54 protein-coding genes and 2 pseudogenes (1 of these 56 running past the window's edge) are annotated in these 55628 nt (G+C 69.2%); 24 read left to right on the top strand and 32 right to left on the bottom strand.

Annotated elements, in window-relative coordinates; translation table 11 throughout:
- Both CGZ93_RS16815 and CGZ93_RS16810 read left to right on the top strand, forming a co-directional pair.
- Positions 1-823, top strand: the 3' portion of a protein-coding gene (locus CGZ93_RS16815; protein WP_407643955.1) for a metal ABC transporter permease. Its footprint begins 71 nt before the window's first position; the window shows 823 of its 894 coding nt (coding positions 72-894); its start codon lies off the left edge, out of view; the stop codon is at positions 821-823.
- The gene (locus tag CGZ93_RS16810; RefSeq protein ID WP_094365308.1) at positions 820-1254 is read left to right on the top strand and encodes a Fur family transcriptional regulator; all 435 of its coding nucleotides are present in this window, start codon (positions 820-822) and stop codon (positions 1252-1254) included. Before CGZ93_RS16815 ends, CGZ93_RS16810 begins: the two co-directional genes overlap by 4 nt.
- A gap of 13 nt (positions 1255-1267) precedes the next feature.
- On the opposite strand, the gene CGZ93_RS16805 is transcribed toward CGZ93_RS16810, so the two are convergent.
- Positions 1268-1993 (bottom strand): NUDIX hydrolase, encoded by a 726-nt coding sequence (locus tag CGZ93_RS16805; RefSeq protein ID WP_229117545.1) that lies wholly within the window; start codon positions 1991-1993, stop codon positions 1268-1270.
- 78 nt (positions 1994-2071) lie between these two features.
- Between CGZ93_RS16805 and nadA the strand changes: the two genes are divergently transcribed.
- From nadA to nadC, 3 genes are read left to right on the top strand one after another with little or no spacing between them, the layout of a single operon-like run.
- Positions 2072-3103 (top strand): quinolinate synthase NadA, encoded by a 1032-nt coding sequence (nadA, locus tag CGZ93_RS16800; RefSeq protein WP_094365307.1) that lies wholly within the window; start codon positions 2072-2074, stop codon positions 3101-3103.
- Positions 3104-3110: 7 nt separating this feature from the next.
- Positions 3111-4775: an L-aspartate oxidase gene (nadB, locus tag CGZ93_RS16795; protein WP_094365306.1), complete on the top strand. Its 1665-nt coding sequence runs from the start codon at positions 3111-3113 to the stop codon at positions 4773-4775.
- Positions 4772-5677: a carboxylating nicotinate-nucleotide diphosphorylase gene (nadC, locus tag CGZ93_RS16790; RefSeq protein WP_094365305.1), complete on the top strand. Its 906-nt coding sequence runs from the start codon at positions 4772-4774 to the stop codon at positions 5675-5677. The genes nadB and nadC overlap by 4 nt, the downstream gene beginning before the upstream one ends.
- Here the strand turns inward: nadC and CGZ93_RS16785 are convergent, their stop codons facing one another.
- From CGZ93_RS16785 to CGZ93_RS16765, 5 genes are all read right to left on the bottom strand, one after another.
- A complete protein-coding gene (locus tag CGZ93_RS16785; RefSeq protein WP_094365304.1) occupies positions 5678-7714 on the bottom strand; it encodes a hypothetical protein in 2037 nt (678 codons plus the stop codon).
- A gap of 57 nt (positions 7715-7771) precedes the next feature.
- Positions 7772-9367 carry a M1 family metallopeptidase gene (locus tag CGZ93_RS16780; RefSeq protein ID WP_094365303.1) on the bottom strand — a complete coding sequence of 532 codons (1596 nt, stop codon included), beginning with the start codon at positions 9365-9367 and terminating at the stop codon, positions 7772-7774.
- Positions 9354-10094 carry a DNA repair protein RecO gene (recO, locus tag CGZ93_RS16775; protein ID WP_094365302.1) on the bottom strand — a complete coding sequence of 247 codons (741 nt, stop codon included), beginning with the start codon at positions 10092-10094 and terminating at the stop codon, positions 9354-9356. The genes CGZ93_RS16780 and recO overlap by 14 nt, the downstream gene beginning before the upstream one ends.
- Before the next feature lie 132 nt (positions 10095-10226).
- Positions 10227-12701, bottom strand: coding sequence for a phosphoketolase family protein (locus CGZ93_RS16770; RefSeq protein WP_094365301.1), 2475 nt, complete (start codon positions 12699-12701; stop codon positions 10227-10229).
- A 90-nt stretch (positions 12702-12791) separates the two neighbouring features.
- Positions 12792-13292, bottom strand: coding sequence for a nuclear transport factor 2 family protein (locus tag CGZ93_RS16765; protein WP_176451816.1), 501 nt, complete (start codon positions 13290-13292; stop codon positions 12792-12794).
- A gap of 41 nt (positions 13293-13333) precedes the next feature.
- On the opposite strand from CGZ93_RS16765, the gene CGZ93_RS16760 reads away from it, so the two are divergent.
- Both CGZ93_RS16760 and glpK read left to right on the top strand, forming a co-directional pair.
- Positions 13334-14134: an isoprenyl transferase gene (locus CGZ93_RS16760; RefSeq protein ID WP_094365299.1), complete on the top strand. Its 801-nt coding sequence runs from the start codon at positions 13334-13336 to the stop codon at positions 14132-14134.
- Between the two features lie 43 nt (positions 14135-14177).
- The gene (gene glpK / locus CGZ93_RS16755) at positions 14178-15701 is read left to right on the top strand and encodes a glycerol kinase GlpK (RefSeq protein ID WP_094365298.1); all 1524 of its coding nucleotides are present in this window, start codon (positions 14178-14180) and stop codon (positions 15699-15701) included.
- Positions 15702-15725: 24 nt separating this feature from the next.
- Here glpK and CGZ93_RS16750 read toward each other — a convergent pair whose 3' ends face one another.
- The 4 genes from CGZ93_RS16750 to CGZ93_RS16735 all read right to left on the bottom strand — a co-directional run bounded on the left by CGZ93_RS16750 (position 15726) and on the right by CGZ93_RS16735 (position 19512).
- On the bottom strand, positions 15726-16259 hold the full coding sequence (locus CGZ93_RS16750) for a DinB family protein (RefSeq protein WP_094365297.1): 534 nt from the start codon (positions 16257-16259) through the stop codon (positions 15726-15728).
- Between the two features lie 78 nt (positions 16260-16337).
- Positions 16338-18074 carry a 2-isopropylmalate synthase gene (leuA, locus tag CGZ93_RS16745; protein WP_094365296.1) on the bottom strand — a complete coding sequence of 579 codons (1737 nt, stop codon included), beginning with the start codon at positions 18072-18074 and terminating at the stop codon, positions 16338-16340.
- 154 nt (positions 18075-18228) lie between these two features.
- A complete protein-coding gene (locus CGZ93_RS16740; protein ID WP_094365295.1) occupies positions 18229-18741 on the bottom strand; it encodes a hypothetical protein in 513 nt (170 codons plus the stop codon).
- 33 nt (positions 18742-18774) lie between these two features.
- Positions 18775-19512: a FadR/GntR family transcriptional regulator gene (locus CGZ93_RS16735; protein WP_229117544.1), complete on the bottom strand. Its 738-nt coding sequence runs from the start codon at positions 19510-19512 to the stop codon at positions 18775-18777.
- A gap of 150 nt (positions 19513-19662) precedes the next feature.
- Between CGZ93_RS16735 and CGZ93_RS16730 the strand changes: the two genes are divergently transcribed.
- The 4 genes from CGZ93_RS16730 to CGZ93_RS16715 are packed head-to-tail and all read left to right on the top strand — an operon-like array spanning position 19663 to position 24276.
- On the top strand, positions 19663-21342 hold the full coding sequence (locus tag CGZ93_RS16730; protein ID WP_094365294.1) for an L-lactate permease: 1680 nt from the start codon (positions 19663-19665) through the stop codon (positions 21340-21342).
- On the top strand, positions 21339-22118 hold the full coding sequence (locus CGZ93_RS16725; RefSeq protein WP_094365293.1) for a (Fe-S)-binding protein: 780 nt from the start codon (positions 21339-21341) through the stop codon (positions 22116-22118). The genes CGZ93_RS16730 and CGZ93_RS16725 overlap by 4 nt, the downstream gene beginning before the upstream one ends.
- Positions 22115-23620 (top strand): LutB/LldF family L-lactate oxidation iron-sulfur protein, encoded by a 1506-nt coding sequence (locus tag CGZ93_RS16720; protein WP_094365292.1) that lies wholly within the window; start codon positions 22115-22117, stop codon positions 23618-23620. The genes CGZ93_RS16725 and CGZ93_RS16720 overlap by 4 nt, the downstream gene beginning before the upstream one ends.
- Entirely contained in the window at positions 23617-24276 is a 660-nt protein-coding gene (locus CGZ93_RS16715; protein ID WP_094365291.1) for a LutC/YkgG family protein, read from the top strand. The genes CGZ93_RS16720 and CGZ93_RS16715 overlap by 4 nt, the downstream gene beginning before the upstream one ends.
- 332 nt (positions 24277-24608) lie before the next feature.
- Here the strand turns inward: CGZ93_RS16715 and argG are convergent, their stop codons facing one another.
- On the bottom strand, positions 24609-26027 hold the full coding sequence (argG, locus tag CGZ93_RS16710) for an argininosuccinate synthase (protein WP_094365290.1): 1419 nt from the start codon (positions 26025-26027) through the stop codon (positions 24609-24611).
- 167 nt (positions 26028-26194) lie between these two features.
- Here argG and CGZ93_RS16705 point away from each other — a divergent pair, with 167 nt between their 5' ends.
- On the top strand, positions 26195-28231 hold the full coding sequence (locus CGZ93_RS16705; protein WP_094365289.1) for an alkaline phosphatase D family protein: 2037 nt from the start codon (positions 26195-26197) through the stop codon (positions 28229-28231).
- A 558-nt stretch (positions 28232-28789) separates the two neighbouring features.
- Here CGZ93_RS16705 and CGZ93_RS18585 read toward each other — a convergent pair.
- Positions 28790-29161: a prealbumin-like fold domain-containing protein gene (locus CGZ93_RS18585; RefSeq protein WP_141211263.1), complete on the bottom strand. Its 372-nt coding sequence runs from the start codon at positions 29159-29161 to the stop codon at positions 28790-28792.
- Here CGZ93_RS18585 and CGZ93_RS18580 point away from each other — a divergent pair.
- On the top strand, positions 29154-29369 hold the full coding sequence (locus tag CGZ93_RS18580) for a hypothetical protein (RefSeq protein ID WP_141211262.1): 216 nt from the start codon (positions 29154-29156) through the stop codon (positions 29367-29369). The two genes, CGZ93_RS18585 and CGZ93_RS18580, sit on opposite strands and share 8 nt — an antisense overlap.
- Positions 29370-29373: 4 nt before the next feature.
- Here CGZ93_RS18580 and CGZ93_RS18575 read toward each other — a convergent pair whose 3' ends face one another.
- From CGZ93_RS18575 to CGZ93_RS16680, 5 genes and pseudogenes are all read right to left on the bottom strand, one after another.
- Positions 29374-29847 (bottom strand): hypothetical protein, encoded by a 474-nt coding sequence (locus tag CGZ93_RS18575; RefSeq protein WP_141211261.1) that lies wholly within the window; start codon positions 29845-29847, stop codon positions 29374-29376.
- A 387-nt stretch (positions 29848-30234) separates the two neighbouring features.
- Positions 30235-31204 (bottom strand): annotated as a pseudogene (era, locus tag CGZ93_RS16695) (GTPase Era).
- An 18-nt stretch (positions 31205-31222) separates the two neighbouring features.
- Positions 31223-32581 (bottom strand): hemolysin family protein, encoded by a 1359-nt coding sequence (locus tag CGZ93_RS16690; RefSeq protein WP_094365286.1) that lies wholly within the window; start codon positions 32579-32581, stop codon positions 31223-31225.
- A complete protein-coding gene (gene ybeY / locus CGZ93_RS16685) occupies positions 32578-33039 on the bottom strand; it encodes an rRNA maturation RNase YbeY (protein ID WP_094365285.1) in 462 nt (153 codons plus the stop codon). Before ybeY ends, CGZ93_RS16690 begins: the two co-directional genes overlap by 4 nt.
- Positions 33036-33986 carry a PhoH family protein gene (locus CGZ93_RS16680; RefSeq protein ID WP_094365284.1) on the bottom strand — a complete coding sequence of 317 codons (951 nt, stop codon included), beginning with the start codon at positions 33984-33986 and terminating at the stop codon, positions 33036-33038. Before CGZ93_RS16680 ends, ybeY begins: the two co-directional genes overlap by 4 nt.
- Positions 33987-34163: 177 nt before the next feature.
- On the opposite strand from CGZ93_RS16680, the gene CGZ93_RS16675 reads away from it, so the two are divergent.
- Complete coding sequence (locus CGZ93_RS16675) at positions 34164-34517, top strand: hypothetical protein (RefSeq protein WP_094365283.1); 354 nt, start codon at positions 34164-34166, stop codon at positions 34515-34517.
- 12 nt (positions 34518-34529) lie between these two features.
- Here CGZ93_RS16675 and CGZ93_RS16670 read toward each other — a convergent pair whose 3' ends face one another.
- Together CGZ93_RS16670 and CGZ93_RS16665 are read right to left on the bottom strand one after the other, a co-directional pair.
- Positions 34530-34952 carry a PPOX class F420-dependent oxidoreductase gene (locus tag CGZ93_RS16670; protein ID WP_229117543.1) on the bottom strand — a complete coding sequence of 141 codons (423 nt, stop codon included), beginning with the start codon at positions 34950-34952 and terminating at the stop codon, positions 34530-34532.
- Between the two features lie 16 nt (positions 34953-34968).
- Entirely contained in the window at positions 34969-35478 is a 510-nt protein-coding gene (locus CGZ93_RS16665; RefSeq protein WP_094365282.1) for a DUF5709 domain-containing protein, read from the bottom strand.
- On the opposite strand from CGZ93_RS16665, the gene CGZ93_RS16660 reads away from it, so the two are divergent.
- Positions 35477-36211, top strand: a complete 735-nt coding sequence (locus tag CGZ93_RS16660; RefSeq protein WP_094365281.1) for a queuosine precursor transporter — start codon at positions 35477-35479, stop codon at positions 36209-36211. The genes CGZ93_RS16665 and CGZ93_RS16660 overlap by 2 nt on opposite strands.
- On the opposite strand, the gene CGZ93_RS16655 is transcribed toward CGZ93_RS16660, so the two are convergent.
- Positions 36168-37205, bottom strand: a complete 1038-nt coding sequence (locus tag CGZ93_RS16655) for a nucleoside hydrolase (protein WP_094365280.1) — start codon at positions 37203-37205, stop codon at positions 36168-36170. The genes CGZ93_RS16660 and CGZ93_RS16655 overlap by 44 nt on opposite strands.
- Positions 37202-37762 carry a TetR/AcrR family transcriptional regulator gene (locus CGZ93_RS16650; RefSeq protein WP_094365279.1) on the bottom strand — a complete coding sequence of 187 codons (561 nt, stop codon included), beginning with the start codon at positions 37760-37762 and terminating at the stop codon, positions 37202-37204. Before CGZ93_RS16650 ends, CGZ93_RS16655 begins: the two co-directional genes overlap by 4 nt.
- Positions 37763-37840: 78 nt before the next feature.
- Between CGZ93_RS16650 and CGZ93_RS16645 the strand changes: the two genes are divergently transcribed.
- The gene (locus CGZ93_RS16645) at positions 37841-38845 is read left to right on the top strand and encodes an alpha/beta fold hydrolase (RefSeq protein WP_094365278.1); all 1005 of its coding nucleotides are present in this window, start codon (positions 37841-37843) and stop codon (positions 38843-38845) included.
- A gap of 3 nt (positions 38846-38848) precedes the next feature.
- Here CGZ93_RS16645 and tgt read toward each other — a convergent pair whose 3' ends face one another.
- The 5 genes from tgt to hrcA are packed head-to-tail and all read right to left on the bottom strand — an operon-like array spanning position 38849 to position 43520.
- The gene (gene tgt, locus CGZ93_RS16640) at positions 38849-40081 is read right to left on the bottom strand and encodes a tRNA guanosine(34) transglycosylase Tgt (RefSeq protein ID WP_094365277.1); all 1233 of its coding nucleotides are present in this window, start codon (positions 40079-40081) and stop codon (positions 38849-38851) included.
- A gap of 48 nt (positions 40082-40129) precedes the next feature.
- Positions 40130-40531, bottom strand: a complete 402-nt coding sequence (locus tag CGZ93_RS16635) for a hypothetical protein (RefSeq protein WP_141211260.1) — start codon at positions 40529-40531, stop codon at positions 40130-40132.
- Between the two features lie 57 nt (positions 40532-40588).
- Positions 40589-41320: a 16S rRNA (uracil(1498)-N(3))-methyltransferase gene (locus tag CGZ93_RS16630; RefSeq protein WP_094365275.1), complete on the bottom strand. Its 732-nt coding sequence runs from the start codon at positions 41318-41320 to the stop codon at positions 40589-40591.
- Position 41321: 1 nt separating this feature from the next.
- Complete coding sequence (dnaJ, locus tag CGZ93_RS16625) at positions 41322-42494, bottom strand: molecular chaperone DnaJ (RefSeq protein WP_094365274.1); 1173 nt, start codon at positions 42492-42494, stop codon at positions 41322-41324.
- A 12-nt stretch (positions 42495-42506) separates the two neighbouring features.
- Positions 42507-43520, bottom strand: coding sequence for a heat-inducible transcriptional repressor HrcA (hrcA, locus tag CGZ93_RS16620; protein WP_094365273.1), 1014 nt, complete (start codon positions 43518-43520; stop codon positions 42507-42509).
- Between the two features lie 105 nt (positions 43521-43625).
- On the opposite strand from hrcA, the gene CGZ93_RS16615 reads away from it, so the two are divergent.
- Entirely contained in the window at positions 43626-44504 is an 879-nt protein-coding gene (locus CGZ93_RS16615; RefSeq protein WP_094365272.1) for an MBL fold metallo-hydrolase, read from the top strand.
- 27 nt (positions 44505-44531) lie between these two features.
- Here CGZ93_RS16615 and CGZ93_RS16610 read toward each other — a convergent pair whose 3' ends face one another.
- A complete protein-coding gene (locus CGZ93_RS16610) occupies positions 44532-45305 on the bottom strand; it encodes an inositol monophosphatase family protein (RefSeq protein ID WP_212753655.1) in 774 nt (257 codons plus the stop codon).
- 85 nt (positions 45306-45390) lie between these two features.
- Between CGZ93_RS16610 and CGZ93_RS16605 the strand changes: the two genes are divergently transcribed.
- Positions 45391-46449 carry a LacI family DNA-binding transcriptional regulator gene (locus tag CGZ93_RS16605; RefSeq protein WP_094365271.1) on the top strand — a complete coding sequence of 353 codons (1059 nt, stop codon included), beginning with the start codon at positions 45391-45393 and terminating at the stop codon, positions 46447-46449.
- 39 nt (positions 46450-46488) lie between these two features.
- Entirely contained in the window at positions 46489-46698 is a 210-nt protein-coding gene (locus tag CGZ93_RS16600; RefSeq protein ID WP_094365270.1) for a hypothetical protein, read from the top strand.
- Between the two features lie 17 nt (positions 46699-46715).
- Here CGZ93_RS16600 and CGZ93_RS16595 read toward each other — a convergent pair whose 3' ends face one another.
- The gene (locus CGZ93_RS16595; protein ID WP_094365269.1) at positions 46716-47576 is read right to left on the bottom strand and encodes a DUF3097 domain-containing protein; all 861 of its coding nucleotides are present in this window, start codon (positions 47574-47576) and stop codon (positions 46716-46718) included.
- A gap of 59 nt (positions 47577-47635) precedes the next feature.
- Complete coding sequence (gene hemW / locus CGZ93_RS16590; RefSeq protein ID WP_094365268.1) at positions 47636-48847, bottom strand: radical SAM family heme chaperone HemW; 1212 nt, start codon at positions 48845-48847, stop codon at positions 47636-47638.
- A gap of 127 nt (positions 48848-48974) precedes the next feature.
- Here hemW and CGZ93_RS16585 point away from each other — a divergent pair, with 127 nt between their 5' ends.
- Positions 48975-50060, top strand: a complete 1086-nt coding sequence (locus CGZ93_RS16585) for an inositol-3-phosphate synthase (protein ID WP_094365267.1) — start codon at positions 48975-48977, stop codon at positions 50058-50060.
- Between the two features lie 177 nt (positions 50061-50237).
- A pseudogene (locus CGZ93_RS20165) lies at positions 50238-50714 on the top strand (CPBP family intramembrane glutamic endopeptidase); the annotation flags it as partial.
- A gap of 111 nt (positions 50715-50825) precedes the next feature.
- Here CGZ93_RS20165 and CGZ93_RS19090 read toward each other — a convergent pair.
- From CGZ93_RS19090 to lepA, 3 genes are read right to left on the bottom strand one after another with little or no spacing between them, the layout of a single operon-like run.
- Positions 50826-50990, bottom strand: coding sequence for a hypothetical protein (locus CGZ93_RS19090; RefSeq protein WP_176451815.1), 165 nt, complete (start codon positions 50988-50990; stop codon positions 50826-50828).
- An 18-nt stretch (positions 50991-51008) separates the two neighbouring features.
- Positions 51009-51566, bottom strand: coding sequence for a nucleosidase (locus CGZ93_RS16570; RefSeq protein ID WP_094365264.1), 558 nt, complete (start codon positions 51564-51566; stop codon positions 51009-51011).
- An 8-nt stretch (positions 51567-51574) separates the two neighbouring features.
- Positions 51575-53455, bottom strand: a complete 1881-nt coding sequence (gene lepA / locus CGZ93_RS16565) for a translation elongation factor 4 (protein WP_094365263.1) — start codon at positions 53453-53455, stop codon at positions 51575-51577.
- A 125-nt stretch (positions 53456-53580) separates the two neighbouring features.
- Between lepA and CGZ93_RS16560 the strand changes: the two genes are divergently transcribed.
- The 3 genes from CGZ93_RS16560 (at position 53581) to CGZ93_RS16550 (ending at position 55491) form a co-directional block, all read left to right on the top strand.
- Positions 53581-54135, top strand: coding sequence for a hemerythrin domain-containing protein (locus tag CGZ93_RS16560; RefSeq protein WP_094365262.1), 555 nt, complete (start codon positions 53581-53583; stop codon positions 54133-54135).
- 82 nt (positions 54136-54217) lie between these two features.
- Entirely contained in the window at positions 54218-54826 is a 609-nt protein-coding gene (locus CGZ93_RS16555) for a rhomboid family intramembrane serine protease (protein WP_229117541.1), read from the top strand.
- A complete protein-coding gene (locus CGZ93_RS16550; protein WP_141211259.1) occupies positions 54823-55491 on the top strand; it encodes a hypothetical protein in 669 nt (222 codons plus the stop codon). Before CGZ93_RS16555 ends, CGZ93_RS16550 begins: the two co-directional genes overlap by 4 nt.
- The last annotated feature ends 137 nt before the right edge of the window (positions 55492-55628 follow it).

Raw genomic sequence — 55628 nt, 5'->3', positions numbered from 1 at the left:
ACTGATGGCCCCGGCGATCGGCACCTACATCGTGCAGCGACGGCTCAGCCTGCTCGGCGACGGCCTCGGACACGTCGCCATCGCGGGCGTGGGGCTGGCACTGATGACCGGCAGTGCCCCCACCCCGGTCGCGGTCGTGGTCGCCGTGCTCGGTGCGATCGCCGTGGAACTGCTGCGCCAGCAGGGAAAAGCGACCGGAGACGTGGGTCTGGCCATCCTGTTCTACGGGGGCCTCGCCTCCGGGGTGCTGATGGCCGGGGTTGCCGGCCAGGGCGCCGGGGCGCTGGCGCAGTACCTGTTCGGGTCACTGACCACGGTGTCCTCGGCCGACGTGTGGTTCGTCGCGGCGCTGGCGGTGGTGGTGCTCAGCTGCGCGGTGGGGTTGGCGCCGCAACTGTTCGCCGTGACCGCCGATGAGGACTTCGCCCGCACCCAGGGGCTGCGGGTCCAGGCGTACAACCTGTTGATCGTGGTGCTGGCCGCGGTCACCGTGACGATCTCGATGCGCACGGTGGGACTGCTGCTGGTCAGCGCGCTGATGGTGGTCCCGGTCGCCGCCGCCAGCAACCTGGTGCGCGGGTTCGCCGCCGCGCTCGGCGCGTCGATGGTGATCGGGGTGGTCGTCTCGGTCAGCGGTGCCGCCGGGTCGTTCTATCTCGACGTGGCGCCGGGTGCGTTGATCGTGGTGCTCGCCATCAGCGTGTTCGTGCTGTCGTGGCCGCTGACCCGGCTGCGCCAGCGGCGTACCCGACCCACCGTCACGACGGAACCCGGTCTGCACAGCCCCGCCGAATCTGTTGCCCAGGAAGGATCTGCGCGATGAACGCACCCGCGATCGACCCCTGCGTCGGAACCCCGGCACCGGCCCAGCCCGGACAGCGCAAGACGCGCCAGCGGGCCGCCATCGCCGCCCTGCTGGCCGAGGTCGAGGACTTCCGCACCGCCCAGCAGACCCACGACCTGCTGCGCGCCGCCGGCGAATCCGTCGGACTGACCACGGTCTATCGGACGCTGCAGGCGATGGCCGACAGCGGCGAACTGGATGTGATCCGGGTCAACGGCGAGCAGGCGTACCGACGCTGCGAATCCACCGAGCACCATCACCACCTGGTGTGCCGACGCTGCGGCCGGGCCGTGGAGATCTCCGGCCCGACGGTGGAGCGCTGGGCCAGCAAGGTGGCCGCCGAGCACTCCTACCGCGACGTCGGTCACGAGCTGGAGCTGTTCGGGCTCTGCGCCAACTGCCCCGACTGACCCGCTCAGCCACTCAGGGCTTGGCCCGGGCGGACCGCTCGCCCCCGGGACGGAGCGTGGCGAACTGATCGGTCACCCGCAGCCGGGACTCGGTGAACCGGAACAGCCCCGCCGGCCGGCCGCCCCCGCGCCCCTGCTGGGTGCGCTGCTCCCCGGTCGACTCCAGCTGACCGCGTCGCAGCAGGATCCGCTGCAGGTTGGTGACCGACACCTTGCGATCGAGAGCGGCGGCGTACATGTCCCTCAGCTCGGCCAGGGTGAACCGCTGCGGGGCGAGCGCGAAGGCGATGTTGGTGTAGGACAGTTTCGATCGCAGCCGGCGTACGCCGTCGCGCACCACCTCCGCGTGGTCGAAGGCGATCTCCGGCAGCGCGTCCACCGGATGCCAACCGACTCGGGGCGGCAATTCCGGCTCGCTGGTCCACGGCACCAGCCCGAGGTAGGCCGTCGCGATCGTGCGCTGCTTGGGATCGCGCCCGACCTCTCCCCGGGTCTCCAGCTGCTCCAGGTGGGCCAGCTCGCGGACCTGCATCAGGGCTGCCAGGTGTCGGCGCACCGACTCCCCCAACGATTCCCCCGCTCCCACCGGGCCGCTCGGCAGCGCCCAGGCACCGGCGAACGGATCGCGATGACGCTGCTTCAGCAGCACCTGCAGGCGCGGTTCCTGCTGGTCGAGGCCGCGCACCTGCAGCACCACGGCGAGGGCTTCGTGCCGGAACCGATCCACCTGCGCGTCCACGATCCGAACCCTAGCGCTTGCATTTTCCGCCTAATAGTCGCAAACTGGTTTTCGTCCGACAGTCGAAAAGGAGCGATGATGACCACCACCCAGCTCGACACCGATCGGTTCAGCACCGATGACGAATGGCGCCATTGGGACGCCACCCAGCTGCGGGACTGGCAGGAGCGGGTACGCCGACTCGCGGACGAGCAGGACGCGGTGATCCTGGCGCACAACTACCAGCTGCCGGCGATCCAGGACGTGGCCCACCACGTCGGCGACTCGCTCGCGCTGTCCCGGATCGCAGCTGCCGCCCCGCAGCGCACCATCGTCTTCGCCGGGGTCCACTTCATGGCCGAGACCGCCAAGCTCCTCTCCCCCGACAAGCGCGTGCTGATCCCGGACGCCACCGCGGGGTGCTCCCTGGCGGACACCATCGATGCCGCACAGCTGCGGGCGTGGAAGGCCGAGCACCCGGGCGCGGTGGTGGTCTCCTATGTCAACACGACCGCCGCGGTGAAGGCGGAGACCGACATCTGCTGCACCTCGTCCAACGCGGTCGACGTGGTCCGCTCGATCCCCACGGACACCGAGATCCTGTTCTGCCCCGACCAGTTCCTGGGCGCCCACGTGCGCCGAGTCACCGGACGGGACAACATCCGGGTCTGGCTCGGTGAGTGCCACGTGCACGCCGACATCTCACCCGCCGACCTGGAACAGACGGTGCGGGCCAACCCCGGTGCCGAGCTCTATGTCCACCCCGAGTGCGGGTGCACCACCAGCGCCCTCTGGCTGGCCGGGCGCGGTGAGCTGCCGGCCGAGCGCACCCACGTGCTGTCCACCGGTGGCATGCTCCACCAGGCCCGCACCACCCGCGCCGGCACGGTACTGGTGGCGACCGAGATCGGCATGCTGCACCAGCTCCGAAAGGTCAACCAGCACACGGATTTCCGGCCCGTCAACCCGCGCGCCGCCTGCCCGTTCATGCAGCAGATCACCCCACCCAAGGTGCTGCGCAGCCTGCTCGAGGGCACCGACGAGGTCGTCGTCGACCCCGACCTCGCCGCCCGGGCCCGGCGTGCGGTGGAGCGGATGGTCGCCATCGGCCGGCCCGCCGGCGGGGAGTGAGGCCACGATGAGGATCGCAGCGGAACTCCCCACCACCGCACCGGCCTGGCGCCGCCGCACCGCGGTCGTCGTCGTCGGCAGCGGCGCCGCCGGACTGGCCGCCAGCGCGCGGCTGGCCGCGGCGGGGATCCCGACCGAGCTGGTCACCCGGGCGGCGGTCACCGACTCGGCCACCGCATGGGCCCAGGGCGGGCTGGCCGCGGTCTGGTCGGTCGACGACAACCCCGAGCTGCACCTCTCCGACACCCTCACCGCCGGGGCCGGTCTGTGCGACCCGCGGGCCGTCGCCGAGCTGGTCGACCAGGCTCCGGCGGCGATCCGCCGGCTGATCGCACTCGGTGCGCAGTTCGACCGCACCCCCGACGGTGCCCTCGACCTGCACCTCGAGGGCGGACACCACGCCCGGCGGATTCTGCACGCCGGCGGAGATTCGAGCGGGGCCGAGGTCGAGCGGGCGCTGGTCGCGACGGTGGCGGCCGCCTGGTCTGGCCCCGATCCGGTGGTGCGGTTGTCCACGGGCACCCGGCTGGTCGACCTGCTGACCGACGCCGCGGGGGCGTGCTGCGGCGTACGGGTGCTGGACGCCGACGGCAGGGTCGGGGAGCTGCTGGCCGGGGCCGTCGTGCTGGCCGCCGGTGGAGTCGGTCAGGCCTGGGGGTTGACCACGAACCCGGCCGTGGCGACCGGTGACGGACTGGTCGCCGCCCTGCGCGCCGGGGCCGTGCTGCGCGACCTCGAGTTCGTCCAGTTCCACCCCACCCTGCTGGTGGTGCCGCCCGGCCATGGCCGACCGGGCGACCGGGGCGTACTCGTCTCCGAAGCCGTCCGCGGCGAGGGAGCCCGCCTGCTCGACCTCGCCGGAAACCCCGTGATGGAAGGAATCCATCCGCTGGGTGACCTGGCCCCGCGCGATGTGGTCGCCGCCGCCATGCAGGCCCGGATGGCGAGCACCGGCAGCGACGGGTGCCTGCTGGACGCCACCGGGTTCGGCGAACGCCGCTGGCGCGATCACTTCCCGGCGATCCTGGCGATGTGCCGCGAGCGCGGCGTGGATCCGGTGAACGAGCCGATCCCGGTGCGCCCCGGCGCCCACTACCTGTGCGGCGGGGTGGCCGCCGATCTCGACGGACGGACCTCGCTGCCCGGGCTGTACGCGGTCGGCGAGGTGGCCGGCACCGGCGTTCAGGGAGCCAACCGGCTCGCCTCCAACTCGGTCACCGAGGCCCTGGTCGCCGGTGATCGGGTGGGCAGACTGCTGGTCGGCGACCGGTTCGCCCTGGGCACCGGCTCGACCCCGGTCCCCCGCCGGCAGGGCGTGGCGATGTCGCCCGCGACCACGGCGCCTCTGCGTCGGCTGATGGACACCGAGGTGGGCGTACGCCGCAGCGGACCGGGCCTGGCGCGGGCGCTGAGCGCCCTGCGCCGACTGCCCACCCGCCCCGGCCCCGTCGACGACCAGTCACTGACCGCGACCAACCTGCAGGTGCTGGCCACCCTCGTCGCGACCGCGGCGCTGCGGCGTACCGAGTCGCGCGGTTGCCACCGCCGGGCCGACCACCCCGAACCCGACGCGCGCTGGCTCGGCCGCAGCACGCTGTCCCTGGACGCCGACGGATCCCTCGCCATCGGATGGGAACCGATCACCACCGATCTGAAGGAGTACGCCGCATGAACACCCTGCCCGAGCAGGTCACCGACGCGCTGACCGCGGCGGGGCTCCCCGTCGACCACGTGCTGGAGGTGGCGGGGCGGACCCTCGCCGAGGACCTCGGTTGGGGCCCCGACGTCACCTCGCTGGCGACCCTTCCGCAGGACGCGGCGGGGACCGCCGACGTGGTGGCCCGTCGGCCCGGCTGTCTGGCCGGGGTACCGGTCGCGGCCGCGGTGGCGTACACCCTCGCCGAGCAGCAGGGCGTGCGGGTGGAGGTGCAACTGGTCGCCCACGACGGCGACCGGGTCCGGCCCGGTGACGTGGCACTCACCCTGACCGGGCCGCTGCGCTGCCTGCTCACCGCCGAACGCAGCCTGCTCAACCTGTTCGGCCAGCTGTCCGGGGTGGCGACGGCGACCGCCGCCTGGTCCGATGCGCTGAGTGGTACCGGGACCCGGGTCCGGGACACCCGGAAAACCGTGCCAGGGTTGCGAATCCTGCAGAAGTACGCGGTCCGTTGCGGCGGTGGGGTGAACCACCGGATGGGCCTCGGTGACGCGGCGCTGGTCAAGGACAACCACGTCGCCGCCGCCGGGTCGGTGGCGGCCGCCTTCGCGGCGGTCCGCCGGTACGCCCCAGCGGTCCCGGTGGAGGTGGAGTGCGACACCCTGGGCCAGGTCCGCGAGGCGATCGAGGCCGGCGCCGACCTGGTGCTGCTGGACAACATGAGCCCGGTGGAGCTGACCGAGGCCGTGGCGCTGTGCCGACCCGCCGGCGTACGCACCGAGGCGAGCGGGGGGCTCAGCCTTTCGGACGCGGCCGCGGTCGGCGCCAGCGGGGTCGACTTCGTCGCGGTGGGCGCGCTCACCCACTCCGCGCCGGTGCTCGACCTGGGCCTGGACCTGAGGACCGGGCCCGTCTGATCACTGGGCCCGGCTCAGCTGCCGGGCGAGGTCGGTGCCGCGGGCCCACAGCTGCTGCAGTCGCTCGCCGAGCTGCTGCTCGGTGTCCCACAGCTCGACCAGCTCGTCCTCCTGCCCGTTCAACGTGGCCAGATAGCGCTGGTAGAGCTGGGAACTGTGGTCGAGGCTGTTCAGGTTGCCGCGGATCCGCTCCTGATCGTCGCTGATGCGTCCCCGGTGGCGCTGCACCTCGGCCAGCTCCTGCTCGACCGTGGTCCGCTGGGCCGCCACCTGGGCCAGATCGGTCAGCACGCCACGTTGCTGCTCGGTCAGCTCGCCGTGATCCAGGCAGAGCCGCAGCTGCACCCCGGGCGCCGAGGCGACCGCCACGTCCCGGTGCTGCACCGTGCGGACGGCGATCTCCAGGCTGACCCGCTCCCCCGCCTCACCGGTGACCTGCACCGGGATCGACTCGGGGTCATCCCCGCCGGATTCTCCCCGGCGCCCACGCAGGAACACCCCGAAACGGCGCTGACCTCCCTCACGCAGCGGCTCCGGGCCGACACTCAGCAGCTCGGCTCCCGGGACGTCCGGGACGATCAGCATCACGAGTCGGTCGGTCGCCGCCGTGGAGTCGAGCTCGAACACCAGGGCCGCGGTCTGGGTCGTGGTGGTGCGCACCATGCCGTCCACCAGGGCGGTCTCGTTGCGTCGCTGCACCGGCCGGTCGTCGCCCTGGTGCACGGTGACCGCCAGGTCGCGGGCGTGGGTGAGCACCTGCTGGTCACCGGGCAGGAAATCCTGCAACTCTGCGGTTCCGGCGTACCCGCCGTCGAAGACGGTGACCGGCCCGGCGGCCAACTGCAGTTCGGACTCGTTGCGCAGCAGCAATCCACGCATCGGGTGGTCGGCGTCCACCGTGGGATCGAGGACCGACAGCCGGGCGGCCGGGAAGCGTTCGGCCAGGATGGGGATCATCGCCGAGGAATAGCGGGGGATGCTGACCGGCTCGCGCACCGTGTACGCCACCTCCAGCCCCACCTGCGCGGCGTCCGCCTCGGGGCGGACGTCGGCTGACAGCTCCTGCCCCCAGCCGCCGCCCACCCGCTGGGGCGCCGCGAAGGCGGGCGCGGCGAGATCGGCCGAGCTCATCCACTCCCCCTGCACCGCCGCCGGGGCGGGGGCCGCCATGGCGCGCGCGGCTCGCTGCCGATAGGCGGTCGGCACCACGTTCTCGGTGACGGCTGGGTCGACCCGGGGACGGTCGACGTGACGCGGCTCGGCCAGGTTGGTGGTGAACGACATCGGCTGTCCGGCCACCACCGAGACGCTGACCTCGGTCAGGTCGGTGCTGGTCGGGTTGTCCACGATCGCCCAGCCCTGCAGGTCGGCGTACCCGTCGTCGGTCAGACTGAGTCGATAGGCGGTCTTCCACACCGGCATCGGGCGCACGTAGGCCAGACTGACCCGGCGCTCGCTGGTGCCGCGGAATTGGACCACCACCTCGCGCTCGTCGCGGGAACGGTGGACGGCCACGGCCGCCAGCGCGGCGTCGAGGTCGGCCTGCACCTGTTCGTCGTCGAAGCGGATGGAACGCAGGTCACCCAGCGCGAGCCGGCGCAACCCGCTGGCGGTGCTCAGCCCGAGGAAGGTCTGTTCGGGACCTCGAGGGTCGGTCACCGTGTCCACGCCGATGATCCGGCCGCTCAGCTGTTCGGTGGAGGTGACCGTGACCGCCTCGCCCCGGGCCTGGCGGAGCACCTGACCGAGCGTGTCGGCGTGGGTCAGGTCCAGGGAATAGCTGGCCAGAATCCGCTCCAGCGGATCCTTGGCCGGGAATCGCACCTGCGGAGCGGACCCCTCCGGGTCGGCCACCAGCAGGCTCTGCAGCAGGTCGTCGATGGCCTCGGGGGCGACCTGCAGGCGTACCTCCCGGTCACCGGAAATCGTTCCCTCGTGGGTGAACTGGCCGACCCCGTTGCGGAACACGGTGACGGCGGTGACGCGCAGCGGCTGATCCGAGTCGGGGTGGTTGTCGATGGGACGCGGTTGTTCCATGCGGTCCAGTGAAGCACTGGGCCGTCTCAGTCAACGTCCGCCTCGGGGTGGTCGGGTTCAGCCGAGGCCGTTGGCGGGGGTGTCCGCGGGCTTCTCGCGGGCGATCAGCCACGCCTGCCAGAAGGGGCCGAGATCGGTCCGGGTCCGGCGCTGGGCACGCTGCTGCCAGTCGGCCACACCACGAGAGCCCGGCTCGGTCGCCCACTCCCGGCCAAGGGCGAAGAACTGCTCGTCCCCGAGCACGTTGCGCAGCGCCTGCAGCGACATCGGACCGCGGAGATAGACCGCACCGAACAGCTCGTTCGGACCCGGGTTGCCGATCGGCACCTGCCAGACCCGGTCGGGCGCGGAACGATAGGCGCTGCGGAGCTTGTCCCTAGCTGGCGTTCCGCCGTGTCGCTCGGCCACCGCCCACTCGCTGAAGGAGGCGTACGCCTCGTTCATGTAGATGTCGTTCCAGCCCCGCACGGTCACGTTGTTGCCGAACCACATGTGCGCCAACTCGTGGGTGAGCAGCCGATCCGGATCTCTGGCCAGCGCCTCGGCCTGATAGACGGGCCGGGTCTGGTTCTCCAGCGCACCCCAGGTGACCCTGGTCGAGGTGGCCACGCCGCCGAGCTCGCTGAACGGGTAGGGGCCCCAGATCTCCTCGAGACGGCGGACCGTTTCGGGGGTACGCCGCAGCGCGGCCTCGCAGCCGGCGGCGAGCGGGCCGTTGAGCTGCTTGCTGATGGCGTACACGTGGGGGCGGCCGTCGCTCTGGCCCTCGATCACGGTGAACGGCCCGATGGCGAGGAAGTTCAGATAGGTCGCCATCGGCTGGGTGCTGCGCCAGTGCCAGGTGTCGTGGTCGGGTTCGTTCGCCTCATCCCGGCTGACCAGGGCGCCGACGCTTATCGCCTGCAGGTCCTGGGGGACGCGGGCGATCACCTCCATGGTGGCCGGGTCGCTGGGGTGGTCGTTGCTGGGAAACCACAGCGGGGCACCGAACGGCTCGTCGGCGAACAGCAGCTCGCGGTCCTGCTGCCAGACGGTTCCCCTGGTCCGTTTGCCGGCCTCCCTGGGGTTGCCGCCGTAGCGGACCTCGACCCGGAACTCCTGTCCCTGTTGCAGGTTCTTGGCCGCCGTCAGGCTCAGGTCGGTGCCCTGCTGCTGGTGCTGCACAACGGCGCCGTCGAGGCGTACCTCCTGCACCGGCAGAGCGAGATCGAGATGGAATCGGCCCAGGATGCGAGTGGCGACCGCAGTCATGGTGGTGACCCCGTCCAGGCGCTCCGCCGCCTCGTCCCAACTGACCTCGATCCGATAGCCGCGGGCGTCATAGCCGCCCCCACCCGCCTCCGGGAAATAGGGGTCGCCCACCCCGTCGCCGCCGTCGGCCGCGATCCCGGGCGGGGTGAGCGGCCCGAGCGGAATCAGCCCCGGACGCAGCAGCAGGAACGCCACCAGACCGAGCACGAGCAGCGCGGTCAGCCCGCCGACGAACCAGGGCCAGCGCGGACCACCACCGCTGCTCGGGGGCCGGAAATCGGGTCGCTGTTGCTGGAAACCGAGGGGCTGGGGCGGCGGGAACTGTTGTGGAGGTGGGAAATTCTGGTGTGGCGGATAGTGCTGCGGGGGGCCGGGGTGCGGCGGTCGGTCACCGTTCCACATGGGCCAGGGACCTCAATCCGCGTTCCAGGTGCCAGGTGGCGAAGGCCGCGACCAGGCCGCTGCCCTCGCGGATCACCTCGGGGGTCGCCTCACGGGTGGCCGGCCAGTCGCCGGTGAGCAGGGCGGTCAGATAGCGGATGGTGTCCGGGCGCGGGTGGGCCGAGCCCGGGGGGCGACAGCCGGCGCACACCATGCCCCCGGCCGAGGGCGAGAACGCGCGGTGCGGACCCGAGCGCCCACAGCGGGCGCAGTCGGTGAAGCTGGGCGCATAGCCGGCGACCGCCAGGGAGCGCAGCAGATAGGAGTCGAGCACCACGACCGGCGGACGGTGCCCGTCGCTGGTGCCCTCGCCGAGCACGCGCAGCGCCCCGACCAGCAGCTGGTACTGCTGGATGGCCGGCTCCCGCTCCTCCACCACCAGCCGATCGGCGGTCTCCAGCATCACCTGACCGGCGGTGTACCCGGCGAAGTCGGTCGCCAACGGTCGTCCGAACGCGTGCAGCGATTCGACCTGGGTGACGATGTCGAGGCTGCGACCGGTGACGAACTGGATGTCGATGTGGCTGAACGGCTCCAGTCGGGCGCCGAACTTCGACGACGTACGCCGCACCCCCCGCGCCGCCGCGCGCACCTTGCCGTTGTTGCGCGAGAGCAGCGTGATGATGCGGTCCGCCTCCCCCAGCTTGTGGGTGCGCAGGACCACCGCAGTGTCTCGGTACGTCGGCACCCTGCGATTCTCCCCCACCGCGCAATCGGCGTACGCCCACCACGCCCGCGCTCACCCAACTTGTCAGGGGTGTGCCCGGAGATTCCACAGTGGCGGCAGGGCCACTGTGCACAACTGCTGACACGTCGTTGGCTATTCGTTGTCCCCGGCGGTGGCAGCGGTGCCGTCGGCAGGGCTTTGCGGGGAATCCCCGGCGTCGCCCCACATCCATTTTGCGACCTCGGGGATGTCCTCGCCGTGCTCCCGGGTGTACGCCCGGGCGTCCAGTCGGGCGTCCTGCATCTGCTGGCGCAACCCGGCATACCTCGTGGCCAGCCCCGGTACCCGGTCGATCACGTCAATCACCAGGTGATAGCGGTCCAGATCGTTCAGCATCACCATGTCGAACGGCGTGGTGGTGGTGCCCTCCTCCTTGTAACCGCGGACGTGCAGGTTTCCGTGACCCGCCCGCCGATAGGTCAGCCGGTGGATCAGCCACGGATAGCCGTGATAGGCGAAGATGATGGGCCGGTCGGCGGTGAACAGGGTGTCGAAGTCGCGATTGCTCAGACCGTGCGGGTGCTCCTTCTCGTCCTGCAGCCGCATCAGGTCCACCACGTTCACCACCCGCACCTTCAGGTCCGGGATGTGCTCACGCAGGATCGACGCGGCCGCCAACACCTCCAGGGTGGGCACGTCACCGGCGCAGCCGAGCACCACGTCGGGATCGGTGCCCGCTTCCTCGGTGCCGGCCCAGTCCCAGATGCCCAGTCCCCGCGTACAGTGCTTGATCGCCTCGTCCATCGGCAGCCAGCTCGGGGTCGGCTGTTTGCCCGCCACCACCACGTTGACGTACTGCCGCGAGCGCAGCACGTGGTCCCAGGTCGACAGCAGCGTGTTGGTGTCCAGCGGCAGGTAGACCCGGATGATGTCGGCCTTCTTGTTCACCACGTGATCGATGAACCCCGGATCCTGGTGCGAGAACCCGTTGTGGTCCTGGCGCCACACGTGCGAGGACAGCAGGTAGTTCAGCGATGCGAGTGGGCGACGCCACTCGATGTGGTTGGTCACCTTCAACCATTTCGCGTGCTGGTTGAACATCGAGTCGACGATGTGGATGAACGCCTCATAGGAGTTCATCATCCCGTGCCGCCCGGTGAGCAGATAACCCTCCAACCAGCCCTGGCACTGGTGCTCCGACAGCATCTCCATCACCCGACCGGCCCGCGCCAGATGATCCTCCTCGTCGACCGGCAGATATTCCGCGCCCCACTGCTTGTCGGTCGCCTCATAGACCGCCTGCAACCGGTTCGACGCCGTCTCGTCGGGACCGAAGATCCGGAAGTTGTCCGGGTTGCGGCGGATCACCTCGGTCAGATATTTGCCGAGGGTGCGGGTGGCCTCCCCCATCGGCAGCCCTCGATCCTCGACCTCGACAGCGAAGTCGCGGAAGTCCGGCAGCCGCAGGTTCTGCAGCAGTACGCCCCCGTTGGTGTGCGGGTTGGCCCCCATCCGCAGCGTCCCCTCCGGCGCCAACGAGTCGATCGACGCGGTCGGTACGCCGGAGTCGTCGAACAGTTCCTCAGCCCGATAGGACTCCAACCACTCGCGCAGGTCCTGCAGGTGTTCCGGGGTGTCCCGGGCGTTCGACAGCGGCACCTGGTGGGAGCGCCAGAAGCCCTCGGTCACCTTCCCGTCGATCGTCTTCGGACCGGTCCAGCCCTTCGGCGTACGGAACACGATCATCGGCCAGGCCGGCCGCTCCTGGTCCCCGGTCGCCTTGATGTCGGCGATGTGGTCCAGCACCTCGTCCAGCAGCCCCGCAAACCGCTGATGCGCCTCGGCGTGATCGGTGCCGTCGGTGGTGAACAGATACGGCGTGTGGCCGTATCCCTTCATCAGGTCGACCAGCTCATTCTCCGGGATCCGCGCCAGCACGGTCGGGTTGGCGATCTTGTACCCGTTCAGGTGCAGCACCGGCAGCACCACCCCGTCGTGCACCGGATTGAGGAACTTGTTGGAGTGCCAGGAGGTGGCCAGCGGACCGGTCTCCGCCTCGCCGTCGCCGACCACGGCGAAGGCCAGCAGGTCCGGGTTGTCGAACACGGCCCCGTACGCGTGGGAGAGGGCGTACCCGAGCTCACCGCCCTCGTGGATCGATCCGGGGGTCTCCGGTGCCACGTGCGAGGGAATCCCTCCGGGGAAGGAGAATTGCCGAAAGAGCCGCCGCATCCCGTCGGCGTCGCGGGTGATGTCGTGGTAGGTCTCGCTGTAGCTTCCCTCGAGCCAGGTGTTCGCGACCAGACCCGGCCCGCCGTGCCCGGGCCCGGTCAGATAGAACGCGTTCAGCGAGCGCTCGATGATGGCGCGATTCAGGTGGGCGTAGAGAAAATTCAACCCGGGGGTGGTGCCCCAGTGCCCGAGCAGCCGCGGTTTCACGTGCTCCGGCGCCAACTCGGTCTGCAGCAGGGGGTTGTCCAGCAGATAGATCTGTCCCACCGACAAATAATTGGCGGCTCGCCACCAGTGGTCGATCGCGGTCAGCTGCTGCTCGCTGACGGGGTCCTCGGTGACCGCGTCGCGGCGGGTCCAGGCGTTGCGCGTGGGGTTGGGTGTGGGTTCGGTCATGGTCGCTCCCGGGATCAGGATTGTAAGTCCGTGCCTTCCCCCCAACCTAGTACCCACGCCCGAAGCGGCCGTGGCGGCCCCAGCCTCGGCTCAGAGCCGGCGAGGTCGCAGCCGCGGCAGCACGTGCTGCTCGACCAGCCGGAGCAGATCCGCAATCGGGCGCACGCCGCCGCCCACCACCGCGGCCACCGGTGACAGCAGCCCGTGGCGCTGCATCGGCGCCCCGATCCTGGCCATCACCCGGAGCAGGGCGGGCACCGGACGACCGATCATCGTGATCCGGCACACCTCGCCGTCCGCGATGCGGAGCAGCTGGCACTCCTCGAACCGGATCCCGTCGAGCCTCCCGGTGATGAAGAAGGCCCCGGTCTCCTCATCGGCCAGCACGGTGTGCACCCGGATGTCGCGAAACAGCTCGAACGCGGCGGCGTACACCGCCAGGACCGACCGACGCCCCTCGAACACGAAGGCGTCGGTGATCGGGGAATCGAGGACGCAGTCCTCGCTCAGCAACTCGCCGATGGCGGCGAGATCTGCACGCTGATCCGCGGCGGCAAACCGGTGGGTGACGGTGTCGGTCTGCAACTCCATGGCTCCATTATGCGCCTCGCCCGCTCGGCTAGGCTCGTCGGGTGAGCCCGAAACCATCCTCCCGACCCGCCCGGCGGCAGCCGACGCCCCATCCGTCGGGGGCCCTCCCGCCACAATTGCCGGCCGAGCTGGTGCCGAACCACGTGGCGATCGTGATGGACGGCAACGGGCGGTGGGCGAAGGCACGCAACCTGCCCCGGACCAGGGGTCACGAGGCCGGTGAGGCGGTGCTGTTCGACGTGATCGAGGGGGCGATCGAGATCGGCGTACGCCACCTGTCGGTGTACGCGTTCTCCACCGAGAACTGGCGGCGCTCCCCCGACGAGGTGAGGTTCCTGATGGGGTTCAACCGCGACGTGATCCACCGGCGCCGTGACGAGCTGGACGACCTCGGCGTACGCGTCCGTTGGGCCGGTCGCCGCCCGCGCCTGTGGGGGTCGGTGATCAAGGAACTCGAGGTCGCCGAGGAACAGAGCAAACACAACACCACGCTCACCCTGCAGTTCTGCGTCAACTATGGCGGCCGCGCCGAGATCGTGGACGCCGCCCGGCAGGTCGCCGAGCTGGCCAGGCAGGGAAAACTGGACCCCGCCCGGCTCACCGAGGATCGCTTCCGGCAGTTTCTCGACGAGCCGGGGATCCCCGATGTCGACCTGTTCGTCCGCTCCTCGGGTGAGCAGCGGTTCTCGAATTTCCTGCTCTGGCAGTCGGCTTACGCCGAGATGGTCTTCTCCGACACCCTGTGGCCCGACTGGGATCGGCGCAACCTGTGGCAGGCGATCGAGACCTTTGCCCGGCGCGATCGCCGCTATGGCGGAGCCCTGCCCAACCAGGTCTCCTGATTCACTACGCTGGTCGTCCACTTCGAGCCACCGGAGAGATGCAATGACGCAACACGACAGCAAATACGTCCTGGCCATCGATCAGGGCACCACGAGCACCCGGGCGATCGTGTTCGACCACAACGGATCGATCGTCTCCACCGGGCAGCTGGAGCACCGGCAGTTGTTCCCCCGCGCCGGGTGGGTGGAGCACGATCCGGAGGAGATCTGGCGCAATGCTCGCGAAGTGGTGGCACTGGCACTGTCGCGAGCCAGCCTGAACGCCGACAATCTGGCGGCGGTCGGCATCACCAACCAGCGGGAGACCACCGTGGTCTGGGACCGCAAGACCGGTGAGCCGGTCTACAACGCGATCGTCTGGCAGGACACGCGCACCAGCGCGATCTGCCGTGAGCTCGCTGGCGACGAGGGAGCCGACCGGTTCAAGGACATCTGCGGGCTGCCCCTGGCCACCTACTTCTGCGGGCCGAAGGTGAAATGGATCCTGGACAACGTCCACGGCGCCCGGGAACGTGCCGAAGCCGGCGACCTCGCTCTCGGCACCATCGACAGCTGGCTGATGTGGCATCTCACCGGCGGCACGGACGGCGGCGTCCATGTGACCGACGTGACCAATGCCTCGCGGACCATGCTGATGGATCTGAAATCCCTGCAGTGGGACGAATCCGTGGCCGAGGCGATGGGCATCCCGTTGTCGATGCTGCCGGAGATCCGTTCCTCGGCTGAGGAGTACGGCGTCGGCCGCAAGGGTGGATTCCTCACCAACGTACCGCTCGCGGGCATCCTGGGTGACCAGCAGGCGGCCACCTTCGGCCAGGCCTGTTTCGAGGTCGGCACGGCCAAGAACACCTACGGCACGGGGTGCTTCCTGATCCTCAACACTGGCAACGAAATCGTCCGCTCCGAGAACGGGCTGCTGACCACGCTCTGTTACCAGATCGGCGACTCCGACCCCGTGTACGCCCTGGAGGGATCGATCGCGGTGGCGGGTTCGCTGGTGCAGTGGTTGCGCGACAATCTCAACCTGTTCAGCGATACGAGCCAGGTCGAGTCGTTGGCCCGCGGTGTGGAGGACAATGGCGGTGCCTACATCGTGCCCGCCTTCTCCGGCCTGTTCGCCCCGCACTGGCGCGACGATGCCCGCGGCGCGATCGTCGGGTTGACCCGGTTCGTGAACTCGGGACACCTGGCCCGCGCCGCACTGGAGGCGACGGCGTACCAGACCCGCGAGGTGGTCGAGGCGATGCAGGCCGATTCCGGCACCGATCTGGCCGAGCTCAAGGTGGACGGCGGAATGACCGCGAACGAGCTGCTGATGCAGTTCCAGGCCGACCAACTCGGCGTACCCGTGATCCGCCCGAAGGTGATCGAGACGACCGCACTCGGCGCCGCGTACGCCGCGGGTATCGCGGTCGGATTCTGGTCCGAGCAGGACGTGGTGGACAACTGGGCCGAGGGGCGCCGTTGGGATCCGGAGATGCCCGACGAGGAGCGCGAACGCCTGTTCCGCCAGTGGAACAAAGCGGTCGAGCGCACCCTCGACTGGGTGGACGAGGACACCAACTAGACCTTGGCGACCGGCCAGCACGAGTCAGCCCATGGTGCGCTGACCGTCGATCTCCTCCCGGATGATGTCGGCATGGCCGGCGTGCTGTGAGATCTCGGCGAGCATGTGGATCGCGACCCGGCGTACCGACCAGCTGACGCCCGGCTCGAACCAGGGCGCCTCGGGCAGCGGATGGGTCGAGTCCAGGTCCGCGGTACGCAAGATCTCGGCCGTCGTACGACCCACCGCGAGCACCCGTTCCCGCAGTACTGGCAGGGTTTCCGACTCCTCGAGCACGAAACGGGGGTCCTCGAGGTCGGCCGATTCCGCGGACTTGGCCTCGACCCGGTCCCAGTCGACGTCCTCGTTGTACACCTGTTGAAACGCGTTCGCGCCCTCGACCGCGAAGTGCATCCACTGTTCCTCGGTGTCGGCGACGTGCTTGAGCAGCGCAGCCACGGTCAGCTTGCTGACCGTGCTGCGGCTGCGTGCCTGTTCCTCACTTAGCCCCTCGGCCGTCTGCAGCAGGAAGCCGCGGTGCCGGGCCAGCGTCTCGACCAGTTCTTCGATTTCGCTCATGTCACCAGTCTCGATGACAATGAGGACAGATCACGTCCTCAGGTCCACTTCCTGCAGGGCGAGGAGCCGGCGTACGCCTCAGCCGGCCCGGTTCACCGCCGCGCAGACCGCCTTGAGCGAGGCGTTGATGATGTTGGCGTCGACACCGACCCCCCACACCACCTCGGCCTCGTCCCCCTCGCCGACCTCACACTCGACGTACGCCGCCGCCTGGGCGTCGCCGCCGGACGAGAGCGCGTGCTCGCTGTAGTCCAGCACGCGCACGTCGAAGCCGAGGGAGGAGATGGCGTCCACGAAGGCGGAAACCGGCCCGTTTCCTTCACCGGCGACGTTCTGCTCCTTGTCCCGAACGACGACGGCCGCCTCGATATGGGTCTGGCCGTTGTTCTCCGAGCGCACCCGCTCCAGCCGCAGCGGCCCGGGCTTGTTCAGATACTCGGACTGGAAGATGTTCCAGATCACCTCGCCGGGCACCTCGCCGCCCTCGGTGTCGGTGTGCGCCTGCACCACCCGGGCGAACTCGATCTGCAGCCGGCGCGGAAGGTCCATCCGATACTCGGACTTCATGATGTAGGCCATCCCGCCCTTCCCGGACTGGGAATTCACCCGGATCACGGCCTCGTAGGTGCGGCCCACGTCGTGCGGGTCGATCGGCAGATAGGGGGCCTCCCAGTCGATCTCGTGCATCGACTTGCCGAGCGCCTTCGCCTTGTTCTCCAGCGCTTCCAGGCCCTTCTTGATCGCGTCCTGGTGCGAGCCGGAGAAGGCGGTGTAGACGAGGTCGCCGGCGTACGGGTGCCTCGGGTGCACCGGCAGGTTGGTGCAATATTCCACGGTGCGACGGATCTCGTCGATGTCGGAGAAGTCGATCTTCGGGTCGATGCCTTGGCTGAACAGGTTCATCCCCAGGGTGACCAGGTCGACGTTGCCGGTCCGCTCGCCGTGCCCGAACAGGCAGCCCTCGACCCGGTCGGCGCCGGCCATCATCGCCAGCTCGGAGGCGGCGACGGCGGTGCCGCGATCATTGTGCGGGTGCAGCGAGACGCACACGTTCTCCCGATCGCGCACGTTGCGGATGAAGTACTCGATCTGATCGGCGTAAGTGTTCGGGGTGGACATCTCCACGGTGGCCGGCAGGTTGAAGATGATCTCCCGGTCGGCGTCTGGCTGCCACACGTCGGAGACCGCGTTGCACACCTCGATCGCATAGTCGGTCGGGGTCTGGGTGAAGATCTCCGGGGAGTACTCGTAACCGAACTCGACGTCGTTCAGATACTCCTCGGCATATTTCATCACCATCTCGGTGCCGCGGCGGGCCAGCGCGATGCACTCGGCCTCGTCGATGTTGAACACCACGCGACGGAACAGTTCGGCGGTCGCGTTGTAGAGATGGATAGTGGCCCGGTGAGCGCCGACCAGCGACTGGGCGGTGCGCTCGATCAGGTCTTCGCGGGCCTGGGTGAGCACCGAGATGTGCACGTCTTCGGGGATCGCGTCGGACTCGATCAGTTGGCGGACGAAGTCGAAGTCGGTCTGCGACGCCGACGGGAAACCGACCTCGATCTCCTTGTAGCCCATCCGCACCAGCATGTCGAACATGCGCCTCTTGCGGGCCGGGGTCATCGGGTCGATCAGCGCCTGGTTGCCGTCGCGCAGGTCGGTGGACAGCCAGCGCGGAGCCTCGGTGACCTTGCGGGTCGGCCAGGTGCGATCCGGTACGTCGACGGGCTGGAAGGCGTGATAGCGCCCGAACGGCATCGGACTGGGCTGCTGGACCGGCTTGGACTTGGGCTGGGTTCCTTGGGTGTTGCTCATGGGTTCTGATTCCTCGCTAGTTGGTGGAGTCGGCGGGAGGCGCACGGAACTCCGCAGCGAGGAGGCCACCCCTAGAGGACCTCGCTGCGGCACCGGAGGAGGAGAACCTGCCAAGCCACGGCAGCACTCTAACCGATCTGGCCGCGACGGGCGATCAGCGGGTCCGCACCGCGGACCACAGCCCCTGACACAGCAGTACGCCTCCGCCGGCCATTCCGGCGACCAGTCCGGTCCAGCCGCGCAACGGGGTGAACGCCAGCAGCAGGCCAGCCAGTCCGCAGCCGAGCACCAATATCCCAGCGTTTGCCGCTGCCGTTGAGATCCAGCGCTCACCCAGCCGCCACACGAGAAGCCCCAACAGCACGACGGCGATCGCCACCTGCGCCTGGGGCGGGGCGCCCAACTGCCCGGTGCCGGTGATGGCGAGCACCAGCAGCACCGCAGCCGACGCCATCAGCACCCAGTCGATCGGGCGCGCCCGGCGCGGGTCGGGCGTACGCTGCCCCAGCAGCAGGGCCCCGAGAACCGCGCCGAACCAGACCAGGAAACCGATCACCCGAATCAGGTTGCTCGTCTGACTGGTCAGCGGCCAACCGAGGGTCGCCTGCAGCAGCGCCAGCCCCAGCGAGGCCGGCAGCACGGCTCTCAGCAGCACGATCCGGGTCATCGGATCCACTGTAGGCGGCTCCCCAGAACCCCCTCAGCCCAGCAGCACCGAGTAGGCCATCCGGATGTGATCCTCCACCAGATCGGCGGCCCGCTCGCCGTCACCGGCGGCGATGGCGTTGAAGATCTGCTGATGATGCCGCTCCAGGTCGGCTCGCAGCGCCCCCCAGTCGGGCAACCGCCGTGACGAATCGAGGATGGGGAGGCGTACCGACTCCCGCACGGCGACGCACAGGTCCGAGATCAGCCCCATCCCCCCGGCTCGGGCGATCATCACGTGGAAGTCGTTGTCCAGGGTGTTGAACTCCTCCAGCTCGATGTCGGGGCGCCGCATCTGTGCCAGCAGGTCCTCGAGCTGGGCCAACTCCTCCGCTGCGGCCTGCCGGGCGGCCAGCGCGACCGCGGAGCGTTCCAGCCCGACGCGCAGTTCGATCACCTCGTCGATCGGAAACTGGGCCAGCGCGACCTGCAGCCGCAGCAGCCGGGTCAGGGCGCGGGAGCGTTCGTTGGTCACCCGGGTGCCACTGGCGGGACCGACGCCGACCCCGGACGTCAGCACCCCCTGGGCCTCCAGCGCCCGGATCGCCTCACGGGCCGCCGGGCGGCTCACCGACAATTCGGCGGCCAACTCGCGCTCCGGGGGCAGTTGCGCCCCGACCTGGAGCCTGCCGGAGAGGATCTCATCCTCGATGTGGCGCAGCACCACTTCGTACGCCTTGCGCCCACCTCGGGCGTCGGGCAGAGGCGACGGGTCGCTCACCGCGGCCGACACGGGCACCTCCTTGATCCACCCACCCTTGATGTGGCCCACTCTTGACGCGGGAATGGGAGGCAGTCTAGCATCCTTCCATCCGCATTGGTCCGACCATTCTCGCCCGGTGCCGACAACCCGCCACAGAGCCCGCCGAACGACGGAGTTCCCATGACCTATCAGCCCCAACTCGCGCCGCTCGGCAGCCTGTGGCTGTCGTCGCTGATCGCGCTGCTGCCGCTGCTCGCCATCTTCATCACCCTCGGTGGGTTGCGCTGGAAGGCGCACTGGGCGGGCCTGACCGCCCTGGCCACCGCGATCGTGGTCGCCGTGGCGGCCTACAAGATGCCCTTCGGCCTGGCCCTGCTGTCGGCCAGCGAGGGCGCGGTGTTCGGCCTGTTCCCGATCGCCTGGATCGTGTTCACCGCCATCGTGCTCTATCAGGTCACCGTCGCCAGTGGCCGCTTCGAGGACCTGCGTCAGGTGTTCGCGCTGATCAGCGACGACCCGCGGGTGCAGGCGATGGTGATCGCCTTCTGCTTCGGCGGGCTGATGGAGGCGCTGGCCGGCTTCGGCGCCCCGGTGGCGATCACCGGCGTGATGGTGATGGCGACCGGCTTCTCCGCCCTGCGCGCGGCCGTCATCGTGCTGGTCGCCAACACCGCTCCGGTCGCCTTCGGCGCCATCGCCACCCCGATCATCACCGCCGGCACGCTCACCAAGATCCCCTACGCCGAGATCGGCGCCTACGTGGGGCATCAGACCCCGGTGCTGGCCGTCTTCGTGCCGCTGATCCTGGTGTTCATCGCCGACGGGGTCCGCGGCATGAAGGAGATCTGGCCGGTCGCCCTGGGCACCGGACTCGTCTTCGCCGTCGCCCAGTGGGCCGCGGCCACCTATCTGTCGGTCGAGCTGACCGATATCATCGCCTCCCTGCTCGGCCTGCTCGCCGCCGTCGTCATCCTGCGCCTGTGGCGCCCCAAGGGTGGTTCCGCGGCCACCGAGCGGATGCACCAGGTGCGCGAGGCGGAGCTGGCCAGCATGACCGAGGAGCAGCGGGCCGCCGTGACCGAGACCCCGGCACTGCAGAAGCGGTCCCTGACCGGCGGGCAGATCTTCATGGCGCTTTTCCCCTACCTGCTGGTGATCGCGGCGTTCGCCGTGACCAAGCTGATCAAGCCGGTGAGCAAATGGCTGGCCAGCACCGACATCAAGATCAAGTGGCCCGGGCTCGACGGCCACGTCCTCACCCTGGCCGGGACGCCCAACTCCTCCACCGTCTACAACTTCCAGTGGCTGTCCAGCCCGGGCACCACGCTGCTGATCTGCATGATCATCGTCGCGCTGGTCTATCGGGTCAACGCAAAGGACACCTGGAAGGAGTTCAGCGGCACCCTGGTCAAACTGCGCTGGACCTTCCTGACCATCGCCTCGGTGCTGGGCCTGGCCTATGTGATGAACCTGTCCGGACAGACCATCACCATCGGCACCTGGATCGCCGGCACCGGCGCGGCGTTCGCCTTCTTCTCCCCCACCCTCGGCTGGCTGGGGACCGCGGTGACCGGCTCGGACACCTCCGCCAACGCCCTGTTCGCCACCCTGCAGCAGACCGCGGCCACCAAGGCGGGCATCGATCCGCATCTGCTGGTCGCCGCCAACACCTCCGGTGGCGTGGTCGGCAAGATGATCAGCCCGCAGAACCTGGCCATCGCCGCCACCGCGGTGGGCCTGCACGGCAGGGAGTCGGACATCCTGCGCAAGTGCCTGCCCTGGAGCGTGGGCCTGCTGATCGTGCTCTGCCTGCTGATCGGTCTGCAGTCCACCCCGGTGCTCGCCTGGATGCTGCCATGACCGAGCTCACCCGACAGACCGACCGTCCCGGCGAGGGGGTGCGGGTCGCCCTGTTCGCCACCTGCATCAACGACACGCTGTATCCCGGCACGGCCAGGGCGGTGGTCACCCTGCTGGAGCGGCTGGGCTGCACCGTCGAGTTTCCGCTCACCCAGACCTGCTGCGGTCAGCCGTTCACCAACACCGGCTATTTCGACGAGGCGATGGGAAGCGTACGCACCTTCGTCGACTCGTTCGCCGACCAGGACCACGTGGTGGTGCCCTCGGGATCTTGCGCCGGTTCGATCCGGGAGCAGCATCCGATGCTGGCCCGCCGGCACGGCGACCAGGGCCTGACCGCCGAGGTGCAGCAGCTGGTGCCGCGCACCCGCGAGCTGTCGGAGTTCCTGGTGGACGTGCTCAAGGTGACCGACGTGGGCGCCTATTTCCCGCACCGGGTCACCTATCACCCGACCTGTCACTCGCTGCGGGTCTGCCACGTCGGGGACCGCCCGCTGCAACTGCTGCAGCAGGTGCGCGGGCTGACCCTGGCCCCGCTGGCAGAGGCCGACCAGTGCTGCGGGTTCGGCGGCACCTTCGCGGTGAAGAACGCCGACGTGTCGGTGTCCATGGGTGGCGACAAGGTACGCCGGGTGCTCGACACCGGCGCGGAATACCTCGTCGCCGGCGACAACTCCTGCCTGACCCATCTCGGTGGGCTGCTCTCCCGGCAGCGCACCGGCGTACGCCCGATCCACCTGGCCGAGATCCTGGCCAGCACCGAGGAGGACGGATGAACAGCGAGCTGAACCGCACCACACCCGCCGCAGCGCCGGTCAGGCGTACGCCGGCACCGCCGGCAGAGACCTTCCTCGGGATGCCGAAATTCCCTGTGGGGGCAAAGAAGGCGCTCGGCAACAGCCAGCTGCGCGTCAACCTGCGCCACGCCACCGGCACCATCCGCGCCAAGCGGGCCAACGTGGTCGCCGAGGTGGACGAGTGGGAGCAGCTGCGGGTGGCCGGGGCGGCGATCAAGGACCGCACCCTGCGCCACCTGGACGATTATCTGACCCAGCTCGAGGAGTCGTTGACCCGGGCCGGGGCGCACGTGCACTGGGCCCGCGACGCCGACGAGGCGAACCGGATCGTGATCGAGCTGACCCGCGCCACCGGCTCGGACGAGGTGGTCAAGGTCAAGTCGATGGCCACCCAGGAGATCGGGCTCAACGAGGCCCTCGAAGAGGCCGGAATCGCCGCCTGGGAGACGGACCTGGCCGAGCTGATCGTCCAGCTCGGACACGACCACCCCTCGCACATCCTGGTGCCGGCGATCCACCGCAACCGCGCCGAGGTGCGGGAGATCTTCCTGCAGGAGATGGGCGAATGGGGCGTACCGGCGCCGGCGGGGCTGAGCGATCGGCCCGCCGATCTGGCCGCCGCGGCGCGGGCACACCTGCGGGAGAAGTTCCTTCGGGCCAAGGTCGCCATCTCGGGCGCCAACTTCGCCGTCGCGGAGACCGGCACCCTGGTCGTGGTCGAGTCCGAGGGCAACGGGCGGATGTGTCTGACCCTGCCCGAGACGCTGATTTCGGTTGTGGGCATCGAAAAGCTGGTGCCCACCTTTGCAGACCTGGAGGTGTTCCTGCGGTTGCTCCCCCGCTCCTCGACCGGGGAGCGGATGAACCCCTACACCTCGATGTGGTCCGGCAACAGCTCTGGTGACGGGCCGCAGAACGTGCACGTGGTGCTGGTCGACAACGGGCGCACCAACGCCCTCGCCGACGAGTTGGGTCGCCAGGCGCTGCGCTGCATCCGCTGTTCGGCCTGCCTGAACATCTGCCCGGTCTATGAGCGGGTCGGCGGTCACGCCTACGGGTCGGTCTATCCCGGTCCGATCGGCGCGGTGCTCACCCCGCAGTTGCGCGGGGTCGACACCGACCTGGACGCGTCGCTGCCCTATGCCAGCTCGCTGTGCGGGGCCTGCTTCGAGGTGTGCCCGGTCCGGATCGAGATCCCGGAGATGCTGGTGGAGTTGCGCAATCGGGTGACCCGGGATCATCCCGATCTGGCCGAACGGGCGGCGATGAAGGCGGCCGCCTGGCTGATGGCCGATCACCGCAACCTTGAGCGTGGTCAGGCCGCCGCGAGCCTGGGCGGGCGCCTGTTCGGGCGCAAGCAGAAGCTGGGGGCGATCCCGCTGCCGATCGCGTCCGCATGGAGCGGTGCCCGCGACATCCCGCTGCCCCCGCGGGAAACCTTCCGCACCTGGTGGCGCAAGAACCGTGAGGAGGACCGATGAACGCCCGTGAGGAGATTCTGGGCCGGGTACGCCGAGCCATCGCCGATGTCGGCGGCGGCGATCCGACCCAGGACGTCGAGGTGCCGTGGCAGTTTGGCCGCAGCACACCCATGCCCGACATCTGGGACCGGTTCACCGAACGGGTCGAGGACTATCGCGCCCGGGTCGTCCGCTGCTCCGCCGACGAGGTGGCGGGGCAGGTGACGGCCGCGCTGAGTGCCACCGGGGCACGCCGTGTTGTCGCACCTGAGGGACTGGATGTCGTGTGGCAGCAGCAGCTGCGGGAGTCCGGGTTCGACCTGGTGTTGGACCCTTCCGGGGCCGTGACACTCGACGCGAGTGAGCTGGACCGGATCGACGCGGTGGTTTCGGCGGCGGCCGTCGGGATCGCCGAGACCGGCACCCTGGTCCTCGACCATCGCCCCGATCAGGGACGGCGGGCGCTGACCCTGGTGCCGGACGTGCACGTGTGTGTGGTGGGCGCCGATCAGGTGGTGTCCGACGTGCCGGAGGCCGTGGCGCGGTTGGCTGAATCGGTGGCCGCCGGCCTGCCGCTCACCTGGATCAGCGGTCCGAGCGCCACCTCCGACATCGAGCTGGACCGGGTCGAGGGTGTCCACGGGCCCCGCACCCTGGTGGTCATCCTCGCCGGGTGAGCGCCCCGCGAGCCACCCACTTCCACGGCGGGAACCCCCTGGCCCCCGTCGGCTGAGTCTGCCCATCCGGTGGCTGCGCCTGTCGACGCCCGGTGGCTGAGCCGGCCGAGGCCACCTCGCGTACCGAAGCTCACCTCGCGTACCCAACACCACCTCGCGTGCCACCGGTGGTCCGCGAAGTGACGTTCGGCGCGCGAGGTGACACTCGGTACGCGGAGTCGCGCTGGGTCGACGCGTCAGGCAATGCGGTCCTGAGTCCTCGACCGTTCGGTCTCGCCCTGGCCCGGGTCACGTGGCCAGCCTGGGCCGGTGGCCGCGTCGCCTTCGCCCGGTCAGTCGACGCCGAACTCCATCGCCGCCCGATCCAGCATCTCCTGATCGTCGTCGGGGCCCTGGCCACCGGCGATCGCCCTCGCTCCCCCGGCGTCCAGCTCACCGACCAGCTCGGCGGTAGAACCGCCGACGATTCCCATCTGGGCATAGGATTCCAGCCGCGAACGGGAGTCGGCGATGTCCAGGTTGCGCATGGTGAGCTGCCCGATCCGGTCCCCCGGACCGAAGGCGGCGTCGCCGACGCGCTCCATCGACAGCTTGTCCGGGTGGTAGGACAGTCCGGGACCGGTCGTGTTCAGGAACTGGTAGTCGTCGCCGCGGCGCAGGCGTACCGTCACCTCGCCGGTGACCGCCGAGCCGACCCAGCGCACCAGGGACTCGCGCAGCATCAGCGACTGCGGGTCCATCCAGCGACCCTCATACATCAGCCGGCCGAGCCGCCTGCCCTCGTTGTGATAGTTGGCGATCGTGTCCTCGTTGTGGATCGCGTTCAGCAGCCGCTCATAGCCGAGGTGCAGCAGGGCCATGCCCGGCGCCTCGTAGATGCCGCGCGATTTCGCCTCGATGATCCGGTTCTCGATCTGATCCGAGACGCCGAGCCCGTGCCGGCCACCGATCTCGTTGGCCTGCATCACCAGACCGACCGGATCGCTGGCGAAATCCTGCCCGTTGATGGTGACCGGCCGGCCCTGCTCGAAGCCGATGGTGACCTCCTCGGTGGCGATCTCGACGTCTTCGCGCCAGGAGGCGACCCCCATGATCGGCTCGACGACGTCCAGCCCGGTGTCCAGATGCTCCAGCTTCTTGGCCTCGTGGGTGGCGCCCCAGATGTTGGCGTCGGTGGAATATGCCTTCTCCTTGGAGTCGCGATAGGGCAGGTCCCGCTCGCTCAACCACTGGCTCATCTCGTCGCGGCCACCCAGCTCGCGGACGAAGTCGGTGTCCAGCCACGGCTTGTAGATCCGCAGGTTGGGGTTGGCCATCAGGCCATAGCGATAGAACCGCTCGATGTCGTTGCCCTTGTAAGTTGACCCGTCGCCCCAGATGTCGACGCCGTCGGACTTCATCGCACGCACCAGCAGCATGCCGGTCACGGCCCGCCCCAGCGGGGTGGTGTTGAAGTACGCCTTGCCCGCGGTGCGGATGTGGAAGGCGCCGCACTGCAGCGCGACCAGCCCCTCCTCGACCAGCGCCTCACGGCAGTCCACCAGCCGCGAGATCTCGGCACCGTAGGCGTTGGCCCGGCCGGGGACGGAGGCGATGTCGGGCTCGTCGTACTGGCCGATGTCGGCGGTGTAGGTGCACGGGATCGCACCCTTCTCCCGCATCCAGGCAACGGCAACGGAGGTGTCAAGGCCGCCGGAGAAGGCGATGCCGACGCGCTCCCCTACGGGCAGTGAGGTCAGTACTTTGGACATGGTCAGGACCCTATCGCATAACTATGCCGTCAGTCGAATGATCATTGATTGGCCCCTGGTGGGCACGCAGTTGAACGCTGCTCCACACCCTGTGTTCAGCCGGGGTTCACCTTCCCCCGATGGACTCGGACGGCTGACAACCCGCGCGTCACTCGAGGAGCCCTCCGATGCCCATGACCCGCCGTCTCCTGCTGGGTGGCTCTGCCGCCGCCGCAGCCCTGGCCGCGCTCCCCTTGACCGACGGGATCGACTGGGTGGCCGTGGCCCGAGCCGCCGAGGCCGGCGGCTTCGGTTACGGCGTCGCGTCCGGTGACCCGCTCGCGGATCGGGTGATCATCTGGACCCGGGTGACCCCGCTCGTCGGCGGGCGACCGGCATTGCCCGGATCCGGGCTGGGCGATCCGCTCCCGGTGCGCTGGGAGGTGTTCGCCGATGCCGCGCTGACCTGCCTGGTCGCCAGCGGGAACGTGACCGCAACCGCCGCCTCGGACCACACCGTGAAGGTCGACGTCCCCGGCCTGCAGCCCTACACCGCCTACTACTACCGGTTCACCGCCCGCGGCGAGACCAGCCCAGTCGGGCGGATGCGGACCGCGCCCGACGAGGCCGGCAAGATGCACGCCCTGCGCTTCGGCCAGGTTTCCTGCTCCAGCTACACCAGCGGCTACTTCCAGGCGTACCGGGCCATGGCCGATCGGGACGACCTCGACTTCGTGCTGCACCTTGGGGACTACATCTACGAGTACGCCAACGACTCCGGCCCGTTCGGGTCCGGCGAGCGGGCGGCAGAGCCCGCCCACGAGACGATCAGCCTGGCCGACTACCGGCTGCGCTACGCGACCCATCGCGCCGACGCGGACTGCCGACGCTGCCACCAGCGGCACCCGTTCATCGCGATCTTCGACGACCACGAGACCGCCAACAACGCCTGGTCCGACGGCGCGGAGAACCACAATCCCGGCGAGGGATCGTATGCCGACCGCAAGCGGGCGGGCTACCAGGCGTACGCCGAATGGCTCCCGGTCCGCATCACCAATGCCGACCCGCACCGGGGGACCCAGTTCTTCCGCCGGTTCACCTTTGGCAGCCTGGCCGACCTGTCGGTGATCGAGACGCGGCAGAACCGGTCCGAACAGGTGGGTGGGAAGTACGCCTTCGTGCTGGTCGGCGACCCGGCGACCGACGCCACGATCAACGATCCCGGCCGCCAGATCATGGAGCTCGAGCAGATGCGGTGGCTCAAGGGCGGCCTGACCACGGCCCGCACCTGGCACCTGATCGGCAACCAGGTGATGGTGAGCCCGCTGGCCTGGCCCGGGCAGTATCTCGGCGCCCCGCAGGGCACGATCCTGTCCAACACCGACGCGTGGGACGGATATCGCGCCCAGCAACAGGAATTGCTGTCCCACATGGCGGCCCAGCCGAAGTCCAACGGCGACACGGTGGTGCTGACCGGCGACATCCACTCCAGCTGGGTGGAAAATCTGGTCGGCGATCCCGCCGCCCAGGTGCGCGCCGCCCGTGCCGCTGCCGCCCAGGTGCAGGCGGCCCCGGGGACCACCCCGACCGGTCCCGCGGCCGGACGGCGCAGCGGGGAGATCACCGGGGCGGGCGATCAGGGCACGGCGATCCCGCGTGGGGTCCACCAGCGGCTGGTGGTTCAGCCGGGTACGCCAGCCAGCGCCCGCGCGCTGACCCCGGCTGGGGTCGAGTTCGTCTGCCCCTCGATCACCAGTGACGGCCTTTACGAGTTCGCACGGCAGGCGGTGCAGTCCCCCACACTTTCGCTGGCGGCTGTGACCGCCGCCGAGCCCGTGCTCCGGGTGCTGAACCCGTCGCTGCAGTACTTCAACGGGGTCGGCCACGGCTACATCCTGATCGATGTGACCCCGCAGCGGGTGCAGGCCGACTACTACTACACCCCGACCCCGAGCGAGACCGACCCCGACCCGCGGAGGCGGCGGGACGCCGCGGTCACCTACGCGAGCTCGTGGCAGACGTTGGCCGGTTCCCGGGTGGCCACCGAGGCACGTGGACCGGTCGGAGCGCGGCGGGATCAGCCGTACGCCGCCCCCTGCCAGCCGCAGTCGACCCCGACGGCACCGGGCACGCAGACCCCACCGTCCCCGGGCGCCCCGTCGACGAACGGCACCCCGCCGAAGGAGTCGGTGGGGGGACTGGCCAGCACCGGTTCGCACCACTGAGTGCGGCCGAGGGGCCCCGGGCTGTTGCCCGGGGCCCCTCGCTTGGGCAATCCGCTCCTTATCGCACTGCGACCGGGGCTTCGGCCGGACGGCGATGCTGTCCGAGCTGGTGTCTATCAGCACCCCGTTGACCAAGGTCTGGAAAGTGTAGCTGACCGTAGGCGCCGGGGCACCGATCCGCGTACCGCCAGACTGCTCATGTCGTACTTGACACTGAGATAGTAGGTCTGACCGGGCTGGGCTCCGCTCACGTTCAGCACAGGGTGCCCGTCCGCAGACCGTGTCAGCCGGACCTGACCGACCTTGCCACAGTTGGCATCCCAGAGGAACACGTCCTTGTTGGCCAGATCCTTCCAGGCGGGGGGACCACTGTCGTTGCACGGAACATCTGACAGGTCGTCTGAGTCGGCGCGATCTGAGCGGTCCCCTTCCGGATCCGGTTCGTCACGGTGACGAGCTGGGCTGTCTCAGCCGTGCCCTTGGTGATCGTCACCGGTGCGGGGCGAGACCGTACTCACCCCCCATCAGGGCGATGGTCGCGGTGGCTCCGTTGACCGTCTAACTACCCAAGTCGGCGGTGCTCGCGTCGACCGTGCAAGTCAGCCCCGTCAGGGCCCAGTTGGCCGTCACCGACTCCGTCACCGTGTACGTGGTGAAGCTCGTCAGGTTGTCGAACACCTTCGTGTTGCCCGGCGGCGCGTTGCCTCCGTTCAGGATGAAGTCAGCCAGGGGTGACGGGCTGGCGGTGAAGGAGAAGATGGTGCTGGCGCTCTGCGGATTGGCCTGCTTGATGATCGTGATGCGACCGGGATAGATCACGGCGTCGGAACTCAGACTGAGATCCCGGTAACCGATGTTGAGTGAATCACTCGTCACGGCGTCCCCCCAACCGACCAGGCGCATGTGGTAGGGCGAACCGGAGATGGACACCGCCGCGTTGCCGTTGCCCCAGTCCTTGCGGCTGGCGATGTGCCCGCCCCGGGCGAGAACCGCGTCGGAGCTGGTGGCCGTGAACAGGACCAGGATCTCCGTGCTGGTGTCACCAACATACTTCCCGCACGAGTTGGGACTGGTGCCCCAGCTGGCCGGGATCCTGAGATCGGCGCACGGCTCTGGTGAGGTCAGCGTCCTGGTGTAGGAGGTCAGATAGTCGAGGCGTGCTTGCCGCTCTTGGTGGTGTCCCACTCAATGGTGACGTAGTACTGGGCTCCGGGAGTCAGCCCTTCGAACCGGGTCCGGTAGGGAACGGTCTGACCCTCCAGATAGGGGCCGTCGTTGTTGCCGGTCACCCACCCGTCGGCGCAGTTGTAGGTGCTCTGGTTCGCGCCCGCGGGCGGATCACACTGCCAGAGCTGCTGGATGCTCCCGGTGGCGCTCGGCGGGGCGGCCGCAGCGGCCGGCGCAAGCGCCTGGGGCGAGCTGCTGGGAGTGACCGTGGTGCGTGCGGCGGTCGGCGCCGGTGACGACGTCGGAATTGAGGTGGCGCGTGGGGCCGCGCTCGGCGCCGCCGAGGCCGCAGGAAACGGCGGTGTGGGCGCAGGAGTGGGACTCGGCGCAGCAGTGGGTGCTGCCAAGGACGGGTTCGGCGCGATCAGGGCGAACGCCACCGCGGACACGAACGCCAGGACGAGGTGGAGCAGCCGCGCCCATCCTGGGTTGTGCAGAGAGCGTCGCCCGGGGCGACGGCCAGTGCGACGGTTGATGCCGAACGACGTACGGCGAGAATGGGTGTTCATTGGTGCCCCCGACGGGGGTCAGATCGTGGGCCGTGCACAACCCAGCGGGCACCCCGGGGACACTGAGTCTCCACGCTCCCGTTGGAGCAGGGTCAACCACGACCGCAGCTCCCGCGAATGCGGGGTCAGTGCCCCCGGGTCGAGCCCGCCCCCCGAAACCGGACCCATCCCGCTGAGGAGAAGCTTGACACCTCTCAGCCAATCCTAATAGCGCGATAAGATAACGATCAGGTTACTTCGAGGCTCGCACAATCGCCCCCGCAGGGGTCAGAATCCGAGGCGGTTCAGATATTTCGGGTCGCGCTGCCACTCTTTGAGCACCTTGACCCGCAGGTCGAGATGTACCGGGGTGCCGAGCAATCGGGCGATCTGCTGTCGGGCCGCCGTGCCGACCTCCTTGAGTCGTGCCCCCTTGTGGCCGATCATGATCCCCTTCTGGGAATCCCGCTCGACGATCAGGTTGGCGAAGATGTCCAGCAGCGGCTTGTCCTCGGGGCGACCGTCGCGCAGACCCATCTCCTCGACGGTGACCACGATGGAGTGCGGCAGCTCGTCGCGGACGCCCTCGAGTGCACACTCGCGGATCAGTTCGGCAACCAGGGTCTCGGTCGGCTCGTCGGTGATCTCACCGTCCGGATAGTACGCCGGGCCCTCCGGCAACAGGGCGATCAGGACGTCGGCCACCTCGACGACCTGTTCCCCGGAGACCGCGGACACCGGCACGATATGTTCCCAGGTGATGCCGAGTTTCTCTTCCAGGCCAGAGATCGCAAGCAGGTGTTGACGCATCCGGTCACCACCCACCAGGTCCGACTTCGTCGCCAGCGCGACCAGCTTCGGTCGCTTCGGCAGGGCGGCGATCTCGGACACCAGGTGGGTGTCGCCCGGGCCGACCCGCTGATCGGCGGGCAGGCACACCCCGATCACGTCCACCTCGCTCCAGGTGTCGTGCACCAGCGTGTTCAGCCGCTCCCCCAGCAGCGTGCGCGGCTTGTGCAACCCGGGGGTGTCGATCAGCACCAGCTGGGCGTCGGGGCGAGTGACGATGCCGCGGATCGCGTGCCGGGTGGTCTGCGGTTTGCTGGAGGTGATCGCGATCTTCGAGCCCACCAACGCGTTGGTCAGCGTTGATTTCCCGGCGTTCGGTCGGCCCACGAAGCAGGCGAATCCGGAGCGGAATCCGGGCGGGGTCGCGGCATCAGCAGTCGTCGTCATCACCGTTGATGCTATCCGTCACGACGGGTACGCCGAACCATCAGGTGGCCCGTTCGGCGGACTCTGCGGCCAGTCGCGCCGCTGCCGCGGCCCCGGCGTCGTCCTCGGAGTCGGCATCGTCTTCGGCCTCGGGGACCCTGGTGACCAGCAGCGACTCGATCCGGTTGCGCCGGCCGCCGCCGCGTTCGGCGACCAGTTCGAGGCCGTGCACGCGGACCGTCGACCCGGGGATCGGCACCTTGTTCAGTTCTTTGGCCATCAGGCCGCCAACGGAGTCGACCTCCTCGTCGTCGATCGCCAGGCCGAACAGCTCACCCAACTCGTCGACCGGCAGCCGCGTCGACACCCGGAACCGGTCCTCGCCGAGGCGTACGAACGGCGGACGCTCCGAGTCGTCGTATTCGTCGACGATCTCGCCGACGATCTCCTCCAGAATGTCCTCGATCGTCGCCATCCCCGCGGTGCCGCCGAACTCGTCGACGACCACCACCAGGTGACTGCGGCTGGCCTGCATCTCCTTCAGCAACTGGTCCACCGGCTTGGAGTCGGGGCACCAGACGGGCTGGCGCATCATCGAGGACACACGTTCGCTGGTCTGGGCGTCGGCGTTGTCATAGACCCGCTTCATCAGGTCCTTCAGATAGAGCACGCCGACGACGTCGTCCAGCCCTCTCTCGGACACCACCGGGATCCGGGAGAAGCCGGAGCGCAGGGCGAGCGACATCGCCTGTCGCAGGGTCTTGTTCTCCTCGATGAACACCATGTCGGTCCGAGGCACCATCACCTCCTTGACGATGGTGTCGCCCAGCTCGAACACGGAGCTGATCATCCGGTGCTCGCCGGCCTCGATCAGTTCGCTGGCCACCGCCTGGTCGACGAGTTCGCGCAGCTCGGCCTCGGTGGAGAAGGGGCCGTCGGCGAACCCTCGGCCCGGAGTGAGCGCATTTCCCAACAGGATCAGCAGTTGCGGCAGCGGACCCAGCACCGTGGTGAGCACCGACAACGGCCCGGCGGCCGCGCAGGCGACCCGATCCGCGTGCTGGCGACCGAGCGTACGCGGGGCCACCCCCCACAGGATGTAGGAGACGAGCACCATCGAGCCGATCACCACGAGCAGCCGCGCCCAGGTCACCTCGAAGTTGCCGAACACCACCAGTGCGACCAGTGCGGTCGCCGCGATCTCAAGCAGGGTACGAAAGAACAGGGCCGTGTTCAGATAGGGTGGCGGGTCCTCGGCGATCTGCAGCACCCGTGCGGCCCCGCTTCGCCCCTCCTCCACCAGGTGTTCCGCGCGCGCCTTCGAGAAGGAATACAGCGACGCCTCGGCGGCCGCGACCAACCCGGCGATGACGGTCAACAGGGCGGCAACGCCCAGCATCAGCCAGTCGGTGTTGGTCACGCGCGGTCCTGCCTGGTGGACCAGTCGGCGAGCAGCCTGTCCTTCAACGAGAACATCGCCTGCTTCTCCTCCGGCGTACCGTGATCGAAGCCGAGCAGGTGCAGCAAACCGTGCACCAGCAGGTATTCCGCCTCGTCATCGGCGCTCCGCCCGTGCTCGGCCGCCTGCCGCGAGGTCACCGCCGGGCAGAGCACGATGTCGCCGAGCAGGCCCAGCGGCGGCTCGTCACCATCGCTCGGCGGGCGCAACTCGTCCATCGGGAAGGAGAGCACGTCGGTCGGCCCCGGCTCGTTCATGTACTTCTCGTGATAGGCGGACATGGTGTCCTCGTCCACCAGCAGCACCGACAGCTCGGCCTGCGGGTGGATCCGCAACTCGTCCAGGGCGAACCGGGCCAGCGCCACCAGCCCCTGTTCGTCGGCCTCGAGTCCGGACTCGTTGTTCAGGTCGATGCTCACTGGCGCTTCCCTCGCCGGTCGGCGGCGGCCTTCTCGGCCACCGACTCGAACCGGTCATAGGCGGCCACGATCCGGCCGACCAGCTTGTGCCGGACCACGTCGTGGTTGGTCAGCGTGCAGAAGGCGATGTCCTCCACCCCGTCGAGGATCGAACGGACCTCGCGCAGACCGCTGCGCTGCCCACCCGGCAGGTCGACCTGGGTGACGTCACCAGTGACCACCATCCGGGAGTTGAAACCCAAGCGGGTCAGGAACATCTTCATCTGCTCCATCGAGGTGTTCTGCGCCTCGTCGAGGATGATGAACGCGTCGTTCAGCGTGCGTCCGCGCATGTACGCCAGCGGCGCCACCTCGATCGTCCCGGCGGTCAGCAGCCGCGGGATCGAGTCGGGGTCGACCATGTCGTGCAGGGCGTCATAGAGCGGGCGCAGATAGGGGTCGATCTTGTCGCTCAGGGTGCCTGGCAGGAACCCCAGCCGCTCCCCCGCCTCGACCGCGGGCCGGGTCAGGATGATCCGGTTCACCTCTTTGCTCTGCAGCGCCTGGACGGCCTTGGCCATGGCCAGGTAGGTCTTGCCGGTGCCGGCCGGACCGATCCCGAAGACCACGGTGTGCTTGTCGATGGCGTCCACATAGCGCTTCTGGTTCAGCGTCTTGGCGCGGATGGTGCGGCCCCGGCTGGACAGGATGTTGGCGGTGAGCACCTCGGCCGGGCGCTCCTCGCTGTCGCTGGCCATCATCGCCACGACCCGCTCCACGGCGTCGGCGGTGAGGCCCTGGCCGGTGCGGATCACGGTGACCATCTCGGTCAGCACGTCGGCGCCGAGTGCCAGCTGGTCCGGGTCTCCGGTGAGGGTGATCTCGTTGCCGCGGACGTGGATCTCGGCCTCCAGCTCGCGCTCCAGGATGCGCAGGAAGGAGTCGGCCGGGCCGAGGATGTGCACCATGTCGATGCTTGCGGGGATGGTGATTCGGCGCGCGCCCTGCTCGCCCGCGACGCCCGGGCGTTCAACCTGATGCGGTCTGATGGTGTCCCTCCATGCTCGGTGTGATCACCCAGTCTAGTGACCTGTGCCACCAGTGTGCGCCTGAGTTGCGGCACGATGCTGCCAGGGAGGTATCCGATGCCGCTGTTCCAGACCTTCGACCAGATGGTTGCCGCCGACCCGCACCGCCTCGCCGCGGACGCGTTCCTGGCGACCTTCGCCTACCAGCCCCTGGTGGACCGCAATCACCTGGACGTCGTACTGCGCGATTTCTGCGTGCAGAAGGGGCCGAAATTCCTGGGGATCAACACGGGCGACGTGATGCCGGTGGAGATCTGCGAGGCCCGCTGCATCCTGGTCTGGGAGCGGGCCCTGGCGGCCAGCACCCGGATCCGCGGCCGGGACAGCACCTTTGAGCAGCTGATCCTGCTCGACTACCGGCTGATGTCGATGAACCCGGTCGCGCTGGGCGAGCACTTCAAGCTGAGCTGACCGGCGTACGCCTCAGTCGGCGACGTCCGCGGCGCTCACCGTGTGGTTGACGCGCAGGCGGACCAGAAGCTCGCCCGGCACCCCGTTACGGGCGGCGTACTCCCCGGCCCGATCGGCCCCCATGTAGCGACCGCCGATCATCCCCGCCCACCGGCGTACCTGCTCGAGGTCGTCGACCAGCTCCACCGGACCCTGCACCGTGACGAACGAGAAGGGCGGCCGATCGTCCTGGACGGTCAGCACGGCATAGCCGGTACGCCGCAGCGTGCGGCCCTTGAGCGTGTCGGCGCCGGTGTTGAAGCAGATGCTGCCGTCGCTGTCCAGGGCATACCACATCGGCGCCAGGTGCGGGCGACCGTCCTTGCGGGTGGTGCCCAGGATGGCCGGCCGGGCCGGGTCCCGCTCGAGGAAGTCGCGGACCTCGGCCTCGCTCATCCGGTGGTACGCCATCTCAGCGCCGCCCGCCGCGGGCCCGGTCCGGTCCGCCCCGGTAATCATCGTCGAAGTCGTCGTCGGTGGAGTCGTCGATGACGTGCATCGCGGCCTCCTCGGCGCTCGCCGCAGCCCCGTCGATGCCCACGTCCTCTCCGACCAGCTCCGCCTCGGTGTCCTCTCCGGAATAGCCGTGGTTGGCGTCCACGAGCCGCCCGGCGCGGCGGCGGCCGACCTCGTGATCGTCGAGATCCTCCTCGCCCTCCCCCTCGGACAGGCGATCGGGGTCATAACCGGATTCGGGTTCCTCCTGCTTGACCCGCTGATCGAGAGTCTCGCCCTGGTGCATCTCGGCGGCGGTGTTTCCGAAGCCCTCGGCCGGTGACCACTGGTCCGGCGGGATGTACCCCTCGTCGAGCGGGTCCACCCCGTTGCGGTCGACGAGGCTCCGCTCGCTGTCCTGCTGGTCCCACTGGACCGACTCGTCGGGGACCTGCTCGTCGATGAACTCCGAATCCGTGTCACTCATGGCTCCATGCTGCCACCTAGAATGGCCCGCCGTGACTCGACCGACTGCAATCCCCCGCCCCGTTGCCTACGCCGACACCGGCTCGGTGCACTATGCCCATCTGCTGGCGCTGATGTGCGTGGTGGTGATCCTGTCCGGGATCGGGGCCAGCAAGGGGGTGATGTTCGGCCCGGTGATCACCGACGGCGCCTTCTTCCTGTTCCCGCTGGCCTACATCGTCGGTGACGTGATCAGCGAGATCTACGGCGGCCGCGCGGCTCGGCGGGCGATCTGGGTCAGTTTCGGCGCCAACGTGCTGTCGGTGCTCTGCTATGCGGTGATCATCGCGCTGCCCGGCATGGGTGACGACTATGGCGCGGAGAAGCAGGCGGCACTGGAGACGGCCCTCGGGCCGGTCTGGCAGGTGGTGCTGGCCGGCATCCTCGGCTTCCTGGCCGGGCAGAACCTGAACACGCTGGTGATGGTTGCGATGAAGCGGCGCAACCGGGAGAAGGGCCTGTTCGCCCGGATGGCGTCCTCGACCGGGGTCGGGGAATTCATTGACACGTTGGTGTTCTGCACGGTCGCGGCCACAGCGATCGGGATCACCTCGATCGGGCAGTGGGCCAACTACACCTTCTTCGGATTCCTCTACAAGGTGTTGGTGCAGTATGCGGTGATGCCGGTGACCGCGGCGGTCATCGGGTGGATCAAGAAGCGGGAGCCGAGCTATCAGGCCGCGCTGACCGACTGAGCAGGTCCTGCAGCAGCCGCTCGCGGATGGCAGCCGGATCCACGGCGGTGACCACCTCGGCGTTGGCCGGATGTCCCAGCAGCTTGCGCGTGTCGCGGACGGTGGTTCCGCGGGTGAGCGGGCTGTCGGTCTCCACCCCGACCCAGACGGGCTCACTTTGGTAGGCCACCGCGTCGAGGGCGACCATGGCTGCGCACAGGTCGTGCACCTGGGCGAGATAGCCGTAGCCCCAGTCCAGGTGGAACTCGAAATAGAACCGCAGCGACTCGACCAGCAGGTCGAACCAGGCGAGCTGGGTGGGCGGCACGCGGTCCGCGCGTGGACGCTGGGGTGACAGCCGCGGGGCGGGTACGCCGAGCCGTTCGGCGAGCGCGTCGAGCCAGGCCGGGTCGAGGGTCACCGGTTCGGTCACGCCCAGCGAGCAGACGGTGGGCAGTGGCGCCGGACGCCCCTGCCAGGCGGCGTACGCCTCGGCTGCTGCGTGCGGGTCGACCCAGGCGTTCCACTCGGCCGTCGGCGTGGTGTTGCCGGGATGCTCGAAGGCACCACCCATGATCACCACCCGGCCCATCAGCTCGGGCAACCGCGGCTCCGCGCGCAACGCCACCGCCAGGTTGGTCAGCGGACCGGTCACCAACAGCGTCGTCTCACCAGGGTGGGTGCGCAGCTCGTCGAGCCACAGGTCGAGGAATCCGCGCTGGGACAGCGATCCCCGCGGCTCTGCCAGCACGGCGTGGCCGAGCCCCTCGTCCCCGTGGGTCTCGGGAGTGGTGCTCGGCGGGACCTGCAGCGGGGTCGGCGTACCGGTGCACACCTCGACCCCGAACCGACCGCAGGATTCCAGCACAGCCAGGGAATTCCAGGCGGCCTGCTCTGCGGTGGTGTTGCCTGAGGTGGTGGACACCCCGACCAGGTCGACGTCCTCACGGGCGGCCAGCCAGATCAGTGCCAGGGCATCGTCGATCCCGGTGTCCACGTCGGCGAGCAGTCTCATCGCAACACCGCCTGAAGTTGTCGTTCGACCGCGGCCTGCGCCTGGCTCGCGGTCAGGCTGCCCAGGGCGACCCGCAGCACCAGACCGTCGACCATCGCGGCCAGGGCGTCGGCGAGCTGTTCGCACTCCACGGCGCCCGCCTCGGCCAGCAACGACACCAGGTCGGCGCGCAGGTTGCGCCACCCCTCGGTGACCAGTCCGGCCAGTTCCGGGTCGGTGGCCGCGCCGACGACGAAGGCGTACCAGACCCCGACCCCCCGGCGACCGTCGACCGTCGTCGGAATGCCCATCACCAGCAGGTGCCGGATCCGCTCGTGCGGGGAGAGCCCGGCCGCGGCCAGGTGCTGCTCCTCCGCCAGGTCCATCACGGTGCGGCAAGCGTGCAGCACCAGCTCCCGCTTGCTGCCGAAGTAGTGCTGCACCCGACCCATCGACACCCCCGCGGCCTCGGCGACCGAGCGCAGGCTGACCGCGGCCAGACCACCGTCGGCGACCACGGCCAGGACACCGAGGGCGATCTCGGTCCGGCGTTGCTCGTGGTCGACGCGTCTGGGCACGCGCCCAGTTTAGCAATGCACCCGCATTGAGTTATGGTCGAGTTGTAACAATGCATTCGCATTGCAAAGGAGTCGGTGATGGCACGTTTGAAGCGCAGGAGGCTGCTCATCGGGATCGCGATAGCCGTGGCCCTCCCGGTGTTCTATGTCGGACTCAATCTGGCACTGCTGTGGGACCCCAGCCCGACCGGTCACTGGAAGTCCGACGCCGCGCGGCAGCGGTTCGAGCGGGCGTACGCCGACACGATGACGTTGCTGCCTCCGCCGGCCCGGACCGCCGACGTACCCACCGACTTCGGCACCGTGCGGGCGTACCGGTTCGAACGCCCGGGGGCCGACGAGAGCTATCGTCGGCTCGCGCCCTTGGTGCTGCTGCCCGGGCAGGCGGCCCCGACCCCGATGTGGTTGGGGAACATCCCGCGGCTGGTGGCCGAGCGTCCCGTGATCGCGATCGACCTGCTCGGTCAGGCGGGGCTGTCGGTGCAGACCCGGCCGGTGCGGAGACATGCCGACCAGGCCCGCTGGCTCGACCAGGCCTTGGCCGGGATGGGTGCCGAGCGCGCGCACCTGCTCGGGGTCTCCTTCGGCGGCTGGACCGCGGTGAATCTGGCCCGGCACCATCCGGGGCGGGTGGCCTCGGTCAGCCTGCTCGACCCGGCCTTCGTGTTCGCGCCCCCGAAGCCGGGGTTCGTCGTCGCCGCGATGGTGTCGTCGTTCCCGCTGGCGCCGCCGGGGTTCACCGAGTGGTTCACCGGCTGGACGGCCGGTGGCGCACCCGCCGACGACTCGGTGCCGGAGGCGCGGGTCGTGAACGCCGGGATCGACGGTTATGCGGTGGCCTCCCCCACCCCGGACGTGATCCCGGAGGCGGACCTCCGCGCCCTGCGAATCCCTGTGTGGGCAGTGATCGCGGGCCGCAGCGTGCTGCACGATGCCAGGGCGGCGGAGGCTCGGGGCCGGGCCAACGTGCCCGGGATCGAGATCTCGATCCGGCCGGAGGCCACGCACGCCATCCACGGTGAGCTCGGCGCAGAGCTGGACCCGGCGGTGCTGGCGTTCTGCGCCGCGCACGAACCCGGCTGAGGTTCAGCGGCGCATGGCATAGAAGCGGCCGAGGAACTCGTCTCGGAACGCTTTGAACTCACCGCTCCTGATGCTGGCGCGGATGTCGTCGACCAGGCGTACGGTGAACCGCTCGTTGTGGATCGTGGCCAGGGTGCCGGCGACGCTCTCCTTGGCCTTGAACAGGTGGTGCAGATAGGCCCGGGTGTAGTGGGCGCAGGTGTAGCAGTCGCAGACTTCCTGGATGGGGTTGAAGTTGCGACGATTGGCGGCGTTGGTCACGTTGAACCTGCCGTCGGCGGTATAGACGGCCGCCTTGCGACCGACCCGGGAGGGCTGTACGCAGTCGAAGGTGTCCGCCCCGTTGGCGATCGCGGCGAAGAAGTCGTCGGGCTCGGAGATGCCGAGCAGGTGCCGCGGCTTGTCCTCCGGCAACTCCTCGGCGACCCAGCCGACGATGGTGCCCAGGTTCTCCTTCTCCAATGCCCCGCCGATGCCGAATCCGTCGAACCGCTGCCCGGCCAGCTCCATCGCCCCCAGGTCGCGGGCCGCCTTGCGCCGCAGATCCTCATATTGCGCACCCTGCAGCACGCCGAACAGTGCCTGGTAAGGCTTTCCGGCGCGCTCGTCGGTGAGCCGGCGATGCTCGACCAGGCAGCGTTCGGCCCAGCGGCGGGTACGCTCCAGCGACTCCTCCTGATAGGCGCGGGTGTTCATCAGGGTGGTCAGCTCGTCGAACGCGAAGATGATGTCCGCGCCGAGCTGGTGCTGCACCTGCATCGACACCTCGGGGGTGAACCGGTGCATGGACCCGTTCAGGTGGGACTTGAAGGTGACGCCGTCATCGTCCACGTGGGCCAGTCGCTCCCGACCCTCGGCGATCACGTCGTCGTCGCCGACCCGGCTGGCGTCCATCACCAGCACCTTCTTGAATCCCGCCCCCAGGCTCATCACCTGATAGCCACCGGAGTCGGTGAAGGTGGGCCCGGGCCAGTTCATGAAGGTGCCCAGGCCGCCGGCCTGATCGACGATGTCGGCACCCGGTTGCAGATAGAGGTGATAGGCGTTGGCCAGCACCGCCTGGGCACCCAGCTCCCGGATGGCCTCGGGCAGCACCGCCTTCACGGTCGCCTGCGTGCCGACCACGATGAACGCCGGGGTCTCGATCTCGCCGTGCGGGGTCCGGATCACTCCGGTACGCCCCAGTTCGCCCTCGAGGCGGGTGTCGATCCGGAAGCCGAAATCCTGTTCGCTCATGATGTCCGAGGCTATCGCCCCCGGCTCACCGCACGAGCCGGCTCGACCTCACTGGAGCAGCAGTTCGACCTCGTTCTTGGCCACCTTGGTGCAGGTGACCGTGACCCCGGCGACCTCCTGCACCTGCCCCTGGGTGCACTCGAAGCTGTAGCTGCGGGTACGCCCGATGGCAGACATCCGGGCGATGCCCCCCTCTTCGGCCGACTGCAGCCGCATCCGGTCCTGATTCTTCTTGTCGTTCTTGTCCGGGGTGGGCCGGCTGCCGCGCGTGCGCGGTGCGTCAAAGCGCTTGTGCTCCAGCTTCGCCTCGGCCCCGGCACCCTTCAGACTGACCGTGCAGTCCAGGCTCATCAGCGGGCACTTCGTCTGGCCCGTCTTCCAGGTCGAGCAACCGCCCGTGGCAAGCACCGTCCCCAAAGCCAGGGGTGCGATCAGGAGTCCCGCTGTCATCCTCGCCCGTTGTCCCATCCCCCGATGGTGACAGGTGAGAAGGTCAAGCCCGCTCCCTCACGCTCGGAGCCGGAGTGCCCCGATCGCCACGACCCCAGCGGTGGAGGTGCGCAACACGGCGTCGGAGATCCGCACCGGTGTCGCGCCGGCACCCACCATCGCGTCCAACTCGTCGGAACTGATGCCACCCTCGGGGCCGATCACCAGCAGGATCTCCCCTGCAGCGGGAATGTCCACCTGGGCGAGAGACTCGGTCGCGTCCTCGTGCAGCACCAGGGCCAGGTCGGCGGCGGAGATCCGCTCCAGCAGCCGCCTGGTCGACAGCGGGCCGGCCACCGCCGGCACGGTCAACCGGCGGCTCTGCTTGGTCGCCTCACGCGCGGTCGCCGCCCACTTGCGCAAGGACTTCTCCCCGCGCTCCCCCGACCACTTGACGATGGAGCGGGACGCCTGCCAGGCGAGGATCTCCGAGACCCCCACCTCGGTCATCATCTCGACCGCCAGCTCACCTCGATCGCCCTTGGCGAGGGCCTGCGCGACGGTGATCCGCAGCGGTCGCTGAGCCGACGCCAGGTGCTCTCGCACCTCCAGGTCGAGCCCCTGCTTGTCGGCGCCGACCACCGCGGCGACCAGCCCGCGGCCTTCGCCGTCGGCGAGCAGGATCTCTTCCCCGGCGGTGATTCTGCGCACCACCGCGGCATGCCGCCCCTCGTCACCGGCCAGGCGTACGCCCGAACCGACCGGCGGCAGCGGGTCGGCCAGCTCGGCCAGAAACAGGGGTCTGGTCACGTCAGCGCAGCGATTCCCAGAACCGCTCGAAGCGGCCCTTCTCCCGCTTGTGCACCTGTTCCGCCTCGGCGTTGGTCTCCTCACGGAGCTCGGCCAGCTGGCGCAGCAGGTCCCGCTGCTCGGCGTTCACCCTGGTCGGGGTCAGCACCAGCAGTGTCACACAGAGCTCGCCACGACCCTTGCCGCGCAGCTGCGGGATTCCCCGCCCGGGGATGGTGAGCCGGGTCCCCGACTGCGTGCCGGCCGGGACCTCCAGGCGTACCGAATCCTGCTCCGGATCGGAATCCGGCTGATCGGCCTCCAGTGTCCGCACGTTCACCTCGGTGCCCAGTGCGGCGGCGGTCATCGGGAGCCGGACCACCATCTCGAGGTCGTTGCCGTTGCGCTTGAACAGGGGGTGCTCGGCCACCACGATCTCGACGTAGAGGTCACCGGCGGGTCCACCACCTGGGCCGACCTCGCCGTGGGAGGCCAGGTGCACCCGCATCCCGGTGTCCACCCCGGCGGGGATCTTGACGGTGATCTCGCGGGCGGTGCGAATGCGGCCCTCACCATCGCATTCCCCACAGGGCTGAGGAATCACGCTGCCATAGCCGCGGCAGTTCGGGCACGGCTGACTGGTCCGGATGTCACCGAGGAAGGAGCGCTGGATCTGCGTCACGTCGCCACGGCCGTGACAGGTGCGGCACTGCTCGGGCTTCGACCCCTCGGCCGCACCCGCCCCCTGACAGCGGGGACACAGCACAGCTGTCTCCATCGCGATCACCCGGGACACCCCGAACGCCGCCTCGTGCAACTCCAACTGGAGTTGGACCAGCGCGTCCTGGCCGCGGCGTACCCGAGAGCGCGGGCCACGCGCGGACTGCTGGCCGAACATCGCGTCCACCAGGTTGGTGAAGTCGAAGCCGGCCCCACCGAAGTCGCCGAACCCCGCGCCGCCGCCGAAGCCCGCGGCGCTGCGTCCGCTGGGGTTGCCACCGCGGTCATAGATGCTGCGCTTGCGCTGGTCGGAGAGCACGTCGTAGGCCTCCTGCACCTGCTTGAACTTCTCCGCGGCGCCGTCATCGGTGGCCACGTCGGGGTGATAGCGCATCGCCATCCGCCGATAGGCCTTCTTGATCTGGTCGGCGCTCGCGTCGCGGGCCACCTCGAGGATCTCGTAGTAGTCAGTCATCTGGCCTTCTCGTCATCCTTCGTTGAGGAACCGGCCGACGTAACGCGCCACCGCGCGTACCGTCGCCATCGTTGAGGGGTAGTCCATCCGGGTCGGCCCGACGATGCCGAGGCTCGCCCACACGTCTTCGGGACTGCCGTAGGCCGAGGCGACCAACGAGGTGGTCTGCAACGGCACGTATTCGTTCTCGTGCCCGATCCGCACCGTCACGTCCGGACCGCTGACCGTTTCACCGAGCAGCTTGAGCAGCACCACCTGCTCCTCCAGCGCCTCGAGCACGGGCTGCACGGTGCTGCTGAAATCCCCCAGTCGGGTCAGGTTGGGCACCCCACCCACCACGACTCGGGTCGAGGCTCCGGTGCCCAGAACTTCAAGCAGGGCGGCGATCGCGACCTGGGTGCGGGACTGCTCCTCCGACCCGACCAGGCTGCTCAACCGGGACAGCTCGTAAGCCGCGTCGGCCGGCGTACGCCCCACCACCGAGTCGTTGAGCCGGGTCTTCAGCACGGCCAGGTCATCCTCGCCGTGACCGGGCAACTCCACCGTGCGCTGCTCCACCCGGCCGGCGGAGTTGATCACGATCAGCAGCACCCGATCCGGGGTCAGCGACACCACCTCGACGTGCCGCAGGGTGGTCGCGGACAGCACCGGATATTGCACGATCGCGACCTGCTGGGTGATCTGGGCCAGCAGCCGCACGGTGCGGGTGACGATGTCGTCCACGTCGGCCGCACCGGACAGGAAGGTCTGGATGGCGCGGCGCTCGGCCGCCGAGAGCGGCTTCACCCCGGCGAGCCGGTCGACGAACAACCGGTAACCCTTGTCGGTCGGGATCCGCCCGGCGCTGGTGTGCGGCTGGGCGATGTAGCCCTCCTCCTCCAGCACCGCCATGTCGTTGCGCACCGTGGCCGGCGAGACGCCGAGGTCATAGCGGTCGGCCAACGCCTTCGACCCGACCGGCTCGCGGCTGGAGACGTAGTCGGTGACGATGGCCCGCAGCACCTGCAGCTTCCGTTCGTCGAGCATCTCCACCTCCTGCCGTCTCGTGGCTCCGGGTCCGGACCGGTCGGTCGAATCCGGACCGGATCGGGAGTTTGGCACTCATTTGGCGCGAGTGCCAGTCTAGCGGGTATGAGCGAACAGACCCCGGCAGCGAATTCGGGTTCCCGCGAGGGCGGGTGGCGCTCGGTGGCGCCGGGCGTGTGGACGCTGGTGGCCGAGCCGGATGCGGTGAACCTCGGACTGGTCGCCGGCTCGCAGGGGGCGGTGCTGATCGACACCGGTTCCACCCCCGAGCAGGGCCGCCGACTGGCCGCTCGCGTCACTGAGGTGACCGACGTCCCGCTGATCGGCGGCGTGGTCACCCATGCCGATCGCGATCACTGGTTCGGGCTCGGCGGCCTGCTCGGAGTGCCGGCCTGGGGGCACGAGTCGCTGGCGGAGCGGCTCGATGACGCCGAGACGCTGGGTGAGGCTCAGTCGCTGGGGTTGACCGCCGCCGACCTGCGGGTGCCGGAGCACCTGTTCTCGGTGGCCGCCTCGATCGACCTGGGCGGGGTGCACCTGGAGCTGCTGCACCTGGGGCCGGCGCACACCGAGGGCGACGTGCTGGTCAACGTCCCGCGCACCGCCGAGGGTGGGCCGGGGGTGCTGTTCACCGGCGACCTGGTGGAGCAGCCGCACCCGTTCTATGGGGCCACCTCATCGCCGCGCGGCTGGCCCGAGGTGTTGAACATGGTGCTCGGCATGGTGCGGCCGGAGGTCGTTGTGGTCCCCGGGCACGGTTCGGTGGTCGATCTCGATTTCGTGGTGCGCCAGCTCGCGGCGCTGGCGTCGCTGCCGCCCGAGGCGGAGCGGCTGGTGCGAGCCGGCGTACGCCTGTCCGACGCCGAGCGGGAGGGCGAGTGGCAGCTGCCGTGGGCCAACGTGGAGGAGGGGGTACGCCGGGCGTACGCCGAACTGGCCGCCGATGGCGTACGCACTCGATTGCCGCTGGCCGGAGGACACTGACCACGGCTCAGAGGAATCGCCGGAAGCTCAACGCAGACAGGCTTTCGCGACCTGCCAGGTCGCCTCGTCGGCGGCCACCAGCAAGGGGCCGCCCACGCCCCGACCCTGATATTCGGCGCCGCCCACCATCCGAGCCACACCGCCCACCTCGCGCACCATCAGGCTTCCCGGGACGTGATCCCACGGCTTCAGGGCGCGATAGATCAGGAAGTCGCTGCCGTCGGCGCACAGCTTCGGATAGTCGATCCCGCAGCTGAACGCCGTCCAGCCGAGGTCGACACCGGAGGGGACATCGTGGTGCAGCAGCCGGCGGTTGGAGGTCTCGCCCCGCAGCGCTGAGCTGTTGGGGGCCGGCCGGGTCACCCGGGCGCCGTTGCGGGTCAGCCCGGCGCCGCGCTCGGCCACCCAGGCGGCGTCGTGCTCCGGCTGCCAGATCCAGCCGCGGGTGATCTCGCCACCGCGCAGCTCACCGATCATCACCGCATAGTCGGGGGAGCCCTCGACGAAGTTGCGGGTCCCGTCGACCGGGTCGACGACGAACGCGTGCTCGGCACCGGCCAGGGCGTCGACCAGGCCCGGGTCGGCGGCGGTCGCCTCCTCGCCGATCACGACCGCGCCGGGGAAGGCGCGGTGCAGTGCATCGGTCAGGATCACCTCGGCCTCGCGATCGGCGATGGTGACGTAGTCACCCGGCTTCTTCTCGGCCACCTCACCCCGGGAGAGGGCACGCCAACGGGGGCGGACCACCGCTTCGGCGGTCCCCTTGATCAGTTCCAGCACGCCGTCGGTGTCCAGGCTCATGGGCCTCAGCCTGCCGCATCAGGCCCGTTGACCACGAACCGTTCCCTCTGTATCGTTCTACTAGAACGATTAAGAAGGAGTCGGAATGAGTCGGGTGACCATCAAGACCGTGGCCAAGGCCGTCGGCGTGTCCGCGGCCACGGTCAGCAACGCCTACAACAAGCCCGACCAACTGTCCGCCGCCCTGCGGGAGCGCGTGCTGGCCAAGGCGGCCGAGCTCGGTTACGACGGACCCAACGCGGCCGCCCAGTCCCTGCGCAGCGGCCGGGCGAACGCGATCGGGGTGCTGCTCAGCTATCACCTGCCCTATGCCTTCTCGGACCCGTTCGCGGTGGACTTCCTGGCCGGGTTGAGCGAGGCGTGCAGCGAGCAGCGGGCCGCGCTGGTGCTGCTGCCGCTGGCCGGGGAGCCCGACCAGGAGCCCGATCTGGGCGCACTGCGGCGGGCGAACATCGACGGGCTCACCGAGATCTGCCTGACCCATGTGGTGGCCTCGGTGAACGAGTTGACCCGGCGCCGTGGCCTGCCCTTCGTCGGCACGTTCATCAACCCGGACAACGACTACGTGGCCATCGACGACGTCGACGCAGGGCGGTTGCTCGGTGAGCACCTGCACCGGCTCGGGCATCGGGATGTGACCGTGCTGTGGGACTCGGCCCGTCCCCCTGGGTCCAGCCCGCGGGAGGTCCCGGCCGACGCGTCGACGACCAGCCACTACGAGCAGCTGGACCGGATGTGGGTCGACCGCTTCCGCGGGGTGGCCGAGGGCATGCCGGGAGCCCGGTTCCGGTTGGTCGAGGGTGGGATCAACTCGCTCGAGTCGGGCCGGACCGCTGGGGCGTACGCCCTGGACCAGGCGACGCGGAGCACCGCCATCGTCTGCATGTCGGACGTGATGGCGCTCGGCGTGCTCGATGCGATGCGCGCCCGTGGGCTGAGCGCTCCCGGCGATGTGTCCGTGTGCGGGATCGACGACATCGCCGCGGCGACCTCCGCCGGGCTCACCACGGTCCATCAACCCAGCCACGAAAAGGGGCTGCGCGTCGGCAGGTTGCTGCTCGACCCCAGCCTCACCGAACGACAGGTGATCCTCCCGGTCGAGCTGGTCGTGCGCCGCAGCACCGGCCCCGCCCCACGAACCTGACCCCACGAACCTGACCCCACGAACCTGAAGGGAACACGCATGTACGTCTTCACCAACGCCACCGACGCCGCCCGTCGGCAGAACCAGTCCGCCCTCCCCCAGGCGCCCGTGCTGCCGGGCGCAGAAGCGACGCCGCTGCGGCGTACCGTCGCGGTGACGCTGCGCCGACTGGCGCAGGCCCAACTGCGAATGGCGCAGCGGATCGACCGCCCGCAGCCGCGGCCGCAGTGGGCCACCTCGGCCCACTGAGGTCTGGGGCCGGAGCCTCAACCCTGGGGATGATCGGCGGTCACGAAGTCGATCAGCTTCTCCACCTCGGTGAGCAGCTTCGGGTCGAGGTCTGACCATGAGTTCACCTTGCCCAGCAGCATTTGCCAGGCCTTGGCGATGTCGGTCTGGTTGCGGTGCGGCAGTCCGAGGTGGTCACAGATGCCGGACTTCCAGTCGGTGCCGCGGGGGATGTCCGGCCACGCCCTCAGCCCGACCCGTTCGGGTTTGATGGCCGCCCAGATGTCGATGAACCGGTGGCCGGTGACTAACACCCAGTCGGCGTACGGTCCGTCGGCGACCTGGTCGGCGATGCGCTGTTCCTTGCTGCCGGGTACCAGGTGATCGGCGAGTACGCCGAGTCGGCGGCCCTGTTCGGGGGCGAACTTCGCCACGATCTCGGGCAGGTCGTCGATACCGCCGAGATATTCGACGACCACGCCGACGTGGCGCAGGTCGTCGCCCCAGATCTTCTCCACCAGCTCGGCGTCGTGGCGTCCCTCGACGTAGATCCGGCTGGGCAGGGCCACCCGAGCCTGCTTGGTCGGGGCACTACGGCGCGACCCGGACGCGGTGTGGGTGAGCGCCCGCGGCGGCGCCTGTTTCTTGCCGACGACCAGGCTGACGGGCTCGCCCTCGAGCCACAGCCCGGGCCCCATCGGGAAGCTGCGTCGCTTGCCCCGGCGGTCCTCCAGGACGACCACCCCGTTCTCCCAGCGCACCACGGCTCCGCAGAAGCCGGTGCTCGGATCCTCCAGCACCAGGTCGCGCTCGACCGGCAGCTCCCGGGAGGTCTTCTTGCCGGCCTTCTGCCAGCCGGCGCTCAGTACGTCACCTGAATATCGATCGTGGGAAGGCACCCGGCGATGATAGGCACCCCGCTGGCCGGACTCACGCCCCCACGCCCACCTTTGCCGGGTCAGTCGAGGAGGTCGCGGACGACGCCGTCGGCGAGCAGGCGGCCGGTCAGGGTGAGCACGAGGCGGTCGTCGCGCAGCTCGGCCAGGCCGCGGCGTACCGGGTCGGTGACCCGGGACCGCTCGCTGTCGGTGAGCACCGCCAGCGGCAGCCCGTCGGCGAGCCGCAGTTCCAGCAACACGCGCTCCATCCGGCGGGTCTCGGCGTCCAAGGCCTCCCGGGCGTACGCCGGACTCTCCCCCGCGACCAACCGACCGGCGTAGGCGGTGGGATGCTTGACGTTCCAGAACCGTACGCCGCCGATGTGGCTGTGCGCCCCGGGACCGACCCCCCACCAGTTGTCGCCGCGCCAGTAGGCCAGGTTGTGCCGGCACCGGGCCTGTGGCGTACGCGCCCAGTTGCTCACCTCATAGGCCGAGAATCCCTGTGCGGACAGCAGTTCCTCGGCCAGCAGATACTTGTCGGCCAGGTCGTCATCATCGGGGGCGGGCAGCTCGCGGCGGCGGATCCTCGAAGCGAGCCGGGTGCCCTCCTCGACGATCAGCGCGTAGGCGCTGACGTGGTCCACCTCGGCGTCCAGCACCGCCTGCAGCGAGGCGCGCCAGTCGTCGAGGGTCTCCCCCGGCGTACCGAAGATCAGGTCCAGGCTGACCTGATCGAAGCCGGCCGCCCGTGCCTCGGCCACGGCCTGCTGCGCCCGTCCCGGGGTGTGTTCGCGGTCCAGCACCCGCAGCACGTGCTCGGCCGCCGACTGCATGCCGAAGGAGATCCGGGTGAACCCGGCCTCGCGCAGCCGGGCCAGGTCCGCGGCGGACACCGAATCGGGGTTGGACTCGGTGGTCACCTCGGCGTCGTCGGCCAAACCGAAGCGTTCGTCAACGCCACCGAGCAGCCGCCCCAGCTCGGTCGGCGGAAGCAGGGTCGGCGTACCCCCGCCGACGAAGACCGTGTCGACCTTCGGCACCCGATCCCCCAGCACCCGGGCCGCCAGATCCAGCTCGGCCAGCGCGCTGTCGACGTAGTCCGTGCGCGAGGCACCCGGGCCCAGCTCGGCTGCGGTGTAGGTGTTGAAGTCGCAGTAGCCGCAGCGGGTGCGGCAGAACGGCACGTGCAGATAGATCCCGAAGCGATGATCGGGTAGTTCCGCCAGCGCGGCGTCGGGCAGCGAGCCGTCGCGCGGAGCGGGGTCTCCCTCGGGGAGCGTGGACGGCATACCCCTCCTCAGGTCGGGTTCGAGGCCCAACCCTAGCCGCCGGTTCACGCGCCACTGGAAATTTCAACTACGCTGGCCCGTGGCCCTCAAGCGGGCCGGACGACCACCTCACAGGAGGCAGACCACCGTGGGCAAGAACCCGATCCGTGTAGCCATCGTCGGCGTGGGCAACTGCGCCTCTTCGCTGGTGCAGGGGGTGACGTTCTATGCCGACGCCGACGAGACCGAGTCGGTGCCGGGCCTGATGCACGTCAGGTTCGGGGACTATCACGTCAGCGATGTCGAGTTCGTGGCCGCGTTCGACGTGGACGCGGAGAAGGTGGGCAGCGATCTGGCCGAGGCGATCAACGCCTCGCAGAACAACACCATCAAGATCTGCGACGTCGCCCCCACCGGGGTGATCGTGCAGCGCGGGCACACCCTGGACGGTCTCGGCCGCTACTACCGCGAAACGATCACCGAGTCCGAGGCCGAGCCGGTCGACGTCGTCGCGGCGCTCAAGGACGCGCAGGTCGATGTGCTGGTCAGCTATCTGCCGGTCGGCTCGCAGGAGGCCGACGAGTTCTATGCCCAGTGTGCGATCGACGCCGGTTGCGCGTTCGTGAACGCTCTGCCGGTGTTCATCGCCGGTACGCCGGAGTGGGCGGAGAAGTTCCGCGCCGCCGGGCTGCCGATCGTCGGCGACGACATCAAGTCCCAGGTCGGCGCCACCATCACCCACCGGGTGATGGCGCGGCTGATGGAGGAGCGCGGCTATGTGGTCGATCGCACCTATCAGCTGAACGTCGGCGGCAACATGGACTTCAAGAACATGCTCGAACGCGACCGGCTGGAGTCGAAGAAGATCTCCAAGACCCAGGCGGTCACCTCCAACATCCCACACGAGCTCGCGGCGTCCGACGTGCACATCGGACCGTCGGACTATGTGGGCTGGTTGGAGGACCGCAAGTTCGCATTCGTACGCCTGGAGGGCCACGGCTTCGGCAACGCGCCGATGTCGATCGAGTACAAGTTGGAGGTGTGGGACTCGCCCAACTCCGCCGGGGTGATCATCGACGCGGTCCGCGCTGCGAAGATCGGTCTGGACCGTGGCATCGGCGGCCCGCTCACCTCCGCCTCGGCGTACCTGATGAAGAGCCCGCCCGAGCAGCGTCCCGACAACATCGCCCGGGAGCGGCTCGAGGCGTTCATCGTCGGCGACGAGGAGCGCTGACCCTTCGACAGGCTCAGGGAACGGCCTGTGGATAACTGGCTACCGGAGCTCGCGGAATCCTGATCCCAGTGGGGGTATGACACAGATCACCCCCACACAGACACTTCGTCGCTTCTTCGCCGGACCGGCCGGACCGGCCGACTATGGCGGGCTGTCCCGGACCGCCCACCACGCCTGGTGGCGCCCTTTGCTGTCCTGGTGCTGTTCGCGGTGTTCGCCGCCGCGGGCATCGGCCTGGTGCTGTTGCTCGTCGTCCTGCAGGGATTGCTGGCAGGTGTGCCTCGGGCACTCGGTGACCTGGCCTCCGAGGACGGAGCCGCGGGGGCTGCTGGCCAACAACGTGGTTCTGGCCGCCCTCATCCCGGCCGTGGTGGGCGCCACCGCGCTCGCGCAGCGGCTCCGCCCCGGGTCCGTGCACTCGGTGGCCGGTCGGTTCCCTTCCGCGCCTGGCCGGTGCTGAACGTGGGCGGCTGGTTCCGCAGACCGTTGCTGGCCTGGCTGGTGCCGCTGACGCTGTCCAGCCTGCTGTTCGTCGTGCTCCACGGATCGGTGCACCCGTGGGCCTTGCTCGACCTGGCGGTGTTCGCGGCCGCCGCCGGGCTGGTCACCTGGCGTACCGGAGGGATGGAGGCCGCCGTCGTGATGCACAGCCTCAACAATGTGATCGCCATCTGCTCGAGCGCGGTGTTGGGCCGATTCACGGCGGGGTTCGTCCAGGCCCGTCCCCGAGACCCGGGACTCCGAGGTGGTCCGGGTCCACGCCTGCTATACCTCGTCGCCGTCGCCGTCGGCAACACCGACGGCCACCCCCACCACGACCGCGATCCCGTCACCGGCCCCGACCACGGCCCGGCCGACCGGGTCGGCGACCGCGACCCGGCCCACGACGGTCAGCGGCGGCAAGGAGACCTCCGGAGGGCTGGCCAGCACCGGATCCTGAGCCTGGGTTCAGTCAGCCAGGTCGGCGTACGCCTCGGCCAGCGCACGCGCCGAGACCTCGACCAGGTCCTTCCATGCCAACGCGTCGGAGTCGGCGGAATCCGAGACGTGCTTGACCATCCGCAGGGGTACGCCCAACGTGCGGCAGGCGTACGCAATCGCGAACCCCTCCATGTCGACCAGCTCGCAGCGCCCGAGCAGCGCCTCCCGGGCGGAACCGCCGGCCACGAACGAATCGCCGGTACCGAGCACCGGACCGTCACCGCCGAGGTCGATCCTGTTGTCCACTGCCAGGCCCGCGGCCCCCAGGACCTGCTCGTCCACGTCACGGTTGATCACCGCCGACGGCTCGAAGATCCCCTGCATCCCGTCGACCAGGGCGCCACAGGAGCCGAGGTTGATCACCCGTAAACCGTTACGTGACTGCGGATCCGGGCAGCGCTCCAGAATCGCGCGCGTCGCCGCCACGGCCGCCGCGGTCATCCCGACCCCGGTGATCACCAGGTCGGCATCGGCGGGCAGACCGGTGGCCTCCCACCGGTGGGCGACCAGGACGAGAGCGGACATGCGCCGGCTCAGCCCTTCTTCTCGCCCTTGTCCTTGCCGCCCTCGCCGGTGGAGAGCGCGGCGACGAACGCCTCCTGGGGGACCTCGACGCGGCCGACGACCTTCATCCGCTTCTTGCCCTCCTTCTGCTTCTCCAGCAGCTTTCGCTTGCGGGAGATGTCGCCGCCATAGCACTTGGCGAGCACGTCCTTGCGGATCGCGCGGATGGTTTCGCGGGCGATCACCCGGGCGCCGATCGCGGCCTGGATCGGCACCTCGAACTGCTGCCTGGGAATGAGTTCCTTGAGTTTGCCCGCCATCGCGACGCCATAGGCGTACGCCTTGTCCTTGTGCACGATCGCCGAGAACGCGTCCACCGGCTCGCCGTGCAGCAGGATGTCCACCTTGACCAGATCGGACACCTGCTCCCCGGCCTCGTCATAGTCGAGCGAGGCGTAGCCCTTGGTGCGCGACTTCAGCGCGTCGAAGAAGTCGAACACGATCTCGGCCAGGGGCAGCTGATAGCGGATCTCGACCCGGTCCTCGGACAGGTAGTCCAGGCCGAGCTGGATGCCGCGCTTCTGCTGGCACAGTTCAAGAATCGTGCCGATGTATTCGGCCGGGGCCAGGATGGTCGCCTTGGTGACCGGCTCGTGCACCTCGGCGATCTTGCCGTTGTTGGGATATTCGCTGGGGTTGGTGACCACGTGCTCGGTGCCGTCCTCCATCACGATCCGATAGACGACGTTGGGGGCGGTGGAGATCAGATCCAGGTTGAACTCGCGCTCCAACCGCTCGCGCACGATCTCCATGTGCAGCAGGCCGAGAAATCCCACGCGGAACCCGAAGCCGAGTGCGGTCGAGGTCTCCGGTTCGTAGGTGAGCGCGGCGTCGTTCAGCTGCAGCTTGTCGAGCGCCTCGCGAAGCTCGGTGAAGTCGTTCGCGTCGATCGGGAACAACCCGGAATAGACCATCGGGTTCGGGTGCTTGTAGCCCGACAGCATCTCCGAGGCGGGGTTGTTCGCGGAGGTGACCGTGTCGCCGACCCGGGACTGGCGGACCTCCTTCACCCCGGTGATCAGATAGCCGGTCTCCCCCACGCCGAGCCGGTCCACCTTCATCGGCTCGGGGGAGATCACCCCCACCTCGAGCACCTCGTGGGTGGCGCGGGTGGACATCATCAGGATCTTCTCGCGGTGGCTGAGTTCCCCGTCGACCACCCGGACATAGGTGACCACGCCGCGATAGGTGTCATAGACCGAGTCGAAGATCAGCGCCCGGGCCGGGGCGTCGGCGTCACCGACCGGGGCGGGAATCTTGTCGACGATGTGGTCGAGCAGCTCGCGTACGCCCTCGCCGGTCTTGGCGCTCACCTTGAGCACGTCGCCGGGATCGCAACCGATGATGCCGGCCAGCTCGGCGGCGTACTTCTCGGGGTTGGCGCTGGGCAGGTCGATCTTGTTCAGCACCGGGATGATCTCGAGATCGGCGTCCAGGGCGAGGTAGAGGTTGGCCAGCGTCTGCGCCTCGATCCCCTGCGCCGCGTCGACCAGCAGCACGGCTCCCTCGCACGCCTCCAGCGAGCGCGACACCTCGTAGGTGAAGTCGACGTGACCGGGGGTGTCGATCATATTGAGAACAAACGTCCGGGGGGCTTCGCCCCCCGGAGACCCCCCAGACACAATCCACGGCATGCGCACGGCCTGGGACTTGATGGTGATCCCGCGCTCGCGCTCGATGTCCATCCGGTCCAGGTATTGCGCCCGCATCGTTCGGTCGTCTACCAGCCCGGTCAGCTGCAGCATCCGATCGGCCAGGGTCGACTTGCCGTGGTCTATGTGGGCGATGATGCAGAAGTTCCGGATGATGGCCGGATCGGTCCGGCCGGCGCTGGGAATGCTCGGGGCCATGTGCTTCCTGGTCGTCGTGTCGGTCGGGGCTGGGACATACCATCCTCTCACGCGCCCGCCTCGGATGCCGATTCCGCGGTGTGAAAGCGTGGTGGCGTACAACCCAGTCGACGAAAGAGCCCGAAATGGACATCACCCAGGTCATCCTCGATCAGCACGGTCAACAGCGACGGGACTTCGCCGCCGTCGAGCAGTTCCCGGCCGACGACCTCGAAGGCCTGGGTGCCCTGTGGCACCGGTTGGCCATCTTCCTGGAACTGCACGCCGAGGCCGAGGAGCGCTACTTCTATCCGCACCTGGTCCGGCAGGGTCACGGCGCCGCCGACGCCGACTCGGTCGACGAGGAGGTCGAGGACGCGATCTCCGACCACAACCAGATCCGCGACGCGGTACGCCGGGCAGCCACGTGCAAGGTCGGCTCCGACGACTGGTGGCAGGCGGTCACCGACGCCAACGTCGCCAACTCCGACCACATGGGCGAGGAGGAGCGACAGGACCTGACCGACTTCCGCCGCACCGCCAGCCTGCAGCAGCGCCACGACATCGCGGTGCAGTTCCTGCGCTTTCAGGCGCTGCGCGAGGCCGACGGGATCCCCCCGATCGACAAGGACCCGGAGGCCTACGTGAAGGCGCCCGAACAGACCATGCGCAAGGCCGAGGGCGACAGCTCCGGCGAGTGAGCGGCGGCATACCGGAGCACTCACAGCACCCTCACAGGGCCGCCCCCTTGGGACTGGCCCCACCCCCGGGAACAATGGGTGCATGAGCTATCAGAACCCCAGCGCGGGGCGCCGGCAGGTCGAGACCCCGAAGGGCGCGGCGGTCTTCATGATCGGCGCCGTCCTGCTGCTGTGGGTGCTGGAGGCCATCGACACCGTGTTGATGCACCTGCTCGACCGGCTCGGCATCCACGCCCAGGAACCCACCGGCTGGGTGGGCATCCTGTTCGCGCCGTTCCTGCACTTCGGGTTCGGCCACCTGCTGGCGAACACGATTCCGCTGCTGGTGCTCGGGTTCCTGATCCTGATCGGTCGCGGTGGGGCGGCCAGGATGCTGTGGTCGACCATCATCTCGGCGGTCTGCTCGGGCCTGATCGCCTGGGTGCTCACCCCGGCACACACCGTGATCGTGGGTGCCTCCGGGGTCATCTTCGGCTGGCTCACCTACCTGATGGCGCGCGGGATCTTCGCCCGGGACTGGAAGCACATCGTCATCGGGGTGCTGGTATTCCTGGTCTATGGCGGCGTGCTCTGGGGCGTCTTCCCGACCCAGCAGGGAGTCTCCTGGCAGGCCCACCTGGGCGGCGCGATCGGCGGCGTACTCGCCGCCTGGCTGATGCATCGGAGGGCCAGCCGCAAGGTGATGGTGTGACGCCAGGCCGAGCCCGCCTCGTCCTCACGGCCGCGGCGATGCTGGTCGGTACGCCGCTCCTCGGCGCCTGTTCGCCCGCGGACCCCGGAAGCCCCGAGATCCGTGCCCGTGCCGCGGCAGCGGGGACGGCCGCCGATCGGATGCTGGAGCAACTGAGCGATGGCGACCCGCTTGCCGCCGCTTTTCGCGACGGTTGTCGCCGCGGGCAGCACAACTGGAAGGTGAAGGACGATTTCGACTGGGACTGCGGCTTCCACCGCTACCAGGCGGTGGAGGCCAACGGCACCCTCCGCGAGGTGATCGAGGCCCAGCACCAGCGGCTCCTGGCTGCCGGCTGCCAGCCCGACCAGACCGACAACGAACAACGCCGCGGCCTGCCGGTGATGCTCGATCACTACGAGAAGTATGCGAGTTCGCCCCACAAACTGCCGAGCGTGCGGTATCTCTGTGCCCACCAGGTCGCCGTGGGGGTGAAGATCTCCGATCCGAGCGATCCCAGCCTCTCCACCGGACCGGTTCTCGACGCCTGGTCGCAGGGGGCGTTGGCCCGAGACCGGGTGCTGTCCGAAAAAGTCCCGGACGAGGCCACACGGGCCAGGCTAACCGGGTCGAAGGCCAAGGTGCTGGTGCTCAAGACCGCCAGCGTCAAGTACTACAGGGCGTGATCCTCTCGACCGTGGTGCCTCATAGTCAAGTCCCCGCGTGGTGGGGGGCTGTGCCTCACATAGTTTTCCCCGCGAGAGTGGGGGTCAGCTGGCGCGGATTTTGAGGCCGGCGGGGTCGGGTGGGGTCCAGGTGATCT

This window comes from Enemella dayhoffiae (assembly GCF_002250625.1).
GTDB lineage: Bacteria > Actinomycetota > Actinomycetes > Propionibacteriales > Propionibacteriaceae > Enemella > Enemella dayhoffiae.
The sequence above is the reverse complement of the archived record's forward strand: the minus strand, read 5'-3'. Positions and strand labels throughout refer to the sequence as shown.

Coding starts and splice junctions, on each gene's coding strand:
- CGZ93_RS16810 (WP_094365308.1), top strand. CDS start 820: ATGAACGCACCCGCGATCGACCCCTGCGTCGGAACCCCGGCACCGGCC.
- nadA (WP_094365307.1), top strand. CDS start 2,072: ATGACCACCACCCAGCTCGACACCGATCGGTTCAGCACCGATGACGAA.
- nadB (WP_094365306.1), top strand. CDS start 3,111: ATGAGGATCGCAGCGGAACTCCCCACCACCGCACCGGCCTGGCGCCGC.
- nadC (WP_094365305.1), top strand. CDS start 4,772: ATGAACACCCTGCCCGAGCAGGTCACCGACGCGCTGACCGCGGCGGGG.
- CGZ93_RS16785 (WP_094365304.1), bottom strand. CDS start 7,714: ATGGAACAACCGCGTCCCATCGACAACCACCCCGACTCGGATCAGCCG.
- CGZ93_RS16780 (WP_094365303.1), bottom strand. CDS start 9,367: ATGTGGAACGGTGACCGACCGCCGCACCCCGGCCCCCCGCAGCACTAT.
- CGZ93_RS16770 (WP_094365301.1), bottom strand. CDS start 12,701: ATGACCGAACCCACACCCAACCCCACGCGCAACGCCTGGACCCGCCGC.
- CGZ93_RS16765 (WP_176451816.1), bottom strand. CDS start 13,292: ATGGAGTTGCAGACCGACACCGTCACCCACCGGTTTGCCGCCGCGGAT.
- glpK (WP_094365298.1), top strand. CDS start 14,178: ATGACGCAACACGACAGCAAATACGTCCTGGCCATCGATCAGGGCACC.
- CGZ93_RS16750 (WP_094365297.1), bottom strand. CDS start 16,259: ATGAGCGAAATCGAAGAACTGGTCGAGACGCTGGCCCGGCACCGCGGC.
- leuA (WP_094365296.1), bottom strand. CDS start 18,074: ATGAGCAACACCCAAGGAACCCAGCCCAAGTCCAAGCCGGTCCAGCAG.
- CGZ93_RS16740 (WP_094365295.1), bottom strand. CDS start 18,741: ATGACCCGGATCGTGCTGCTGAGAGCCGTGCTGCCGGCCTCGCTGGGG.
- CGZ93_RS16730 (WP_094365294.1), top strand. CDS start 19,663: ATGACCTATCAGCCCCAACTCGCGCCGCTCGGCAGCCTGTGGCTGTCG.
- CGZ93_RS16725 (WP_094365293.1), top strand. CDS start 21,339: ATGACCGAGCTCACCCGACAGACCGACCGTCCCGGCGAGGGGGTGCGG.
- CGZ93_RS16720 (WP_094365292.1), top strand. CDS start 22,115: ATGAACAGCGAGCTGAACCGCACCACACCCGCCGCAGCGCCGGTCAGG.
- CGZ93_RS16715 (WP_094365291.1), top strand. CDS start 23,617: ATGAACGCCCGTGAGGAGATTCTGGGCCGGGTACGCCGAGCCATCGCC.
- argG (WP_094365290.1), bottom strand. CDS start 26,027: ATGTCCAAAGTACTGACCTCACTGCCCGTAGGGGAGCGCGTCGGCATC.
- CGZ93_RS16705 (WP_094365289.1), top strand. CDS start 26,195: ATGCCCATGACCCGCCGTCTCCTGCTGGGTGGCTCTGCCGCCGCCGCA.
- CGZ93_RS18580 (WP_141211262.1), top strand. CDS start 29,154: ATGGACACCGCCGCGTTGCCGTTGCCCCAGTCCTTGCGGCTGGCGATG.
- CGZ93_RS16680 (WP_094365284.1), bottom strand. CDS start 33,986: ATGGTGCACATCCTCGGCCCGGCCGACTCCTTCCTGCGCATCCTGGAG.
- CGZ93_RS16675 (WP_094365283.1), top strand. CDS start 34,164: ATGCCGCTGTTCCAGACCTTCGACCAGATGGTTGCCGCCGACCCGCAC.
- CGZ93_RS16670 (WP_229117543.1), bottom strand. CDS start 34,952: ATGAGCGAGGCCGAGGTCCGCGACTTCCTCGAGCGGGACCCGGCCCGG.
- CGZ93_RS16660 (WP_094365281.1), top strand. CDS start 35,477: ATGGCTCCATGCTGCCACCTAGAATGGCCCGCCGTGACTCGACCGACT.
- CGZ93_RS16665 (WP_094365282.1), bottom strand. CDS start 35,478: ATGAGTGACACGGATTCGGAGTTCATCGACGAGCAGGTCCCCGACGAG.
- CGZ93_RS16655 (WP_094365280.1), bottom strand. CDS start 37,205: ATGAGACTGCTCGCCGACGTGGACACCGGGATCGACGATGCCCTGGCA.
- CGZ93_RS16645 (WP_094365278.1), top strand. CDS start 37,841: ATGGCACGTTTGAAGCGCAGGAGGCTGCTCATCGGGATCGCGATAGCC.
- tgt (WP_094365277.1), bottom strand. CDS start 40,081: ATGAGCGAACAGGATTTCGGCTTCCGGATCGACACCCGCCTCGAGGGC.
- CGZ93_RS16635 (WP_141211260.1), bottom strand. CDS start 40,531: ATGACAGCGGGACTCCTGATCGCACCCCTGGCTTTGGGGACGGTGCTT.
- dnaJ (WP_094365274.1), bottom strand. CDS start 42,494: ATGACTGACTACTACGAGATCCTCGAGGTGGCCCGCGACGCGAGCGCC.
- hrcA (WP_094365273.1), bottom strand. CDS start 43,520: ATGCTCGACGAACGGAAGCTGCAGGTGCTGCGGGCCATCGTCACCGAC.
- CGZ93_RS16615 (WP_094365272.1), top strand. CDS start 43,626: ATGAGCGAACAGACCCCGGCAGCGAATTCGGGTTCCCGCGAGGGCGGG.
- CGZ93_RS16610 (WP_212753655.1), bottom strand. CDS start 45,305: ATGAGCCTGGACACCGACGGCGTGCTGGAACTGATCAAGGGGACCGCC.
- CGZ93_RS16605 (WP_094365271.1), top strand. CDS start 45,391: ATGAGTCGGGTGACCATCAAGACCGTGGCCAAGGCCGTCGGCGTGTCC.
- CGZ93_RS16600 (WP_094365270.1), top strand. CDS start 46,489: ATGTACGTCTTCACCAACGCCACCGACGCCGCCCGTCGGCAGAACCAG.
- hemW (WP_094365268.1), bottom strand. CDS start 48,847: ATGCCGTCCACGCTCCCCGAGGGAGACCCCGCTCCGCGCGACGGCTCG.
- CGZ93_RS16570 (WP_094365264.1), bottom strand. CDS start 51,566: ATGTCCGCTCTCGTCCTGGTCGCCCACCGGTGGGAGGCCACCGGTCTG.
- lepA (WP_094365263.1), bottom strand. CDS start 53,455: ATGGCCCCGAGCATTCCCAGCGCCGGCCGGACCGATCCGGCCATCATC.
- CGZ93_RS16560 (WP_094365262.1), top strand. CDS start 53,581: ATGGACATCACCCAGGTCATCCTCGATCAGCACGGTCAACAGCGACGG.
- CGZ93_RS16555 (WP_229117541.1), top strand. CDS start 54,218: ATGAGCTATCAGAACCCCAGCGCGGGGCGCCGGCAGGTCGAGACCCCG.